53 protein-coding genes (1 of these 53 running past the window's edge) are annotated in these 55,370 nt (G+C 69.5%); 14 read left to right on the forward strand and 39 right to left on the reverse strand.

All coding sequences use genetic code 11. The features are described 5' to 3' along the window. The first annotated feature begins 325 nt into the window (after window positions 1-325). Both QZ749_RS18500 and QZ749_RS18505 read left to right on the forward strand, forming a co-directional pair. On the forward strand, window positions 326-1,735 hold the full coding sequence (locus QZ749_RS18500; protein ID WP_296949735.1) for a pitrilysin family protein: 1,410 nt from the start codon (window positions 326-328) through the stop codon (window positions 1,733-1,735). A gap of 11 nt (window positions 1,736-1,746) precedes the next feature. Continuing rightward, window positions 1,747-3,162 carry a pitrilysin family protein gene (locus tag QZ749_RS18505; RefSeq protein ID WP_296949737.1) on the forward strand — a complete coding sequence of 472 codons (1,416 nt, stop codon included), beginning with the start codon at window positions 1,747-1,749 and terminating at the stop codon, window positions 3,160-3,162. Between the two features lie 75 nt (window positions 3,163-3,237). Here the strand turns inward: QZ749_RS18505 and QZ749_RS18510 are convergent, their stop codons facing one another. The 7 genes from QZ749_RS18510 to QZ749_RS18540 form a co-directional block, all read right to left on the reverse strand. Further along, entirely contained in the window at window positions 3,238-3,426 is a 189-nt protein-coding gene (locus QZ749_RS18510) for a hypothetical protein (protein ID WP_296949739.1), read from the reverse strand. Window positions 3,427-3,510: 84 nt separating this feature from the next. Beyond that, complete coding sequence (locus QZ749_RS18515; protein WP_296949741.1) at window positions 3,511-5,430, reverse strand: response regulator; 1,920 nt, start codon at window positions 5,428-5,430, stop codon at window positions 3,511-3,513. Between the two features lie 10 nt (window positions 5,431-5,440). Next, window positions 5,441-6,769, reverse strand: coding sequence for a sensor histidine kinase (locus tag QZ749_RS18520; protein ID WP_296949743.1), 1,329 nt, complete (start codon window positions 6,767-6,769; stop codon window positions 5,441-5,443). Between the two features lie 5 nt (window positions 6,770-6,774). After that, window positions 6,775-7,800, reverse strand: a complete 1,026-nt coding sequence (locus tag QZ749_RS18525) for a SpoIIE family protein phosphatase (protein ID WP_296949744.1) — start codon at window positions 7,798-7,800, stop codon at window positions 6,775-6,777. Continuing rightward, window positions 7,788-8,255 (reverse strand): anti-sigma regulatory factor, encoded by a 468-nt coding sequence (locus QZ749_RS18530; protein ID WP_296949746.1) that lies wholly within the window; start codon window positions 8,253-8,255, stop codon window positions 7,788-7,790. The genes QZ749_RS18525 and QZ749_RS18530 overlap by 13 nt, the downstream gene beginning before the upstream one ends. Continuing rightward, a complete protein-coding gene (locus QZ749_RS18535; RefSeq protein ID WP_296949748.1) occupies window positions 8,255-8,611 on the reverse strand; it encodes an STAS domain-containing protein in 357 nt (118 codons plus the stop codon). Before QZ749_RS18535 ends, QZ749_RS18530 begins: the two co-directional genes overlap by 1 nt. 10 nt (window positions 8,612-8,621) lie before the next feature. Then, window positions 8,622-9,491 (reverse strand): STAS domain-containing protein, encoded by an 870-nt coding sequence (locus QZ749_RS18540; RefSeq protein ID WP_296949750.1) that lies wholly within the window; start codon window positions 9,489-9,491, stop codon window positions 8,622-8,624. Between the two features lie 346 nt (window positions 9,492-9,837). Between QZ749_RS18540 and QZ749_RS18545 the strand changes: the two genes are divergently transcribed. Both QZ749_RS18545 and QZ749_RS18550 read left to right on the forward strand, forming a co-directional pair. Next, complete coding sequence (locus tag QZ749_RS18545) at window positions 9,838-10,617, forward strand: IS1595 family transposase (RefSeq protein ID WP_296949753.1); 780 nt, start codon at window positions 9,838-9,840, stop codon at window positions 10,615-10,617. A 152-nt stretch (window positions 10,618-10,769) separates the two neighbouring features. Further along, window positions 10,770-11,645: a DMT family transporter gene (locus tag QZ749_RS18550; protein WP_296949754.1), complete on the forward strand. Its 876-nt coding sequence runs from the start codon at window positions 10,770-10,772 to the stop codon at window positions 11,643-11,645. On the opposite strand, the gene QZ749_RS18555 is transcribed toward QZ749_RS18550, so the two are convergent. The 3 genes from QZ749_RS18555 to QZ749_RS18565 form a co-directional block, all read right to left on the reverse strand. Further along, the gene (locus tag QZ749_RS18555; RefSeq protein ID WP_296949756.1) at window positions 11,620-12,837 is read right to left on the reverse strand and encodes an aminotransferase class V-fold PLP-dependent enzyme; all 1,218 of its coding nucleotides are present in this window, start codon (window positions 12,835-12,837) and stop codon (window positions 11,620-11,622) included. The two genes, QZ749_RS18550 and QZ749_RS18555, sit on opposite strands and share 26 nt — an antisense overlap. A gap of 96 nt (window positions 12,838-12,933) precedes the next feature. Next, window positions 12,934-14,133, reverse strand: coding sequence for a glycerate kinase (locus tag QZ749_RS18560; RefSeq protein ID WP_296949758.1), 1,200 nt, complete (start codon window positions 14,131-14,133; stop codon window positions 12,934-12,936). A gap of 10 nt (window positions 14,134-14,143) precedes the next feature. Continuing rightward, window positions 14,144-15,478, reverse strand: a complete 1,335-nt coding sequence (locus QZ749_RS18565) for an MFS transporter (protein WP_296949760.1) — start codon at window positions 15,476-15,478, stop codon at window positions 14,144-14,146. A 241-nt stretch (window positions 15,479-15,719) separates the two neighbouring features. Here QZ749_RS18565 and QZ749_RS18570 point away from each other — a divergent pair, with 241 nt between their 5' ends. Continuing rightward, complete coding sequence (locus tag QZ749_RS18570) at window positions 15,720-16,889, forward strand: sugar diacid recognition domain-containing protein (protein ID WP_296949761.1); 1,170 nt, start codon at window positions 15,720-15,722, stop codon at window positions 16,887-16,889. A gap of 54 nt (window positions 16,890-16,943) precedes the next feature. Here the strand turns inward: QZ749_RS18570 and QZ749_RS18575 are convergent, their stop codons facing one another. From QZ749_RS18575 to QZ749_RS18590, 4 genes are all read right to left on the reverse strand, one after another. Next, window positions 16,944-17,312, reverse strand: coding sequence for a VOC family protein (locus QZ749_RS18575; protein ID WP_296949763.1), 369 nt, complete (start codon window positions 17,310-17,312; stop codon window positions 16,944-16,946). Between the two features lie 76 nt (window positions 17,313-17,388). Then, entirely contained in the window at window positions 17,389-17,796 is a 408-nt protein-coding gene (locus tag QZ749_RS18580; RefSeq protein ID WP_296949765.1) for a hypothetical protein, read from the reverse strand. A 70-nt stretch (window positions 17,797-17,866) separates the two neighbouring features. Next, complete coding sequence (locus QZ749_RS18585) at window positions 17,867-18,670, reverse strand: Mut7-C RNAse domain-containing protein (RefSeq protein ID WP_296949766.1); 804 nt, start codon at window positions 18,668-18,670, stop codon at window positions 17,867-17,869. A gap of 7 nt (window positions 18,671-18,677) precedes the next feature. Further along, entirely contained in the window at window positions 18,678-19,430 is a 753-nt protein-coding gene (locus tag QZ749_RS18590; RefSeq protein WP_296949767.1) for a DUF72 domain-containing protein, read from the reverse strand. A 111-nt stretch (window positions 19,431-19,541) separates the two neighbouring features. Here QZ749_RS18590 and trxC point away from each other — a divergent pair, with 111 nt between their 5' ends. Then, window positions 19,542-19,991 carry a thioredoxin TrxC gene (trxC, locus tag QZ749_RS18595; protein ID WP_296949769.1) on the forward strand — a complete coding sequence of 150 codons (450 nt, stop codon included), beginning with the start codon at window positions 19,542-19,544 and terminating at the stop codon, window positions 19,989-19,991. 50 nt (window positions 19,992-20,041) lie between these two features. After that, window positions 20,042-20,404: a hypothetical protein gene (locus QZ749_RS18600; protein WP_296949770.1), complete on the forward strand. Its 363-nt coding sequence runs from the start codon at window positions 20,042-20,044 to the stop codon at window positions 20,402-20,404. Between the two features lie 87 nt (window positions 20,405-20,491). On the opposite strand, the gene QZ749_RS18605 is transcribed toward QZ749_RS18600, so the two are convergent. From QZ749_RS18605 to phaC, 4 genes are all read right to left on the reverse strand, one after another. After that, window positions 20,492-21,661: a cystathionine beta-lyase gene (locus tag QZ749_RS18605; RefSeq protein WP_296949773.1), complete on the reverse strand. Its 1,170-nt coding sequence runs from the start codon at window positions 21,659-21,661 to the stop codon at window positions 20,492-20,494. Window positions 21,662-21,693: 32 nt separating this feature from the next. Continuing rightward, window positions 21,694-23,097 carry a 30S ribosomal protein S12 methylthiotransferase RimO gene (gene rimO, locus QZ749_RS18610; RefSeq protein WP_296949775.1) on the reverse strand — a complete coding sequence of 468 codons (1,404 nt, stop codon included), beginning with the start codon at window positions 23,095-23,097 and terminating at the stop codon, window positions 21,694-21,696. A gap of 135 nt (window positions 23,098-23,232) precedes the next feature. Continuing rightward, window positions 23,233-23,787 (reverse strand): polyhydroxyalkanoate synthesis repressor PhaR, encoded by a 555-nt coding sequence (gene phaR, locus QZ749_RS18615; protein ID WP_296949777.1) that lies wholly within the window; start codon window positions 23,785-23,787, stop codon window positions 23,233-23,235. 175 nt (window positions 23,788-23,962) lie between these two features. After that, a complete protein-coding gene (phaC, locus tag QZ749_RS18620) occupies window positions 23,963-25,747 on the reverse strand; it encodes a class I poly(R)-hydroxyalkanoic acid synthase (protein WP_296949778.1) in 1,785 nt (594 codons plus the stop codon). Between the two features lie 50 nt (window positions 25,748-25,797). Here phaC and QZ749_RS18625 point away from each other — a divergent pair, with 50 nt between their 5' ends. Beyond that, window positions 25,798-26,004 (forward strand): hypothetical protein, encoded by a 207-nt coding sequence (locus tag QZ749_RS18625; protein WP_296949779.1) that lies wholly within the window; start codon window positions 25,798-25,800, stop codon window positions 26,002-26,004. Window positions 26,005-26,041: 37 nt separating this feature from the next. On the opposite strand, the gene pgeF is transcribed toward QZ749_RS18625, so the two are convergent. Beyond that, a complete protein-coding gene (gene pgeF / locus QZ749_RS18630) occupies window positions 26,042-26,818 on the reverse strand; it encodes a peptidoglycan editing factor PgeF (RefSeq protein ID WP_296949781.1) in 777 nt (258 codons plus the stop codon). Next, window positions 26,818-27,816 (reverse strand): RluA family pseudouridine synthase, encoded by a 999-nt coding sequence (locus tag QZ749_RS18635; RefSeq protein ID WP_296949782.1) that lies wholly within the window; start codon window positions 27,814-27,816, stop codon window positions 26,818-26,820. The genes pgeF and QZ749_RS18635 overlap by 1 nt, the downstream gene beginning before the upstream one ends. Before the next feature lie 128 nt (window positions 27,817-27,944). On the opposite strand from QZ749_RS18635, the gene QZ749_RS18640 reads away from it, so the two are divergent. Next, window positions 27,945-28,784: an outer membrane protein assembly factor BamD gene (locus QZ749_RS18640; protein WP_296949784.1), complete on the forward strand. Its 840-nt coding sequence runs from the start codon at window positions 27,945-27,947 to the stop codon at window positions 28,782-28,784. A 170-nt stretch (window positions 28,785-28,954) separates the two neighbouring features. On the opposite strand, the gene yaaA is transcribed toward QZ749_RS18640, so the two are convergent. After that, a complete protein-coding gene (gene yaaA / locus QZ749_RS18645) occupies window positions 28,955-29,725 on the reverse strand; it encodes a peroxide stress protein YaaA (protein ID WP_296949786.1) in 771 nt (256 codons plus the stop codon). A gap of 36 nt (window positions 29,726-29,761) precedes the next feature. On the opposite strand from yaaA, the gene QZ749_RS18650 reads away from it, so the two are divergent. Genes QZ749_RS18650 through QZ749_RS18660 form a run of 3 tightly spaced genes read left to right on the forward strand, consistent with a single transcriptional unit; the run spans window position 29,762 to window position 31,851 of the window. Next, a complete protein-coding gene (locus tag QZ749_RS18650; RefSeq protein ID WP_296949787.1) occupies window positions 29,762-30,217 on the forward strand; it encodes a putative toxin-antitoxin system toxin component, PIN family in 456 nt (151 codons plus the stop codon). A 40-nt stretch (window positions 30,218-30,257) separates the two neighbouring features. Beyond that, window positions 30,258-31,415: a pyridoxal phosphate-dependent aminotransferase gene (locus tag QZ749_RS18655; RefSeq protein ID WP_296949788.1), complete on the forward strand. Its 1,158-nt coding sequence runs from the start codon at window positions 30,258-30,260 to the stop codon at window positions 31,413-31,415. Window positions 31,416-31,422: 7 nt separating this feature from the next. Continuing rightward, window positions 31,423-31,851 (forward strand): DoxX family protein, encoded by a 429-nt coding sequence (locus QZ749_RS18660; RefSeq protein ID WP_296949789.1) that lies wholly within the window; start codon window positions 31,423-31,425, stop codon window positions 31,849-31,851. Between the two features lie 105 nt (window positions 31,852-31,956). Here the strand turns inward: QZ749_RS18660 and QZ749_RS18665 are convergent, their stop codons facing one another. From QZ749_RS18665 to QZ749_RS18720, 12 genes are all read right to left on the reverse strand, one after another. After that, window positions 31,957-33,180, reverse strand: coding sequence for a tetratricopeptide repeat protein (locus QZ749_RS18665; protein WP_296949790.1), 1,224 nt, complete (start codon window positions 33,178-33,180; stop codon window positions 31,957-31,959). A gap of 14 nt (window positions 33,181-33,194) precedes the next feature. Then, window positions 33,195-34,100, reverse strand: a complete 906-nt coding sequence (locus QZ749_RS18670) for an ExeA family protein (RefSeq protein WP_296949791.1) — start codon at window positions 34,098-34,100, stop codon at window positions 33,195-33,197. Next, a complete protein-coding gene (gene mshL / locus QZ749_RS18675; RefSeq protein ID WP_296949827.1) occupies window positions 34,100-35,920 on the reverse strand; it encodes a pilus (MSHA type) biogenesis protein MshL in 1,821 nt (606 codons plus the stop codon). Before mshL ends, QZ749_RS18670 begins: the two co-directional genes overlap by 1 nt. Then, entirely contained in the window at window positions 35,920-36,357 is a 438-nt protein-coding gene (locus QZ749_RS18680) for a hypothetical protein (protein ID WP_296949792.1), read from the reverse strand. The genes mshL and QZ749_RS18680 overlap by 1 nt, the downstream gene beginning before the upstream one ends. Continuing rightward, window positions 36,342-37,094 (reverse strand): type II secretion system protein GspM, encoded by a 753-nt coding sequence (gspM, locus tag QZ749_RS18685; protein ID WP_296949793.1) that lies wholly within the window; start codon window positions 37,092-37,094, stop codon window positions 36,342-36,344. The genes QZ749_RS18680 and gspM overlap by 16 nt, the downstream gene beginning before the upstream one ends. After that, window positions 37,091-37,738, reverse strand: a complete 648-nt coding sequence (locus tag QZ749_RS18690; RefSeq protein ID WP_296949795.1) for a PilN domain-containing protein — start codon at window positions 37,736-37,738, stop codon at window positions 37,091-37,093. Before QZ749_RS18690 ends, gspM begins: the two co-directional genes overlap by 4 nt. Then, entirely contained in the window at window positions 37,735-38,625 is an 891-nt protein-coding gene (locus QZ749_RS18695) for an agglutinin biogenesis protein MshI (protein WP_307726671.1), read from the reverse strand. The genes QZ749_RS18690 and QZ749_RS18695 overlap by 4 nt, the downstream gene beginning before the upstream one ends. Window positions 38,626-38,850: 225 nt before the next feature. Then, window positions 38,851-39,327, reverse strand: a complete 477-nt coding sequence (locus tag QZ749_RS18700) for a type II secretion system protein (RefSeq protein ID WP_296949797.1) — start codon at window positions 39,325-39,327, stop codon at window positions 38,851-38,853. A 103-nt stretch (window positions 39,328-39,430) separates the two neighbouring features. Then, window positions 39,431-39,922 carry a type II secretion system protein gene (locus QZ749_RS18705; protein WP_296949798.1) on the reverse strand — a complete coding sequence of 164 codons (492 nt, stop codon included), beginning with the start codon at window positions 39,920-39,922 and terminating at the stop codon, window positions 39,431-39,433. Between the two features lie 43 nt (window positions 39,923-39,965). After that, complete coding sequence (locus tag QZ749_RS18710) at window positions 39,966-40,475, reverse strand: hypothetical protein (RefSeq protein WP_296949800.1); 510 nt, start codon at window positions 40,473-40,475, stop codon at window positions 39,966-39,968. Continuing rightward, entirely contained in the window at window positions 40,472-41,716 is a 1,245-nt protein-coding gene (locus QZ749_RS18715) for a type II secretion system F family protein (RefSeq protein ID WP_296949801.1), read from the reverse strand. The genes QZ749_RS18710 and QZ749_RS18715 overlap by 4 nt, the downstream gene beginning before the upstream one ends. A 14-nt stretch (window positions 41,717-41,730) precedes the next feature. After that, window positions 41,731-43,437 (reverse strand): GspE/PulE family protein, encoded by a 1,707-nt coding sequence (locus QZ749_RS18720; protein WP_296949802.1) that lies wholly within the window; start codon window positions 43,435-43,437, stop codon window positions 41,731-41,733. Window positions 43,438-43,798: 361 nt separating this feature from the next. Between QZ749_RS18720 and QZ749_RS18725 the strand changes: the two genes are divergently transcribed. Next, window positions 43,799-48,343: a PAS domain-containing protein gene (locus QZ749_RS18725; protein WP_296949803.1), complete on the forward strand. Its 4,545-nt coding sequence runs from the start codon at window positions 43,799-43,801 to the stop codon at window positions 48,341-48,343. Next, window positions 48,340-49,257: a diguanylate cyclase domain-containing protein gene (locus QZ749_RS18730; RefSeq protein WP_296949804.1), complete on the forward strand. Its 918-nt coding sequence runs from the start codon at window positions 48,340-48,342 to the stop codon at window positions 49,255-49,257. The genes QZ749_RS18725 and QZ749_RS18730 overlap by 4 nt, the downstream gene beginning before the upstream one ends. 7 nt (window positions 49,258-49,264) lie before the next feature. On the opposite strand, the gene QZ749_RS18735 is transcribed toward QZ749_RS18730, so the two are convergent. The 6 genes from QZ749_RS18735 to QZ749_RS18760 form a co-directional block, all read right to left on the reverse strand. Next, window positions 49,265-50,683, reverse strand: a complete 1,419-nt coding sequence (locus QZ749_RS18735) for a hypothetical protein (protein WP_296949805.1) — start codon at window positions 50,681-50,683, stop codon at window positions 49,265-49,267. Between the two features lie 18 nt (window positions 50,684-50,701). Beyond that, on the reverse strand, window positions 50,702-51,616 hold the full coding sequence (locus tag QZ749_RS18740) for a trypsin-like serine protease (RefSeq protein WP_296949806.1): 915 nt from the start codon (window positions 51,614-51,616) through the stop codon (window positions 50,702-50,704). Window positions 51,617-51,775: 159 nt separating this feature from the next. Continuing rightward, window positions 51,776-52,252 carry a MaoC family dehydratase gene (locus QZ749_RS18745; RefSeq protein WP_296949808.1) on the reverse strand — a complete coding sequence of 159 codons (477 nt, stop codon included), beginning with the start codon at window positions 52,250-52,252 and terminating at the stop codon, window positions 51,776-51,778. Beyond that, on the reverse strand, window positions 52,249-53,415 hold the full coding sequence (locus tag QZ749_RS18750; RefSeq protein WP_296949811.1) for an acyl-CoA dehydrogenase family protein: 1,167 nt from the start codon (window positions 53,413-53,415) through the stop codon (window positions 52,249-52,251). The genes QZ749_RS18745 and QZ749_RS18750 overlap by 4 nt, the downstream gene beginning before the upstream one ends. A gap of 10 nt (window positions 53,416-53,425) precedes the next feature. Next, on the reverse strand, window positions 53,426-54,616 hold the full coding sequence (locus QZ749_RS18755; protein ID WP_296949813.1) for an acyl-CoA dehydrogenase family protein: 1,191 nt from the start codon (window positions 54,614-54,616) through the stop codon (window positions 53,426-53,428). A gap of 234 nt (window positions 54,617-54,850) precedes the next feature. Continuing rightward, window positions 54,851-55,370: the 3' portion of a PEP-CTERM sorting domain-containing protein gene (locus tag QZ749_RS18760; protein WP_296949814.1), read on the reverse strand. 380 nt of this gene lie beyond the right edge of the window; 520 of the gene's 900 nt are visible here — the last part of the coding sequence; its start codon lies beyond the right edge, outside the window — the gene reads right to left on this strand; its stop codon occupies window positions 54,851-54,853.

The following is a 55,370-nucleotide window of genomic DNA, read 5'->3' on the forward strand; positions in this document are numbered from 1 at the left end:
CCCGAGCGCCGTGCACAGGCCCGCAAGCGCCAGTCCGAGCGAAAACACATTGTTCATCCACATCTCCCGCATGCCGTTGCCGTTTCCAGAAAGTCCATGCAGATACATTAACGTCAAGGTCCATCCATGCCCAGCGAAATGCGACGAACTGCAAAAACGCCGCCCCGAGCGACGGCATGGCGGGACAGGCATGCGATTTCATATATTGGAATGTTGGCATGCATTAAAAGAAATAATTACTTTATTGCATTTTGTTACGTTAAGATGAAACGTCCGGCCACGGCCGGAACACTCTGCAATCCAGACAACGAGGACATCAATGCGCATGCGCAAAATCTGCCTGTCACTGGCTGGCCTGTCGCTGTCGCTCTCCGCGTACGCCGCGAGCAGCGACCAGTGGAACCTGCCTGTCAACGTCAAGAAGCTCGACAACGGCCTGACGGTCGTCGTCTCCGAGGACCACAGCTCGCCGACCGTCGGCGTCTCGGTGGTCTACCACGTGGGCATGCGCCTGGAGCCGCGCAACCGCACCGGCTTCGCCCACCTGTTCGAGCACCTGATGTTCCAGGGCACCCCGAACGCGCCCAAGGGCACGTTCGACCGCACCATCACCGGCGGCGGCGGCCGCAACAACGGCTCGACCCGTCCAGACTTCACCAACTACATCGAGACGGCGCCGGTCTCCTCGCTCGAGCCGATCCTGTGGCTGGAAGCGGACCGCATGAAGACGCTCGACTTCAACCCGGCCACGCTGAAGAACCAGCAGGACGTGGTCAAGGAAGAAATCCGCGTCAACGTCAAGAACCAGCCCTACGGCGGCTTCTACTGGATCGACATCAGCCAGCTGGCGTTCAAGAAGTGGGAGAACAACCACGACGGCTACGGCAGCTTCGAGGACCTCGAGGGCGCCAGCCTGGACGACGTGCGCGCCTTCCACCGCGACTACTACGGCCCGAACAACGCGGTGCTGTCGATCGCCGGCGACGTGACCCCGGCCCAGGGCTTCGCGCTGGCCCAGAAATACTTCGGCGGCATCGCCACGCGCCCGACGCCGAAGCCTACCGATTTCAGCGAAGGCCTGAACACCGAGGAAAAACGCATCGAGCAGAGCGACGAGCTGGCCCAGGTGCCGGCGATCGCCGCGGCCTGGAAGGTGCCGGAACGCGGCTCCAGGGACCAGGCGCCGATGGCCGTGCTGGCCGAGCTGCTGGCCGGCGACGACGCCTCGCTGTTCTACCAGGGCATGGTCAAGGGACGCGAGATCGCCCTGAACGTGTCCGGCAGCTTCGGCCTGACCGGCCCGTTCGAGTACGCCGGCCCGACGCTGTTCACCGTGTTCGGCCTGTACAAGCCCAATTCCAGCGCCGACGCCATGCTGGCGGCGATGGACGAGGAGATCGCCAGGGTCGCCAAGGGCGGCGTCGACGACGCCACCCTGAAGCGCGTCAAGACGCGCATGCTGGCCGACTGGAACAACCGCCTGGAAAACTTCCTGAACCGCGCCGACACCCTGGCCAAGCTGCAGACCCTGTGGGGCGACGCCAACGTCGTCAACAAGGTGCCCGGCTGGATCGAGGGCGTGACGTCCGCCGACATCCAGCGCGTCGCCGCCACCTACCTGGTCAAGACCAACCGCACCGTGATCGACCGCAAGCCCGCCGCCAGGCCCCCCGCGGCACCGGCCACGCCGAGCCCGGCCAACGCGGCAGCGACCGCGCCGGCAGACAAGAAATGAGGAGCGCATCCATGAAGACACCGATGCTGACACTGGCCGTCGCCGCCCTGTTCGCGACCGGCTTCGCCCCGGCATTCGCCGCCGACGCCCCGGCGTCCGCCATGCCGGCCTACGGCAAGGACAAGCCCCTGCCGACCCCGCACATCGCCAAGAAGACGCTGGCCAACGGCCTGCAGGTCTGGGTCGTGCCGCGCGACGGCGTGCCGCGCGTGGACATGGTGCTGGCCGTGCGCGGCGCCGGCTACGGCGCTGACGACGTCGCCCATGCGGGCTTCGCCAGCATGCTGGCCGGCCTGCTCAACGAGGGCACCGCCAAGCGCGACTCGCGCGCGATCGCCGAGGCCGCGCAGGGCCTGGGCGGCTCGGTCGCCGCCGGCGCCGGCAACGACGGCATCACGGTCTCGGCCAACGCCCTCGCCTCGCAGGCGGCGCCGATGATGGCGCTGCTGGCCGAAGTGACGCGCACGCCGTCGTTCCCGGCCAAGGAAGTCGCGCTGGCCAAGGCCAACGCGCTGCAGGCGCTGCGCGTGGCCGAGACGCAGCCACGCTTCCGCGCCGAGCGCGCGCTCAACCGCGCGGTCTACGGCGACCATCCGTACGGCCACACCGATCCGACCGTCGAGTCGATCAACGCGACCACCGAGGCATTGCTGCGCAGCGAACATGCGAAGCGCTTCCGCCCGGAACGCGCGCTGCTGGTGATCGCCGGCCGCATCAAGGAAGCCGACGCGCTGAAGCTGGCGCAGCAGGCGTTCGGCGACTGGAAGGCCAGCGGCGCCGCGGCGCCCGAGATCGCCAAGGCGCCGGCCGCCGCCAGCCCGGCGCGCATCGTGCTGGAACGCGCCGGCAGCGTGCAGTCGACGATCCGCCTGGGCAGCCCCGGCATCGCCGCCACCAACGCCGACCAGATCCCGCTGCGCATGGCCAGCACCATCCTGGGCGGCGGCTTCTCGAGCCGCGTGAACATCAACCTGCGCGAGGAAAAGGGCTACACCTATGGCGCCTCGGCCGGGGCGCGCCTGCTGCGCGACGGCGGCGCGATCGTCGGCGGCGCCGACGTGCGCAACGAGGTGACCGGGGCGGCGCTGACCGAGTACTTCAACGAGTACAAGCGCATCGGCACCGAACTGGTGTCGCCGGAAGAAATGCAGATGCACAAGCGCTACGTGGCCGGCGGCTACCTGCTGAGCAACCAGATGCAGCGCGCCGTGGCCGCCACGCTGGCGTCGAACTGGCTGGTGGGCCTGCCGGCCGAGTTCCTCGGCCAGTACGTGCCGCTGATCGACAAGGTCACGCCGGAGCAGGTGCGCGACGTCTCGAAGAAATACTTCGCGGCGGACAAGCAGTCGATCGTCGTGGTCGGCGATCCGAAGGCGGTGGGCGAGCAGCTGAAGGCCTTCGGCGAATTCACCGTCACCGACAAGTAAGCGCGGCGCGCGCGCCGCTGCGCGGACGCGACGAAGCCTTCCGGGCGCGAGCCCGGAAGGCTTTTTTGATGCCGCTTACTTCTTGGCGGACTGCTTCGAGCCGCCGCCGGACGACTGCTTCGTCTCGCCGTGCTCGGCGCGCTGCTTGTTGACGATGCGCGAGGCGACTTCCTCCTCGCGGCCGGGGTAGCGGTGTTCCTTCTTGAACTCGGTTTCGAGCTTCTTGTACTCGCGTTCGCGTTTCGGGCTGGCGCCACGGGGCATGACGACCTCCATCGTTGCTGTCGATGGGGTCCAGCCTAGACCCGTTGCGGGTCGCGGTTCGTGCGGTGACGCACGCTCGGCGAATCAGCCCTGCAGCGCCTTGTCGAGGTCGTCCAGCTCCGCCGGCTTGACCAGGTGCGCGTCGAACCCCGCCTCCTGCGCCTTGCGCCGGTCCTCGGGCGAACCGTAGCCGGTGTGCGCCACCAGGCGGATCGAACCGAGCTGCGGATGGCGCTTGAGCATGCGCGCCAGTTCGTAGCCGTCCACGCCGGGCAGGCCGATGTCGAGCACGATCACGTCCGGACGGCGCGCGCTGGCCAGGTCGACGATCTGCGAGGCGTCGGCCGTGGTGACGGCGTCGTAGCCCATCTCGGCCAGCAGGAAGGCCATCATTTCCATCGCATCGACGTTGTCGTCGACCAGCAGCACGCGGCGCTTGCGGCCCTGCTGCGCGGTCCCGTCGTCCCCGGCCGCGGCCGGCGGCAAGGCGTCCTGGCCGGCCTGGGCGGCGGCATCGCATGCGCTCGTGCGCAGCACCGGCAGCTCCACCGTGAAGGTCGAGCCCAGGCCGATGCCGGGGCTGGTCGCCGACAGGCGCCCGCCGTGCATCTCCAGCAGGCGCGATACCAGCGACAGGCCGATGCCCAGTCCTTCCGGGGCGCGGTCCGGCGGCACCGCGGCCTGGGTGAACATGCCGAAGATGCGCGACAGGTTGTCCTCGGCGATGCCGATGCCGTTGTCTTCCACGGCGATGCGCACCACGTCGTCGTGCAGGCTCACCGCGACCTGGATCAGGCCGCCCTTGGGCGTGAACTTGGCGGCGTTGTGCAGCAGGTTGCCCATCGACTGCGCCAGGCGCACGGGGTCGCCCTCGACCCAGACGCATTGCGGCGGCTCGCGCACGTCGAGCCGGTGCGCGCGCGCGGCGATCAGGGGACCGGCCGTCTCGACGGCCTGGGCGATCACGCTCTTGATGTCGACCTCTTCGCGGCGCAGCGCGATCTTGCCTTCCGAAATGCGCGCGACGTCGAGCAGGTCGTCGACCAGGTGCGCCAGGTGGTCGACCTGGCGCGTGATGACCTCGCGCGCGCGCGCCTGGCGTTCCGCCCCGTCGGGACCGCCGGCGCCCAGCAGCGCGGCGGCGTTGCGGATCGGCGAGAGCGGATTGCGCAGCTCGTGCGCCAGCGTCGCCAGGAACTCGTTCTTGTTGCTGTCGGCCGCGCGCAGCAGCCCTTCCATTTCCTTGCGCTGGGTGATGTCGCTGGTCATGCGCGCCACCCGGTAGACTTCGTCGCGCCGGTCGCGCACCGGGAACAGGCGGTCGCGCACCCAGCGCAGCGACCCGTCCGGCAGGACGATGCGGAACTCGGCGTCGTAGTGTGGCATGTACTGCAGCGCGCTCCACAGCGCCTCGATGCCCGGGCGGTCGTCGGGATGCACGGCGTCGAGCCAGCTGCCCGGCGCCTGCTCGAGCGAGGCGACGCTGCGGCCCCAGGTGGACGCGTAGGCGGGACTGACGTATTCGAGGGTGCGGGCGGGCACCGAGAACATCCAGAACACGTCCTCGATGTTGTCGGTGAGCTGGCGGAAGCGCTCCTCGCTGTCGCGCAGCGCGTTCTGGGTCTGGCGCATGCGCAGCAGCGCGTTGACGTTGGCGACCAGCTCGTCGGCCTCGATCGGCGCCGCCAGGTAGTTGTCGGCGCCGCCTTCCAGGCCGCGGATCTTGTCGGCGCGCCCGGTCAGCGCGGCCGACGTCTGCAGCACCAGCACCAGTGCACTGTCGGGATCGGTCTTGATGCGGCGGCAGACCTCGATGCCGTTGATGTCGGGCAGCTTCACGTCCAGCAGGACCAGCGCGATGTCGCCGCGCTTGACGAGGTTCAGCGCGTCGGTACCGTTGCTGGCCTCGAGCACCGAAAAGCCCGCGCCCTGCAGGATGCGGGTCTTGGCGTAGCGGGCGCCATCGTTGTCGTCGACATTCAGGATCAGGGTGGAAGTCGTCATCGTAAGTCCGTCAGTTGCCATCTGCCGCCGCGCCGTGCCCCGGGAACTGGCGCGGCAGTACCAGCCGGAAGGTCGAGCCCACGCCCGGCTCGCTGCTCACCTCGACCCGGCCGCCGAGCAGCCCGGCCAGCTTGCGGCACAGCGGCAGGCCCAGGCCCGTGCCCTTGCTGCGCCGCTGCAGCGGATGCTCGATCTGGCTGAATTCCTCGAAGATCAGCTGCAGGTTCTCCGGGCTGATGCCGATGCCGGTATCGGCCACCTCGAACGCGATCGCCGCGCCGCCGGCTTCGTGCACGGCGGCGACGCGCACCGAGCCCTGCTCGGTGAACTTGAGGGCGTTCGAAATGAAATTGCGCAGCACCTGGGCAATTTTACCCTCGTCCGACTCGAATGCCTCATCGACGTCGGTGGATTCGAACACGAGGTCGACGCGGGCGCTGTCGACCAGCGGCCGCAGCATGCCCTTGAGGGTGCGGAACAGGTTCTCGACGACCACCGGCGCGGTCTGCACCTCGACCTTGCCGGCCTCGATCTTGGCCAGGTCGAGCAGGTCGTTGACCAGGTCGGACAGGTCGTTGGCGGCCGTCTCGATGTAGCGCACCTGGCGTTCCTGCTCCTGCGTGAGGTCGCCGTCCATGCGGTCCAGCAGCAGCTTGGCCAGTGCGCGGATCGAGGACAGCGGCGTCCTCAGCTCGTGGCTGGTGTTGGACAGGAAGCGCGATTTCATCTCGTCGGCGCGGCGCAGGCGCTCGGCCTTGTCCTCGATCTCGGCGTACAGCGCGACGATGCCCCGGTTGGTGTCTTCCAGCTCGCGCGTCAGCGACAACAGGTCCTCCTGGCGCTCGCGCAGCTCGGCCAGCGTGGCGACCAGCTCGCGGTTCTGCAACTGCACCTCGAGGCTGGTGTTGGCCACCGGGCTGTCCTTGGCCAGCTGGTCGGCGATCTCGCCCAGGCGCGTGCCGCCCACCGGCGCCTGCGGCGGCAGCGCCTTGCGCATGACGATCGCGGCCGGGCCGTGCGCGCCCTGCTCCACCGTGCAATCCTCCATCAGGCGGTGCGCGGTGACGATGGCATCGTCCGGCAGCGGCCCCGGCGCCGCGCTGCCGGCGCCGATGGTCACCTGCAGGTGCTGGCGCCGCTCGACGTCGGCGATGCCGAACGTGGCGCGCCCGCCCGCGCCGAGCTGGCAGGCGCCGCGCGCCGCCTCCGAGACCGCGGTGGCGATGCGCACCTGGTCCTGCTGCGAAAAGCCGAGCAGGTGCGAGATCTGGCGCGCACGCTGGCGCACCAGCACCACGTCCTGTTCGTTGGCGATGCCGATGTTGAGGATGCGCTGCATGTGAATTATCCTTTCCTGCGTGCCACCAGCACCATCGCGTCGTCGCGGCGGCGGATGAAGTCGCGCATCAGCACGGCGGCCACGATGGCCGGCGCATGCCCGACCAGGCCGGGGTAGGCGGCCAGGTCCCACTGGGTCTGCAGGCCGTCCGAATGCAGCACGCACAACGCCCCCGGCGGACACGCGACCGCGAATTCCTGCACCTTGCGCATATTGTGACCGACGATGCCGTTGTGCGATACCAGCGCGCGCCGCACGGTGCCGTCCAGCACCAGCCCGCTGACGTTGCCGACGCCGGCGAACCGCAGCTGGCCGCTGGCGTCGTCGATGCGCGCCGCCGACACGGCCGCGCCGCGCGTGAGGCGCAGCAGGTCGTGCGCCGCCTGCAGCACGTCGGCCGGCGCGGGCGACGCGTTGCGTCCGAGCGCCTCGATGGCGCCGGCAGCCGCCTTGGCCGCCTCCGGGCCATGCCCGAGGCCGTCGGCGCCCAGCAGCGTGGCGCCGTCCGCGTCGCAGCGCACGGCCCAGCCGTCGCCGCAGGCGTCCTCGCCGGCCAGCGGGACGCACAGCGCGCCCACCTCGACCGCGCGCGACGGGGGCGGCGCGGCGCCCTGCCAGATGCGCATGAAGAACACCGCGCCCTTGCCGCGCATGCTCCAGACGTCGAACACGTCGGCCTGGCGGCGCAGCGCCCCCAGGCCGTTGCCGGCGGTGCCGGCCGTGGACACGCCGTCCTGGATGCTGAACGCGAGGTCGGCGATGCCGGGACCGGCATCGGCCGCCACCACGTCCACGCCCACCGTGCCCGCGCCCGACTGGCTGCGCATGATGTACACGGTGCCTTCGCCGGCGTGCTTGAGGATGTTGGTGGCCGCCTCGGTGATCACGATCGCCAGGCGGCCGGCCTTGACGTCGTCGAAGCCGAGCGCGTCGGCCAGCTTCTGGCCGGTCCGGCGCGCGGCGGAGACATCGCTGGCATGGTGGATCGGAAAGACGTACTGCGGGAACAGAGAACTGATCAGCGTTTCCATTTGATGACCGCTACGGCCGTGCCCTCTCCCGGTCGCGAATCGATGTCGAACTCGTCGACGAGGCGCTTCGAGCCGCCCAGGCCGAGGCCGAGGCCCCCGCCGGTCGTGAAGCCGTCGCGCAGCGCCTGCGCGATGTCGGCGATGCCCGGGCCGCTGTCGACGAAGACCAGGCCGACGCCCCGCTGCAGGCCGTCCTCGAACATGTCGAGGTAGGCGTCGCCGCCGCCGCCGTACTTGATGGTGTTGCGCGCCAGCTCGCTCGCCGCCGTCACCAGCTTGGTCTGGTCGACCAGGGACAGCTTGATCGCGATCGCGCGCTCGCGCACGTGGCGGCGCAGCGCGACGACGTCCTCGTCGCTGCGCAGCGGTAGCACGGTACGGCCGGTACGCAACTGGCGGCGCCGCTCCAGCAGGCTGGACTCGAACGCGGCCGCGTTGTCGAGAACTGGGCTCATCAGAAGTCGGTCTTTCCTAACAGGGTCATGCCCTTCTCGACGTTCAGCGCCGTCTTCACGCCGTGCAGGGTCAGGCCCAGTTCCACCAGCGTGATGGCGACGGCCGGCTGCATGCCGACGACGACGGTCTCGGCGTCGAGCACGCGCGCCATCGCGGCCGTGTTGCTGATCATGCGGCCGATGAACGAGTCGACCAGGTCCAGCGCCGAAATGTCGATCAGGACGCCCTTGGCGCGGTCGCGCACGATGCGCTCGGTCAGGTCGTCCTGCAGCGTCATCGCCAGGCGGTCGTGCATGTCCACCTGGATCGTTACCAGCAGCAGGTTGCCCATGCGCAGGATGGGGATGCGTTCCATGTCCCGCTCCTTATGCCTTGCCGGCTTCCTTGACCACCGCGGTGCCGGTGCGCGCGAGCGCGACCAGGAAGGCGTCGGCCAGGGTTGCCTTGGTCATCACGTCTTCCAGGTTCACGCCCAGGTGGACGATGGTCTGGGCGATCTGCGGGCGGATGCCGCTGATGATGCAGTCGGCGCCCATCAGGCGCGCGGCGGCGATGGTCTTCATCAGGTGCTGGGCGACCAGCGTGTCGACGGTCGGCACGCCGGTGATGTCGATGATGGCGATCGAGGCGCCGGTGTCGACGATCTTCTGCAGGATGTTTTCCATCACCACCTGGGTGCGCGCCGAATCCAGCGTGCCGATCAGCGGCAGCGCCAGGATGCCGTCCCACAGCTTGACGACCGGCGTCGACAGCTCCAGCAGCTCCTGCTGCTGGCGCACGATGATCTGGTCGCGGGTGCGCTGGAACGCCTCGATGGTGTACAGGCCCAACTGGTCGAGCAACGTGGTGACGGTCCAGGAGGCCTCGCCCAGCGCCTCGGGATCGGCCGCGAAGCCGCTGCGCAGTTGCGCGAACAGCGGTTGCTTGAGCGAGAAGACGAAGGTCGCCGTCTCGCTCGGGGTCGAGCCGCTCTTGGCGCGCGTCGCCGAGATTTCACCCAGCAGGTCGCGCACTTCGTCCCAGGCGCGGTGCTCGATGTTGTCCAGCACGCCACTGCGGGTGGCATTGACGAAGGCGGCCAGGAATTGCTGGCAGTGGGTACGCAACTGCTCGCGCGAGACGACGTTCGAACGCATCGTCAGCGCTTCCAGCTGGCTGATCCATTCCTTGCCGATCTCGGCCTGGTGGTCCTGGATGAGCTGGCTGATGCGGGTCGCGTAGTCCTGAGTGGTCATCGATCGGTTCCTTTGTCTTGGTGAGAATGTGCCCTTGTGACGTACATACGTCGAGCATTCTGTCAAATGACCAACTATACCATTCCTTGCCATGACAACACGACACGATTGCCGTTGTTCCCACTATTATTTTGCATCGTCGAAAAGCGTCGCGATCGTCGCGACAGCCCGTGGCAGGGTGCGCCCCGGTCCCGTCCCCGGCGCGCCTCGATCGCGTGCGGATTGTAAAATGCGCCCGTGCTCGGCGCACCCATGAAAGAAAAGGCGCTGTTCGCGTTATTTGTGCGAACCATCCGCTGCGGTGGCAGTCTCACCCATTGTCGAGGTAACGCATTGGGAGACGGCAATGCACGCTCTGGCGTTCGACGACGTGTTTGCCGCACTCGAAGCGTTGCCGCTGTGCACGCAGGATCTCGTGCGCCCGCGCCTCAAGGAGACATGGCTGGCGTACCTGCAGTGCGTGCTGGAATCGCGTACCGTGCGCGACGCCGCGGCCGTGACGGGCGTGCACCGCACCACCAGCTTTCGCTGGCGTCACCGATTCATCTCCGGCGCCATACACGAACGCGCGCCGACGCTGTCGGCCATCGTCGAGGCGGACGAGACTTACCTGCTCGAATCGCAGAAGGGATCGCGCACGCTGGACCGTCCAGCGCGCAAGCGCGGCGGCGTCGCCAGGCGCCGCGGCATCAACCGCGACCATGCATGCCTGCTGGTGGCGCGCGACCGCAGCGGACAAACGCTCGATTTCCATACCGGGCGTGGGCCGGTGACGGCGGCGCAGCTGGAGCGCTGCCTGCGGCCCGTGCTGGCGCCCGACGTCCTGCTGGTCAGCGATGCGGCGCAAGCCTACAAGACCTTTGCCGCCAGGGCGGGCATCACGCACGAGGCGGTCAACCTGCGGGCGCGCATCCGCACGCGCGGCGCGATCCACCTGCAGAACGTGAACGGCTGGCACAGCCGCTTCAAGACCTGGCTGCTGTGCTTTCGCGGCGTGGCCAGCCGCTACCTGATCGACTACTCGGGCTGGCAGCGGATATTGGACGACAAGCGGTTGACGACACCGGCACTGCTCTTGCGGGCAGCGGTCCAGTTCGGCAAGCGGCTGGACAGGAAACGCAATTAACGCGAACAGCGCCTTTTTTTTCGGCCCTGCCTAAGGCATGCTAGGATTGCCTTGGAACCCTAATGCCCGGCGGGCACGTTTGCGGCATGCCGGCGCATGGTGGGCACAGCGTGCCCACCCTACAAAAGCAAGAATTCCAAGGAGACTCCAGCATGGACGATGCCCAGGCCGCCCCCGCGGTCCGGCGTGGCGCGGCGCCGGCCACCCTGGCCGGCCTCACCTGCCTCGCGATGGCGGCCTTCGCGGCCAATTCGCTGCTCGCCCGCGCCGCCTTCCAGACCACCCCGATCGACGCCGCCTCGTTCACCGCGATCCGCCTCGCCAGCGGCGCCGTGACCCTGCTGCTGATCCTCAAGTGGCGCGGCGGCCGCCTGGCCGACACCAAGGCCGGCTGGCAATCGGCCCTGCTGCTGTTCACCTACGCGGCCGCCTTTTCCTTTGCCTACCGCGACATCGGCACCGGCGCCGGCGCGCTGGTGCTGTTCGCGTCGGCGCAGTTGCTGATGATTTCCTACGGCCTGTTCCAGGGCGAACGCGCCAGCCCATGGGGACTGCTGCTGGCGCTGGGCGGGATGGCGGCCTTCCTGGCCCCGTCGGCCTCCGCGCCACCGCCGGGCGCCGCCGCCCTGATGGCGCTCGCCGGCTTCGCCTGGGGCGGGTTCTCGCTGCTGGGCCGCGCGAGCGGCGAGCCGGTCGCCAGCACGGCCGCCAGCTTCCTCTGGTCGCTGCCCTGCGCGCTCGTGCTGGTGCTGGCGCGGGGCGGCCACGCGCACCTGGACGGCACCGGCGCCGTCTACGCCCTGCTGTCGGGCTGCCTGGCCTCTGCCATCGGCTATGCGATCTGGTACTGGGTGCGCGTGCGCATTCCCGCCATCAGCGCCGGCGCCGTCCAGCTGTCGGTGCCGGTGATCAGCGCCGGATTCGGCGTGGCCCTGCTGGGCGAGCGCGTGACGGCCAGGAGCGCCCTGTGCGCGCTGGCGACGCTGGGCGGCGTGGCCTGGGTCACGCTGACGGCGCGCAAGCGCTAGCCGCCAGCGCCCGGATCGCCGCCACCAGCGCATCCAGCTCGGCCGGCGTCGTGTACAGGTGCGGCGTCACCCGCACGACGTCATCCTCGCCCAGCCTGCGCACCACCGTGTAGATGCGGTGCGCCGCCATCAGGCGCGCGGCCACGTCGTGCGCCGCCATCCCCGCGATGCCGAAGCTGGCGATCGCGCAGCGCCGGCGCGCATCGCGCGGGCTGAAGAGGCGCACGCCGGGCACGTCGCGCACCCGGTCCAGCCAGTAGCTGCCCAGCCAGCGCAGGCGCGCCTCCTTGTTGGCCGCGCCCACCGCGTGGTGGAAGGCCAGCGCCTCCTCGACGGCCAGGATCGGCGCCGGCGGCACCGCGCCCACGTGGGCCAGCTTCCAGATGTCGCCGGGCGCATGGCCGACGTCGCCGTACAGCGGCGCGATGTCGGCGATGCGTTCGCGCGCGATGTACAGCAGGCCCGTGCCGAGCGGCGCGCCGACCCATTTGTGCAGGTTGAAGGCGGCGAACTGCGCGCCCAGCTGCGGCACGCGGTAGTCCAGCTGGGCCAGCGAATGGGCGCCGTCGACGATGCAGTCCACGCCGCGCGCGCGCGCCATGGCGGCGATCCGCGCCACCGGCAGCACCTGGCCGCTGCGGTGCACGATGTGGGTCGCCAGCAGCGCGCGCGTGCGCGGGCCGATGGCCGCGTCGTAGCGTGCCACGACCTCGTCGTCGCCGGCCGGGTCGAGCGGCACGTCGACGTACACCGGCACGATGCCCTTGCGCGCCGCGAGCATCTGCACCGTGTCCAGCGCGCTGTCGTAGTCGTGGCGCGCCAGCACGACCTCGTCGCCGGGAGCGAACGGATAACCCTGCAGCAGCACGTTGAGCGACTCGACGGCGCTGCGCGTGACCAGCAGCTCGTCCGGACCGGCGCCGGTGAAGGCCGCCAGCGCCCCCATCACCCGCGGCATCAGCGCGGGCAGGCGCTCGCGCAGGAAGTAGGCGCCCTCGGCATCGACCTCGTCCTGCCAGCGCCGCAGCGCCGCGCGCACGGGACGGGCCGGCATGCCGAAGTAGCCGTTCTCGAGGTTGATGAAATCGGGCGACGGCGCGTACTGCGCGCGCACGGCGCGCCAGAACGCCTCGTCGTCGGGCGCGACGGCGGCGCCGGGCGGATAGTCGGGGTGGATCGGCGGCGTGGACAAGCGGACTCCCTGGGCGGATGACGGCCTGCCATCTTAACCGACGACGGCGCCCGGGCGCCCGGGCGCTCGGGCGCGAGGGTGCCGAGTGCCGCGTGCTCAGGCGCCCCGGTCGCGCCCCGCGCCGCCGCGCGGCCCCAGCGCCATCCCCAGCCTGAGCGCGGCCCCCACGTTGCGCGCCGCGCTGCGCAGGTTGTCCTCGGCCGCCGCCAGCGCCTCGGCCACCGTGCACGGCCGCGCCACCGCCGCGAACACGGCGTCGATGCCGTGGGCGTGGACGGCGCCCGCGTCCGGCGCCAGGCAACCGCCGATCGCCAGCACCGGCTTGCCGTGGCGCGCGGCCACCTTCGCCACGCCCATCGGCGTCTTGCCGCTCACGGTCTGGCCGTCGATGCGCCCTTCTCCCGTCACCACCAGGTCGGCGTCGCGCACGGCGGCATCCAGGCCGACCGCCTCGGCGACGATGTCCACGCCCGGACGCAGGCGCCCGCGCAGGAACACCACCATCGCCGCCGCGATGCCGCCGCCGGCGCCGGCGCCGGGCATGGCGGCCACGGACCGGCCGAAGTCGCGCTCGACGATGGCGGCGTAGTGCGCCAGGGAGGCGTCCAGCTGCGCCACCATGTCCGGCGTCGCGCCCTTCTGCGGGCCGAAGATGGCCGAGGCGCCGCGCGGGCCGACCAGGGGATTGTCGACGTCGCAGGCGATCTGGAAGTCGCTGGTGCGCACGCGCGCGTCCAGGCCGTCGGCATCGATGCGCGCCAGCCGCGCCAGTGCGGCGCCGCCCGGTCCCAGTTCCTTCCCGTCGGCGTCGAGCAGGCGCACGCCCAGCGCCTGCAGCATGCCGGCGCCGCCGTCGTTGGTGGCGCTGCCGCCCACGCCCAGCACGAAGCGGCGCGCGCCGGCGTCCAGCGCCGCGCGGATCAGGTCGCCGGTGCCGCGGCTGGTGGCCGTGCGCGGGTCGCGTCGCTCCGGCGGCACCAGCTCCAGCCCGCTGGCGGCGGCCATCTCGATCACCGCCAGGCCGCCGGTTTCGGCCTGCGCGCCGACGTTCCCGTCAATGTGCCCATAGAACGCGGGCACCGGCGCGCCCAGCGGTCCCGTGACCATGTGGGCGATGCGGCGCCCGCCGGTGGCGTCGATCATCGCCTGCACGGTGCCCTCGCCGCCGTCGGCCACGGGCACCTTGACGATGTCGGCGTCGGGGAATGCCGCGCGCAGGCCGGCCTCGATGGCGGCGGCGACCTGCAGCGCCGACAGGCTTTCCTTGAACGAATCCGGCGCGATGACGATCTTCATGGCGTTCTCCTCAGCGGTTGACCAGGCGGCCCGGGATGCGCAGCACCAGCGCGGCGCCGACCAGCATCACGCTCGACAGGATGTACAGCGCGACGTCGGTGCTGCCGGTGGCCTGCTTGATCCAGCCGACCAGCATCGGACTGACGAAGCCCGCCACCTGTCCCAGCGAATTGATCAGCGCCAGCCCGCCCGCGGCCGCGGCGCTGCCGAGGAAGGCGGCGGGCAGCGGCCAGAACATCGACAGCGCGGCCAGCGCGCCCATCGTGGCCAGGATCAGGCCCGCCATCACAACGACGATGCTGCCCGAGAAGTTCGCGGCCAGCACCAGGCCCGCCAGGCCCAGCAGCATTGGCCCGGCCACGTGCCAGCGGCGTTCGCGGCGCGCATCGGCCGAGCGGCCGGCCAGCACCATGAACACGCCGGCGAACAGGTAGGGGATGGCGCTGAGCCAGCCCACCGTCGTCGGACTGCCGACGCCCAGCCCCTTGATGATCGACGGCAGCCAGAAGTTGATGGCGTAGACGCCCATTTGGATGCTGAAATAGATCGCCCCGAGCATCCAGACGTGGCCGTTGCGCAGCACGCTGGCGAACGAGTGCACGGCGTGGGCGCTGGCGCGGCGCGCCTGCTCGTCGGCGTCGAGCGCGGCCTGCATCGCGCGCTTTTCGTCGGCATGCAGCCACGGCGCCTGGTGCAGGCCGTCGGACAGCAGGAACAGCACGGCGATGCCCAGCAGCACGGTCGGCAGGCCCTGCAGCAGGAACAGCCACTGCCAGCCGGCCAAGCCGCCCTGGCCGGCCGAGAAATGGCTCAGCATCCAGCCCGACAGCGGACCGCCGACGACGCCCGAGACGGGTATCGCCGACATGAACAGCGCCATCACCTGGCCGCGGCGCTGCGTGGGGAACCAGTTGGTCAGGTAGAACACGATGCCCGGGAAGAAGCCGGCCTCGGCCACGCCGGTGAGGAAGCGCAGCACGTAGAACGCGGTCGGGCCGCCGACGGTCATCATCGCGGCCGACAGGCCGCCCCACAGCACCATCATGATCGCGATCCAGCGCCGCGCGCCCAGCTTGTGCAGGATCAGGTTGCTGGGCACGCCGCTGGCGACGTAGCCGAGGAAGAAGATGCCGGCGCCGGTGCCGTAGACGATCTCGCTCATCCCGAGGGCGTCGAGCATTTCCAGCTTGGCGAAGCCGACGTTGACGCGGTCCAGGTAGTTGAACAGGTAGCACACGAAGATGAAGGGAATCAGGCGCCAGGTCGCCTTGCGGTACCCCCGGGCGAGGATACCGGGATCGGGGGCGTGCGGCGCGTGCGCGCCGGCGCCGATGGTCTTGCGCATATTTGTCTCCGGAATATCCGCCATCACGCCGGCGGTTGTCTGCATTATCCTCCGCAGGACGCGGCAAAGCCTCGGCGGCCGGCACGATGGCAGCCGCGATTTTATGCGCGGTTTTTGTGCAAGTGCACGATGGACGGAAACGAGCGGACGTGATGGCCCGAGGATTCCTGGCGCTTGGCACAATCGACCCGATGGGATACAGTGCCCCATCGCCGTCCGGCCGCCAGCGACCCGCGCCTCCATGATCGAACTCAGCCCCCGCCTTGCCCAGGACATCGTCACCCGCACGATGCGCATCATTCCCTTCAACGTCAACGTGATGGACGCGCGCGGCGTGATCCTCGCCAGCGGCGACCCGGGCCGCGTGGGCGAGCTGCACGACGCCGCCCTGCTGGCGCTGACGCGGCGCGCCACCGTCGAGGTCGACGCCGCCGCGGCGCCCCACCTGCACGGCGCCCGGCCCGGCATCAACCTGCCGCTGGTCGTCGGCGGGCAGTTGTGCGGCGCGATCGGCCTGAGCGGCGCGCCGGAAGCCGTGCGTCAGTTCGGCGAACTGGTGCGCCTGACGGCGGAGATGATCCTCGAGCAGGCCCGGCTGGCCGGCGAACTGCAGCGCGACAGCCGCCACCGCGAGGCGCTGGTGCTCGGCCTGATCCAGGGCGACGGCGACGCGCGCGCGGAACTGGACGCCTGGGCGCGCCGCCTGGGGCTGGACGTGCGCCGCGCGCAGGCCGTGTTCCTGGTCGAACTCGATGCCGGCGCCGGCGCCGACGATGCCGGCGCGACGGATGCGGCGCTGGCCGCGCTCCAGCGCCTGCAGCTGGCGCTGGTCGAGCGCGCGCCGGGCCTGCTCGGCGCCATCGCGGGCCCGCGCGAACTGGTGCTGCTGGAAGCCGTCGACGCCGGCCCCGCCGATGCGGCCGCGGCCGAGCAGCACGCGCGCAAGCGCCAGCAGGCGCTGCACGCCGTCGTCGGCGCCCTGCTGGACGTGCCGTTCACGCTGACGCTGGGCCTGGTGGCGAGCGGGATCGGCGCGGCCGCGATTTCCTGCGAGAGCGCGCGCGCCGCGGCCCGCATCGGCCGCCGCCGCGATCCGCGGGCGCGCAGCCACAGCTACTACGACCTGGCCCTGCCCGTGCTGCTGTCGGGCCTGGGCACCGGCTGGCAGGCCGGGCAGTTACGGCGCCCGCTGGCTCGCCTGGAGGGAGACCGCAGCGCGGCGACCCTGCGCCGCACGCTCGACGCCTGGTTCGCCCACGGCGAGAGCGCGACGGCGACGGCGGCATCGCTGCACATCCACCGCAACACGCTCGACTACCGGCTGCGCCGCATCGAGGAACTCACGGGACTGGACCTGGCGCGCAGCGAGGACCGCCTGCTGTTGTACGTGGCGGCGCTGCTCGGCACGTAGGGTGGGCAACGCCACCGCGCCGGAAGCGACGCCGCCGCGGGAGCGCTGGCCACCTCACGTCCGCGCTGGCGGCTCCCACAGCTCGACCTGGTTGCCTTCCGGGTCGATGACCCAGCCGAACTTGCCGTAGTCGCCGTCGTCCGTCTTGTCCAGCACCTGGCAACCCTCGTCGCGCAGGGCCTGCAGGAGCGCGGCCAGGTCGGCGACGCGGTAGTTGATCATGAAGGACGTGGTGCCGGGCGCGAACCGGTCGTCGCCGGGCCCGCCGATGGACCAGGCCGTGGTGTCCGCGTCCGTGCCCGTGAACGCCGCGCCGCCCCAGGCCTGGACGTCGATGCCGAGGTGGCGCCGGTACCACGCGCGCAGCGCCTGCGGATCCTTCGCCTGGAATACGATGCCGCCGATGCCGGTAACCCGTGTCATGCCGCCTCCGTGATGTGCGTGGACATGGCAGTGTACGGCATCGTTTCGCGCCTGCCAACCGGCATGGCGGACGGCGTCAGGACGCGCCGAACAGGCCGTCGGCGTCGAGGATCGCCCAGGCGACCTCGGGCCGGCGGTCGAGCATGCGCCGCACGGCGGCCGGCACCGACTGGCGCACCTTGCGGCACAGGCCGGGCTGCTCTTCCAGGCGGATCACGATGCCGCGCACCGTGCGCACCTCGTGCGGGCCGGGCACGATCGTCAGCGCGGCGCCGAGGTTGCGTTCGACCAGCCGCTGCACATGCAGCAGGTCGGCATAGGTATCGACGCGCTCGATGCGCGCGATCAGGCGCGCCTCTTCCGCGCGCGTCAGGCGCAGCGGGCGCTGGTCGGCCGCCGGGTCGTCCTGCAGGCGGTCGCGCTCGCAGGTGCAGGAACCCGGCGGACACTCGACGCGGATGGGGATCGGTACGCTCTGCAACATGGAACCGGTGCTCGCTGGACTCGGCATGACGTTGTCGGTCATCGCTCCTCGAATGGAAAAGTAGTGTAGCTCAACGCGGCGTGGCGCGCCGCGGCATGTCGTCGTCCGCGGCGTCGTGCATGGCGTCGTCCATGACGTCACCCATGGCCGCTTCCAGCATCGCCTTCATGCGCTGCCAGTGCGAGCCCTTCCAGTAGACCCGCCCGCAGCGGTCGCAGGTGCGGAATGCGTCGCGGGTCGCGCGCACCATCGGCGGCAGCCGGGCCAGCACGGCATCCTTCGGGACGCTGCGCAGCGGCGCATTGCAATGCAGGCACAGCGTGAACGGCCGGGCGCGCGCGGCCAGCCCGAAGCGCTCGGCCACGTCGGCCAGCTGCGCCGGCGCGGCCCGGGCGCGCACCCAGGCGCCGTAGGCGACGCCGCGGCGCTTGAGCAGCTCGCGGTCGCGCGTCAGCACGATGCGCCCCTCGTCGCCGGCCAGCGCCGCGATCTCCGCGCCGGCCAGCGTGTTGCGGTAGATGGTGTCGAAGCCCGCCATTCTCAACAGGCGCGCGAGCGCGCCCAGGTGGGCATCGGCGACGAAGCGCAGGCGCCCCGGCGGCTGCGCCGTCGTGCGCACCAGGTCGGCCACGTCGAGACGGTGGAAGCGCGGGTAGACGGCCACCCGGTCGCCCTCTTCCAGCAGCACGTCGAGCCCGGCGGACCGGCCGTTCACCAAGACCAGCTCGACCTCCGTGTGCGGCACGCCCAGCGCCTCGATCATGTGCTTGGCGGTGGCATGCCGGGCGCACGGAACGGTGACGTCCCCGCCGCGCCGGTCGCGCGCGAGGAGATCGTTCAGTCCGGCGTAGAAGCGGAAGGTGGCGGCGACCATGGCGGGTTCAGGCGGCCGTCCCGCCCTGCAGCACCGCCAGCGCGTTCGGCACCGAATGGCCCTCGGCGGTGTTGTCGAAGATGCACCAGGCGTCGGCGCCGCCCGCGCGCGCCGCCTCCACCTGGAGCGCGATGCGCGCCAGCGCCTCGGGCGGATACGGCGAGTAGTAGACGCGCGGCGTGCCGTGCAGGCGGATGTAGGCGGCGTTCGCCGTCGGCACGTGCTCGCCCGGCTGGCCGGCCGGCGGATCGGCGATCACGCGCGCGACGCCGTGTTCGCGCAGCAGCGCCGTGGCGGCCGCGCCGAACCACGTAGGGTGGCGCCCTTCCAGCGCCAGCAGGCAGGCGAAGCGCGCGCGCAGGCGCGGCAGGAAGGCGCGCACCACGTCCTCGTCGAACGCGCCGCTGGGCGGCAGCTGCACCAGCACGCAGCCGAGCTTGGCGCCGAGTCCGCCGGCCTCGCGCGCGAAGCGGTCGAGCAGGTCGTCGGCATCGCGCAGGCGCGCCTCGTGCGTGATCGCCTTGGGCAGCTTGACGGAGAAACGGAAGTCGTCCGGCACGCTCGCGGCCCAGCGCGCGTAGGTCGCAGGCTGGTGCGGCCGGTAGAACGAAGAATTGATCTCGACGGCCGGAAACACCGCCGCATAGCGTTCGAGGTGGCTGCCCTCGGCCGGAAAGGCGGCGGCAACTTCCTTGTTCAAGCCCCAGCCGGCGCAACCGATCAGGCGCCTGCCGGGGCGGGTGGATTGCAATTTGCTCATTGGGACCCATTTGGGGGACATGCGCCCGGCACCCGATGATATACCGGACGGCGCCGCCACGGCGCACGCCGTGACCGAGACAAAGAACACCAGCACACAGGAGGATTTCCCATGACCGACCCGCAGCAATTCCACATCGTCTGTCCGCACTGCGCGGCCGTCAACCGCGTCGCCGCGGCGCGCCTGGCCGACAAGCCCGTCTGCGGCAAATGCGCGCAGGAGCTGTTCGTCGGCAAGCCGCTGGACGTCGACAGCGCCGGTTTCGACCGCCACGTCGGCCGCAACGACATCCCCGTCGTGGTCGATTTCTGGGCGGCGTGGTGCGGACCGTGCCGCATGATGGCGCCGGCCTACGCCCAGGCCGCGACGCGCCTGGAGCCGCGCGTGCGCCTGCTCAAGGTTGACACGGAAGCGTCGCAGGACCTGGCGGCGCGCTACGCCATCCGCAGCATCCCGACGATCGCGCTGTTCCAGGGCGGCCGCGAGATCGCGCGCCAGGCCGGCGCGATGGATGCCGGCAACCTGGTCGCGTGGGTGCAGTCGCATAAACAGGCCGCCTGAGTCGCCGTCGGGTTATCATTGGAACAACCCATCCACGAAGGAGCAGATCCATGGCCCAGGACCTCGTCTACGAAGGCGGCACCGAGAACGACAGGCAGTTCGCGCGCATCATGTACGTCGTGCACGCGCTCACGTTCTTCTTTTCGCTCGGCACCCTGTCGGTGCTGCCGCTGATCGCCAACTACATCAAGCGCCCGGACACGGCGGGCACCATCGTCTACAGCCACCACACGTGGATGATCCGCTCGTTCTGGTGGTACCTGCTGTGGTGGTGCATCATCTGGGCGCTGGTGATCAGCTTCGTCGGGCTGCTGGTCGTCTGGATCGTGGCGCCGGTGGTGTGGTTGTGGATGGCCTACCGGATCATCCGCGGGTTCATCGACCTCAACAACAATCGGCCGATGCCGGTGTGAGGCCGCCGGGGTCGGCGGAGTCGCCAGGGGCGTGCTGCCGCTGCCAGCCGGCGCCGGCCGGACGCGTGGACGGGGGACCCGTCCACCCTACATGGCGGCGAATGCCCGTTCGATGTCCGCGACCAGGTCGTCCGGATGTTCGAGGCCGATGTTGAAGCGCACCAGCGTACCGGCATCGGTCCAGCCGCGCCGCGTGCCCTGCATGCGGTAGGGCACCGCCAGGCTGTGCGTGCCACCCCAGCTGTAGCCGATGCCGAACAAGGTCAGCGCATCGACGAAGCGGTCGGTCTGCGCCTCCGTGTAGCGGGCGTCGAAGATCACCGAGAACAGGCCGGCGGCGCCGCTGAAATCCCGTTTCCAGATCGCGTGGCCGGGGCAGCCGGCAAAGGCCGGATGCAGCACGCGGGCGATCTCGGGACGCCCCTCCAGCCACGCCGCCACCTTGCGCGCCGCCGCGTCGTGGGCGTCGAAGCGCAGCTTCATCGTCTCCAGGCCACGCAGCACCAAGTAGGCGTCGTCCGCGCCCACGCCCATCCCGAGGCGCATGTGGGCAGCGGCGATGCGGTCGTTGAGGGCCTTGTCGCGCGTGATCACGGCGCCCATCAACAGGTCCGAGCCGCCCGACTGGTACTTGGTCAGCGCCTGCATGACGATGTCGGCGCCGACGTCGAAGCCGCGCAGCGCCAGGCCGGCGGCCCAGGTGTTGTCGAGCGCGACCAGCACGCCCCTGGCGTGCGCCGCCGCGCAGATCGCGCGCAGGTCCGGCACTTCCATCGACACCGAACCCGGCGCCTCGGTCCAGACGAGCCTGGTGTTCGGGCGGATCAGGTCCGCGATGCCCGCACCCACCAGCGGGTCGTAGAAGCGCGCGGTCACGCCGAAATCGCTCTCCAGCCAGCGGCCCAGGTCGCGGTTCGGGTTGTAGACGTTATCCGGCAGCAGGACGTCGTCGCCGGATTTCAACAGCGCCAGGTCGACCATGGCGATGGCGGCCAGGCCCGACGGCGCGAGCAGGCAGTAGTCGCCGCCCTCGATCGCGGCCAGCCGGGCTTCCAGCGTGAACGTGGTCGGCGTGCCGTGCAGGCCGTAGGTATAGGCGTCCTTGCGCTTCCAGTCGGCCGCGCGCATGCTGGCCACGTCCTTGAACAGTACCGTCGACGCGTGATGGATGGCGGTCGGGTAGGCGTCGAAGCCGGCCGGGGCGACGTAGTCGCTGCGCACCAGCCGGGTCTGCAGGTGTTTGCTGTTGCTGGTCACGTCGAATGCTCCGCGCAGGCCGTCGGGCCGTCTCAGGCCACGGTGGCCCAGAGGTCGTGCGCGTCGGCCTTCGTCACGACCACGTCGATGAATTCGCCCACGGCCGGCCTGGCCTTGCCCGGCTGGAGTGCGCGCTTGATGTGCACGACGCCGTCGATTTCCGGCGCGTCCGCGGCCGTGCGGCCGATCGCCTCGCGCGGGCCGACCTCGTCGACCAGCACGCGCAGGGTCTTGCCGACCTTGGCCTGCTGGCGCTTGAGCGAGATCTCTTCCTGCAGCAGCATCACGCGCGCGCGGCGCTCCTCGCGCACCGCTTCCGGCACCGGGTCGGCGAGTGCGTTGGCGGTCGCGCCTTCGACCGGGGAATACGCGAAGCAGCCCAGGCGGTCGATCTGCGCCTCGCGCAGGAAGTCCAGCAGGTAGTCGAATTCCGCTTCCGTCTCGCCCGGGAAGCCGGCGATGAAGGTCGAGCGGATCACCAGGTCCGGGTTCATCTTGCGCCAGGCCAGGATGCGGTCCAGGTTCTTCTCGCCGCTGGCGGGGCGCTTCATGCGCTTGAGGACGTCCGGGTGGGCGTGCTGCAGCGGGATGTCCAGGTACGGCAGCACGTGCTCGCCCATCATCGGGATCACCTGGTCGACGTGCGGGTACGGATAGACGTAGTGCATGCGCACCCACGCGCCGTACTGCTTCGCCATGACGCCCAGCGCCTCGGCCAGCTGCGTCATGTGGGTCTTGACCGGACGGCCGTTCCAGAAGCCGGTGCGGAACTTGACGTCGACGCCGTAGGCGCTGGTGTCCTGCGAGATCACCAGCAGTTCCTTCACGCCGGCCTTGAACAGGTTCTCGGCTTCCTGCAGCACCTCGTGGATCGGGCGCGAGACCAGGTCGCCGCGCATCGACGGGATGATGCAGAAGCTGCAGCGGTGGTTGCAGCCTTCGGAAATCTTCAGGTAGGCGTAGTGCTTGGGCGTGAGCTTGACGCCGTGGTCCGGCACCAGGTCGACGAACGGGTCGTGCGGCTTGGGCAGGTGGGTGTGCACCGATTCCATGACCTCGGCCACCGCGTGCGGGCCGGTCACGGCCAGCACCTTCGGGTGCACCTTGGTGATGATGTCGCCGCCTTCGGCATCCTTCTTGGCGCCGAGGCAGCCGGTGACGATGACCTTGCCGTTCTCGGCCAGCGCCTCCCCGATCGCATCCAGCGACTCCTGCACGGCGGCGTCGATGAAGCCGCAGGTATTGACGATCACCAGGTCGGCGCCGGCATAGGACTTGGCCGTCTCGTAGCCTTCGGCGCGCAGCTGGGTGAGGATCTGCTCGGAATCGACCAGCGCCTTGGGGCAGCCGAGCGAGACGAAGCCCACCTTGGGGGGCACGGCATGGCCGGCGGCGTCGATCGTCGTGGGGAGGGGATTGCGGCGGAGTTCTTGCATTGTCGGAGTGCGGCAACTATTTTGGGCAATCCGCGATTTTACAGCATGTGGGACGAACGCAGGGAAAGCGGGGTAAAAATGCGACGTCCGCGCGCCGCCCCGGCGCTGGCCCGGGCGGCCGTCACGCGTGGCAGCTTATTTCTTTTCCGGCGGCACGCCGAACGGGAAGGCGCCGAACATGGCCTTGCTCTGGGACTGCATCTGTTCCTGCATCTGCAGGAACAGGTTCTTGCTCTGGTCGATGTAGCTGTTCATCATGCCCTGCATCATCGGGCCCTGGATGTTCATGAACTGGGTCCACATCTCGGTATTGTACGGCTTGCCTTCGAGGGCGCCGGTGGCCGAGTTGACGAACTTGCTCTGGATATCGGTAAATGCCTGGATGTTCTTTTCCAGGTAGGAACCCATCATGCCCTGCATCGCATGGCCGTAGTAACGGATGATCTGGGACAGTACATTGCTCGAGAACATCGGCACCCCGTGCGCCTCTTCTTCCAGGATGATCTGCAGCAGGATGCTGCGGGTCAGGTCCTCGTTGCTCTTGGCGTCGACGACGGTGAACTCGTCGGCGTCCAGCACCAGCTGCTTGACGTCGGACAGGGTAATGTAGGAACTGGTCTGGGTGTCGTACAGCCGGCGGTTCGGATATTTCTTGATCAGGCGGTCGGGGCTTTTTTTCGTACTGCTCATCTCGTTTCCATGTACAGCGCCGTAGCGCATTTATTATCTGGCGTCAGCGGGGATCTCCCGCGGCGTCTCCAATTCCAAGCGGATATTCTTAAAAATACCACGTTGTACACCGCGGCGCAGCATAATCCTTAAGCAACTCGCTTATTTCTTTCACAATCGCCGCGGGGACGCCCGATCAGTCGGCCCGCTCCCTGACGTAACGCCCCGGCGCCGCCTCGATCGCCGGATACGTCGCGCTGCCCGGCGCGGCCGGCGGGGGCACGTCCTTGCCGCCGTGCTCGGCCAGGAAGCGTGCCCATTCCGGCCACCAGCTGCCCGTCTTCTCGACCGCGCCGGCCAGCCAGTCGGCCGCCGTCTTCGGGCGATTGCGCACGGCGCCCTCGCCCACCCAGTAGCTGCGCTTGTTCTTCGACGCCGGGTTGATCACGCCGGCGATGTGGCCCGACGCGCCCAGCACGAAGCGGTTCGCCTTCGCCTTCTTCGGGTTGAGCAGGCCCATCGACGCATACGCCGCTTCCCAGGGCACGATGTGGTCTTCGCGCGAACCGTAGATAAAGGTCGGGCAATCGATCGCGCCCAGGTCGACCGGCGCGCCGGCCACGGTGAGCGCGCCCGGCTGCTTCAGGCGGTTTTCCAGGTAGGTATTGCGCAGGTACCAGCAGTACATCGGGCCCGGCAGGTTGGTGCTGTCGGCGTTCCAGTACAGCAGGTCGAACGCGGGCGGCGTCTTGCCCTTCAGGTAGTTCTGCTGGACGTAGTTCCACACCAGGTCGTTCGGGCGCAGCGCCGAGAAGGTCGTGGCCAGGTCGCGCCCCGGCATCAGGCCGCCGCGGGCCAGCTGCTGCTCGCGCAGCATGACCTGGGTCTCGTCGACGAACACGTCGAGCACGCCGGTGTCGGCGAAGTCGAGCAGCGTCGTGAACAGGCTCAGGCTCGCGGCCGGCTTCTGGCCGCGCGCGGCCAGCACGGCCAGCGCCGTGGCGGCGATGGTGCCGCCCACGCAGAAGCCGAACACGTTCACCCGGGGCTGGCCGCTGACCGCGCGCGCCACGTCCAGCGCGCGGATCGCGCCCTTTTCGACGTAGTCGTCCCAGGTGGTGCCGGCGAGCGCCGCGTCCGGGTTACGCCAGGACACCATGAACACCGTATTGCCCTGCTCGACCAGGTAGCGCACCAGCGAATTTTCCGGCTGCAGGTCGAGGATGTAGAACTTGTTGATGCAGGGCGGGATCATCAGGAGGGGCACTTCGTGCACCGTCGCGGTGGCCGGCGTGTACTGGATCAGCTGGAACAGTTCGTTTTCGAAGACAACCGTGCCCGGCGTGACGCCGACGTTGCGCCCGACTTCGAACGCCGATTCGTCCGACTGCGAGATGCGGCCCTTCTGCATGTCGGCCAGCATGTTCTGCAGGCCCTTGGTCAGGCTCTCGCCGTTCGTCTCGATCATCTTCTGCTGCGCTTCCGGATTCGTGGCCCAGAAGTTGGCCGGGGACAGCGCATCGACGATCTGCTGCACCGCAAAACGGATCTTCTGCTTGTCCTTCGGCGGCGCTTCCACCGCGTCGGCCAGCGCCACCAGGAATTCGGCATTGAGCAGGTAGGACGCGACGCTGTAGGCCGACATCGGGCTGGCCGTCCATTCGGGCGCGGCGAAGCGGCGGTCGCTGAACGCCGGCAGCTTGCCCATCACGAAGTCCTGCCACAGCTTCATGGCCTTCTGCATGTAGTCGTCGCGCAGGGCTTCCAGGCGCGCCGGGGCCAGGCCGGCGCCGATGTCGCCCAGCATGCGCATCACCGGCGCGAAGCCCGCGGCGCCGTTCGCGCCGCCGGTCATGCCGGCCAGGCCCGGGACCTTGGCCATGTCCGGCAATGTCATCCAGGATTGCCAGGCGGCGGGGTCGGCAAACTGCGACATCCAGGAAGCGGCAAGCGTCTGCGGCGAAGCGTCGTTCGTGTTCATAGGGCGTCCATTGTGTAGAATCGGGTCGTCAACCGGAGGAGTCGAATCGCATGTGGATCGTTGCCATAGGATGGATGTACGTCGTGACCCTGATGGCGGCGACCGAACCGACGGTGGTTGCCGGCATTATGACTTTTTTCGGCTATGGCGTGTTGCCATTGTCGCTCGTGCTGTACCTGATGGGGGCGGGCCGGAGGAAACGGCGCCGCGCCGCGCAGCATGCGGCGCACGCCGGCGCGCGCCGCACGCCGGATTGACCCGCTGGCCGCCCGGGCAGCTTGCGCCGCGCGCGCCTTACCGGATCCAGACCATGCTGGCCTGGCGGCCGGTGACGCCATCGCGCCGGTAGGAATAGAACGTCGCCGCCTCGGTGGCCGTGCAGCGCCCGCCCCCGTGCACGCGCGTCACGCCGGCGCGCGCCAGCATGCGCGTCGCCAGCGCGTTCATGTCGGCCAGGTACTTGCCGGGGCGTCCCGGATAGGGGCGGAAGGCGGCGGCCGCCTCGCCCGGCAATGCGGCCTCGAAGGCGTCCAGCACGTCCCTTCCCACCTCGAAGGCGTCCGGGCCGATCGCCGGCCCGAGCCAGGCCGTGATCGCGCCGGCGCCGGCGCGGCGCATCGCCGCCACCGTCTCCCCCAGCACGCCGCCGGCCAGGCCGCGCCAGCCGGCGTGGGCGGCGCCCACCACCTTGCCATCGAGGTCGGCGAACAGCACCGGCAGGCAGTCGGCCGTCAGGATCGCGCAGACGACGCCCGCGCCGGTGGCGATGCTGGCGTCGCCCGTGCGCACCGGGCCGCCCGGCTGCACGCCGGCCGCGTCGACCACCGCGGCGCCGTGGACCTGGGCGATCCAGGCGGGATGGCCCGGCAGCAGCGCCTGCAGGCGCGCGCGGTTGGCCCGCACCGTGCCGGCATCGTCGCCGACGTGCAGCCCGAGGTTCAGGCCCCCGCCGCCCTGCCCGTCGCCGTACGGCCCCAGGCTGGCGCCGCCGCGCCGCGTCGTGGCGAGCGCGCCGACGCGCGCCGGCAGGTCGGGCCAGTCGGGCAGTAGCACGCCGCCGTCGAGGGCCATCAGACCGCTTCCGGCTCGGCGATGCCGGCGCGTTCCAGCAGTTCGGCGAAGTCGGCGGCCAGCGGCACGACCCATTCCATGTGCTCGCCCGTGGCCGGGTGCGACAGGCCCAGGCGACGGGCCTGCAGCGCCTGGCGATGGAAGAAGGGCCGCAGGTGCTGCTTGCCGTAGACGGTGTCGCCGACCAGGCTGTAGCCCAGCGACTGCATGTGCACGCGGATCTGGTGCGTGCGCCCGGTCTCCAGGCGGCATTGCACCAGACTGACGGGGCGGCGGTCCAGCTCGCCCGTCTCCAGCAGCGTGTAGTGGGTGATGGCCGGCTTGGCCATCGGCGCGTTCGACACGGCCATCTTGACCCGGTCCTTCGGATCGCGGCTGATCGGCGAATCGACCGTGCCGGACGGGCGCGGCGTGCCCCACACCAGCGCGAAGTACTCGCGCTTGACGGTCCGCGCCTGCAGCTGGCGCACCAGGTCGGTCTGCGCGGCCAGCGTCTTGCCGACCACCATCAGGCCGCTGGTGTCCTTGTCCAGGCGGTGCACGATGCCGGCGCGCGGCACCGACACCAGCTGCGGACAATGCGCCAGCAGGCCGTTGAGCAGCGTGCCGGACCAGTTGCCCGAGCCCGGATGCACGACCAGGCCGGCCGGCTTGTTGACCACGATGATCGCATCGTCCTCGTGGACGATGTCGAGCGCCATCGGTTCCGGCGTGTAGGCCGTGTCCTCGGGCGCCGGCTGCGGCTGCACGACCACGGTCTCGTCGCCGAAGGCCGTGCCCTTGCCCTTGGCCGGCTTGCCGTCGACGGTGACGTGGCCTTCCTCGAACCACTGCTGCAGGCGGCTGCGCGAGAACTGGGGCACGAGGCCGGCGATGACCTTGTCGAGGCGCTGGCCGCAGTGTTCGGGCTGCAGTTGCAGGGTGATCGGGGAATAGTCGGGCGCCCCGCCCCCCGGCTCGGTGTCGAGGTCGTCGTCCAGGTCGGGGTCGAAAGGCATTTCCGCCGAATTCGGCGCAGCAGTTAATATCACGTCAGTCCCATCGGCTATAATCAGCCGTTCGTTGAATCTCAGGACACCGCGGCAAGCGCGGCGCCCTCTCGGTAAAACTCTCTTGCAAATAGCTTATGCAAAAAAAATTGTCTGTTTTAGTCCTGACTAGCGCCCTGCTAAGTTTGTCCGCTTGCGGTTTGTTACCGGAACGAAAAGACGAAACGAAGAACGTGTCAGCCTCGAAATTATACGACGAGGCGAAGGAAGAAATGGCCGGCGGTCATTACGAAGCCGCCATCAAGCTGTTCGAACGCCTCGAATCGAACTACCCGTTCGGCACCTACGCCGCCCAGGCGCAGATGGAGATCGCCTACGCCCACTACAAGGCCCAGGACCAGGCCGAGGCGCTGGCGGCCGTCGAACGCTTCATCAAGCTGCACCCGAACCATCCGCAGGTCGACTACATGTACTACCTGCGCGGCCTGATCAACTTCAACGACCAGATCGGCTTCCTCAGCTTCATCTATTCGCAGGATCCGTCCGAGCGCGATCCGAAGGCGACCCGCGAAGCGTTCGCCGCGTTCAAGGAGCTGGTCGACAAATTCCCGAACAGCAAATACGCGCCAGACTCGATCGAGCGCATGAACTACCTGATCGACGCGATGGCCAAGTACGAGGTCCACGTGGCGAACTACTACTACCGCCGCGGCGCCTACCTGGCCTCGCTGAACCGCGCCCAGGGCGCCGTCACGCAGTTCAGCCAGTCGGCCGCGCGCGAGGAAGCGCTGTTCATCATGATCCGCTGCTACGACAAGCTGGGCATGTTCGACCTGCGCGACGACACCCAGCGCCTGTTCACTCTGAACTACCCGGACAGCCGCTTCATGGGCGGCAAGGGCAGCGGCGAGGCGCCGTGGTGGAAGTTCTGGGCCAAGTCGGGCCCGCGGCCGTCGCCCAAGGACGCCGTGCAGTAACGCCAGACGCCCGCGCATGCGGGCGTTTTTCATGGCGCTGTTCGCGTTAGTTGTGCGAACCGACAAACGGCTGACGACGCCGGCGCTGCTCTTGCGGGCAGCGGTCCAGTTCGGCAAGCGGGTGGGCAGGAAACGCAATGAACGCGAACAGCGCCTTTTTCATTGGCGGCTCAGGCCTCGACCCTGCGCCGGAACACCCAGTTCTTCTCCGTCGACGCTGCCTCGTCGAACGCATAGCCGTCGACGTCGAAGTCCTTCAGCTGCTGCGGGTCGGTGATGCCGTTGAGGGCCGCGTAGCGCGCCATCATGCCGCGCGCGCGCTTGGCGAAGAAGGAGATGATCTTGTACCTGCCGTTCTTCCAGTCCTCGAACACGGGCGCGATCACCGGCACGGCCAGCAGCTTCGGCTTGACCGCTTTGAAATATTCTTCCGACGCCAGGTTCACCAGCGCGGTGGCCCCGGCGGCGGCGATGTCCTCGTTCAGCGCGGCCGTCACGGAGTCGCCCCAGAACGCGTACAGGTCCTTGCCGCGCGGATTCGCCAGCTTCGTGCCCATCTCGAGGCGGTACGGGTGCATGCCGTCCAGTGGCCGCAGCAGGCCGTACAGGCCGGACAGGATGCGCACGCGCGCCTGCGCGTAATCCAGCGCCGCAGCATCGAGCGTGCGCGCGTCCAGGCCCGTGTAGACGTCGCCGTCGAAGGACATCACGGCCTGGCGCGCCTGCGCGTGGTCCGGATGCCAGTCGGCGTAGCGCGTCACGTTCAGCACGGCGAGCTGGTCGGAAATGTCCATCAGCGCGCCGACCTGGGCCGGCGAGTACGGTTTCAGGATCCGGATCAGTTCGGCGGCGCGGTCGATGAAGCGCGGCGTCGTGTGCCTGGCGGTGGTCGGCGGAGTATCGAGGTCGAGCGATTTTGCGGGGGAAAGGACGATCAGCATGGATAAGGAATACGTGCAGCGGGTAAAATTGCCCACATGATACCCGCTCCGCCAAAACGCATCGTCATCGATACCAATGTCTGCCTCGACCTGTTCGTGTTCGAGGACCCGCGCTGGGCGCCGCTGCAGGCCGCCCTCGACGCCGGCGCCGTGCGCGCCGTGACGCGCGCCGACTGCCGCGACGAATACCTGTTCGTGCTGAACTACCCGCACCTGCCCCTCGACGACGCCACGCGCCCGCGCGCCGCCGCGCGCTTCGACGCCGTGGTCGAGGTGGTGGCGCCGGCGGCGCGCGCCGTGCGCCTGCCGGTCTGCACCGACCGCGACGACCAGAAATTCCTGGAGATCGCGCGCGACGCCGGCGCCGACGTGCTCGTCACCAAGGACAAGGCCCTGCTCAAGCTGGCCCGCCGCGCCGCGCGCGAACACCTGTTCCGCATCATGACCCCGGACGCCTGGCTCAAGACCGAGGCCCCAGCCGTGGCAGAATGACACCACCGATCGACTCCGCCCCCTCGACCCATCCCGCGCCATGACGACCCCTGCCCTGCAATCGCGCCTGCCCGCCGTCGGCACCACGATCTTCACCCTGATGTCCGCCCTCGCCGCCGAGCATGGCGCCGTCAACCTCGGCCAGGGCTTCCCCGACTTCGACTGCGACGCGCGCCTCGTCGACGCGGTCGCCGACGCCATGCGCGCCGGCCTGAACCAGTATCCGCCGATGGCCGGCGCCCCGCAGCTGCGCGCGGCCATCGCCGCCAAGGTCGCCGCGCTGTACGGCCGCTCCTACGACGCGCATGCCGAGATCACCGTCACGGCCGGCGCCACGCAGGGCATCGTCACCGCGATCCTGTGCGCCGTGCACCCGGGCGACGAGGTGATCGTCATCGAGCCGTGCTACGACAGCTACCAGCCGTCGATCGTGCTGGCCGGGGGCGTGCCGGTGCCGGTGCCGATGCGCCTGGGCGAGCATGGCTACGACGTGCCCTGGGACCGCGTGGCCGCCGCCGTCACCGCGCGCACCCGCATGATCGTCGTGAACACGCCGCACAACCCCACCGGCAGCATCCTGCGCCAGGCCGACCTCGACGCGCTGGCGGCCATCGTGGCCGGCACGGACATCCTGGTGCTGTCCGACGAGGTGTACGAGCACATGGTCTACGACGGCCAGCAGCACGCCTCGGTCAGCCGCCACCCGGTGCTGGCCGAGCGCGCCTTCGTCGTCTCCAGCTTCGGCAAGACCTACCACGTGACCGGCTGGAAGATCGGCTACGTGGCCGCGCCGGCGCCCTTGATGGCGGAGTTCCGCAAGGTGCACCAGTACGACCTGTTCAGCGTGAACACGCCGATGCAGCACGGGATCGCCGCCTACATGGCCGATCCCGCCCCGTACCGCGACCTGCCCGCGTTCTACCAGCGCAAGCGCGACCTGTTCCGCGCCGGGCTGGCCGGCAGCCGCTTCGAACTGCTGCCGGCCGACGGCACCTACTTCCAGTGCGTGCGCTATGGCGCGATCTCGGCCATGCCGGAAGCGCAGTTCGCGCAATGGCTCACGCGCGAGGTGAAGGTGGCCGCGATCCCCGTGTCCGCGTTCTACGGCAGCCCCACCGAGTCGGGCATCGTGCGCTTCTGCTTCGCCAAGCAGGATGCGACGCTGCAGGCGGCGCTGGCGCGGCTGGCGCGGATCTAGGGGTCGCATGGACGCCGCGCAGACCCCCGGCGGCTGGCGCCGGCGCCGCGCCAGCAAGGGGCAGCGCGCCGGCATCGGCGTCGTGTTCCTGTGGTTCTTCATCGGCGGGATCTTCCACTTCGCCGCCACCGATACCGAAGCGCGCATCGTGCCGCCCTGGATGCCGTGGCCGGTGGCGGCGGTCCTGGTCAGCGGGGTGTTCGAACTGGCGGGCGCCGCCGGCCTCGCGCTGCCGGCATGGCGCCGCGCCGCGGGGATCGGCCTGTTCCTGCTGACGATCGCCGTGACGCCGGCCCACGTCTACATGCTGCAGGAGCCGCAGCGCTTCCCGGTGCCGCTGTGGGCGCTATGGCTGCGCCTGCCGGTCCAGGCGCTGCTGCTGTGGCTGATCGCGTGGAGCACCTGGCGGCCGCGCGGGCCGGAGCGGAAAGGATAAGGCGGCACCACCGTCGCCCCGGCGCAGGCCGGGGTCGAATTCCTGGGCGCAGCGGGACCGCCCGCACCTCGGGTCCCGGCCTGCGCCGGGACGACGCGCGGGACGTCAGTGGGCCAGCTGCTGGATCCGGCGCTCGACGAATCCCGCCAGGTCCTGCGACAGCGCGCCGGTGGCGCGCGCCTTCTGGAACGCTTCCAGCGCCTCGGCATTGCGCTTCTCGGCCTGCAGCGACATGCCCAGGCCCATCCACCAGACGCCGTTGGCGGGCACGGCGCGCACGGCCAGCAGGTACTGTTCGGCCGCTTCGCGGTGGCGCTGCTGGCGCTGCAGCGCGCCGGCCAGGAAGCCGTGGTACTCGGCGTCGTTGCCCGCATACGGCAACGTGCGCATCAGGACGTCGATGCCGCTGCCGCCGCGCTCGATCTGCAGGCGTGCCAGCAGCATCGCCAGGGCCGGCTGGCGCGGATCGCGCACCAGGCCGGCCTGCGCCTGGCGCATCGCCTCGTCGCCGCGTCCCGCCTCCACCAGCAGTCCCACCAGCGTCTGGCGCGCCGCCTCGTGGCCCGGTTCGATGCGCAGCGCTTCCTCGAGCGCCGCGACGGTCTCTCCCATGCGCCCTTCCTGCAGGCTGGCCAGGGCGCGCCGGTAGGCGTTCTCGGCGCGTTGCGCCGGCGTTTCCTGGCGGCCTTCGGCGGGCGCCGCGTGCCTGGTCGCCTTCGCTGGCGCCTTGGCCGCCGGCGCGCGCGCGGCGGCCGGCCCGGCATCCTTGCGGTCTGGCGCGGCCGCGGCATGGCTGCCCTGCGGCGCGGCCGCCTGCTTCTTCGACGGGGTCGGCGCCGGCGCCGCCGCCGGCAGGCCCTGGCGCGTCGCCAGCAAGGCCGCCAGCGCGCGCCGCGTCGCGCGCGCCTCGGCGCCGTCCGGCTCCATCGGGGCCACGTCCTTGCCCGGCGCGGGCGTGGGCGCGGGGTCCGCTACCGGCACCTGCGGTATCTGCGGCACCTGCGGCACCTGCGCCGCCGGCAGCGCCGCGCCGACCGCGGGCGCGGCCGGCTGCGCCGGACCGGCGACAACGACAGCAGCGACCGGCACCGGCTGCGCCTGCGCCTGCGGTGGGCGCGGCGCGGCGGCGCGAACGGCGGCGGGCTGCGCGCGGTGCAGCTGCTGCCAGCCGACCCACGCCACGGCCGCCACGGCCAGCGCGCCGCCCGCGCCGATGGCGGCCAGGCGCAGCGGCGGCCCGCCGCGCGTCGCGGCCACCGGCTTGATCTGCGAGGAATAGGCGGCCTCGCCGCCCGCGGGCGTGCCGCGCGCATCGAGGTCCTGGAGCATTTTATTGATGAGACTCATCGCGTCAGTGCCCAAGTCAGGCCGGCCGCGGCGCCGGCCAGCAATATGCCCGCCGCGGCCCAGGTACGGGGACGTTGCCAGGCCGCGCGCGCGCTGGTGGCGATGGTATCGCGCGCCGCCAGCGCCACGTGGGCGCGCGCGACCTGCTGCCGGCCCTGGCCGTAGCACAGCATCATGGCCTTGTGGGCCAGGATGTTGACCAGGCGCGGCACGCCGCCGCTGGCGCGGTACAGGCGCGCCACCGCGCCGCGCGAGAACAGGCGCGCGCCGTCGAAGCCGGCCACGCGCAGCCGGTGCGCCAGGTAGTAATCGAGGTCGTCGCGGCTCAGCGGCCCGAGGTGGTAGTGGAAGGTGATGCGTTGCGCGAGCTGGCGGATCGATTGCAGTTCCAGCTTGCGGTTCAGTTCCGGCTGGCCGAACAGCACGATCTGCAGCAGCTTGCGCTTTTCGGTCTCCAGGTTGGTCAGCAGGCGCAGCGCCTCCAGGCTCTCGACGGGAATCGCCTGGGCCTCGTCGAGGCACAGCAGCACGCGCTTGTCGCAGGCGGCGAGCGTCATCAGGCGGTCGGTGATCGACTTGAGCAGGCGGTGCTGGTCGACGTCGCGGTCGAACCGGATCTCCAGCTCGTCGGCCAGCGCCAGCATCAGCGTGCGCGGTTCCAGGTAGGGATTCGGAATGTAGGCGGTGACGAACTCGGGGCCGAGGGTGGCGAGGAACTTGCGGCACAACAGGGTCTTGCCGGTGCCGACTTCGCCGGTGATCTTGATGAAGCCTTCGCCGTTGCGGGCCGCCACCAGCAGGGTGTTCAGCGCTTCCTGCGACTTCGGGCTGCCGAAGAAGAAGCTGGTGTCCGGGGTGATCCCGAACGGCGGCTCGCGCAGGCCGAAGTGCGCGGTGTACATCAGCGCGCTCCCCGCTTGCGCGGATCGAGCTGTTCGATGCGGCGGCCGGCGTCGAGCAGGTCGTCGTTCCAGTTGCCGCCGCTCTCGACGATGGTCGGCTTGATCAGCACCACCAGCTCGCGCTTCTGGTTCACGCGCTTCTTCTGGCCGAACAGGGTGCCCAGCAGCGGCACGCTGCCGGCGCCCGGCAGTTGCGAGGCGTCGTTGGTGGACGACTGGCGCATCAGGCCGCCGATCGCCACCACCTGCCCGTTCTGGCCGCGCACGATGCTGTCCAGTTCCGACGTGTTCGAGGCCGCAAGCGGCAGCGTCAGGTTGCCGGCCGTGCCCAGCGCGACGGTCTTCTGCACGGTCGTGACCTGGCTGACCGACGGGTGCACGTGCAGCAGGATATTGCCCTCGTCGTCGATCTGCGGCGTCACGTCCAGCACCACGCCCGAGAAGAACGGCTGCAGGATCACGCTCGGCGTGACCGTGTTGCCGGTGGTGGTCGAGTTGGTGGTGGTGGTCACGCCGGTGACGAAGAATTCGTCGGTGCCGATCTTCAGCACGGCCTTCTGGTTGTTGACGGCCGCCACGCGTGGGCTGGACAGCACGTGCACGTTGCCCTGGGTCTCCAGGAAGGAGATCAGCGCCGCGAAGTTGTTGGTCTGGACCGCCAGGCCGAACATCGCGCCGGCCGCCTCGGCGGCGCTCGACAGCGAAAAGCCGGTGCTGGCGGCCAGGCCCGTGACGGGGTCGCGGATGACGGCCGGCTGGCCGCCGTTGAACGGCAATGGACTGAGCGACGTGCCGGGCGAGACGATGCCGCCCGAGACGCGGTTGTCGTGGCTGCTGCGGATCGATGCGAACGATGCCCAGTTGACGCCGCTCTGGAAGCTGTCGTTCAGCTCGACCTCGAGGATCTTCGCCTCCAGGATCACCTGGCGGTCGACGGCGAGCTGGGTCGCCTTCAGGTAGGCGTCGACGTTGCGCAGCTCTTCCGGCATGGCGCGGATCACGACCACCCCCGACTGCGGACTGATGACGACGCTGCGCCCGCCTTCCTTCGAGCCCACGATGGCCTCGATGGACTGCTTCAGGTCGCCCCAGAAGTCGTTCAGCGATTCGGTGCTGACATCGGTGCTGACGACCTGGCCGTTGCCCTGGCCGTTCTGGTTGTTGCCGTTGCCGCCGTTGTTGCCGTTGTTGCTGGCCGGCTGGCCGTTCTGTGTCTGGTAATTGTTGTTCTGGTAGCCGCCGCCGCTGCCGCCATTGTTGTTGCCGGCATTGGCGACCGAGGTCGACGTGACGCGGGTGTTGGAGCCACCCTGGCGCTTGCCGACGAGGTAGTTGATGCGGAACATCTTGGTCTGCATCGTCAGCGGCTTGATCGAGATGCGAGTGCCCTCGATCTTGTAGTCGTAGCCGTACATCTCGCGCACCGCGTCCAGCGTCTCCTTCAGGGTCACGTCCTTCAGGTTGGCGGTGATGCCGCCGGAGACATCCGGATGCACGAGGATGTTGTAGCGGGTGCCGGCCACGATCGAGCGGAAGAACTGCTGCGCCGGGACGTTGTTGAACGAGACGTTGAAACGCTCTTCCAGCGCCGGCCTGGCCTTCGGCAATTGCGTCGCCAGCGCCGCCGCCGGGGGCAGCAGCGCGTCGGCGACGGCCTTGTCGACGGTGGGCGCCGCATTCGGCCGGGCCGCCGCATCCGCGACTTCCTTGCGGATGTTGTCGAACGTGGTCGTCGCGGGCGCGGTCTGACAGCCCGCCAGCAGCGCGGCAAGCAGCGGCGCCAGGCACGCGGTCGATTGGAGTGGTCGTATCGTCTTCATCATTCCTTCCCTGCGCGCAGGCGGGCGTCGGCCAGCGCGGCGTGCGCGGCCGGGCGGGCGGACGCCACCGGCGTCATGCCGCCGGCGGCGTTATCGTACAGGCGCAGTACCTTGCGTTCGCGGCCGCGCACCAGCACGACCTCGTTGTCGCGCACGCTGGCCACGCGCATGCCCTGGAAATCGTCGCCCGGACGCACCGTCGTGCCGTCGATCACTGCCAGGTGACGCCCACCGGGGGCGCGCCCGATCAGGATGGTCTGCAACCGCGGCCCATCCTCGCCCGCGGCCTGCGCCGCCGCGTGGCCGGGCGCCGCCGCGGCCGGAGGCCTGGTCGGGTCCTGCAGCGACTGCGCGCCGGCCGCCGCGCACAATGCGCACAGCATGCCCAGGAGCGCGACGGCGCGCAGCGCCGCCTTCGGTTTCACAACTTCATCCATTTCGGGTCCAGGCTCAGGGTGTACAGGGTCAGCGTCAGGCGCACTTCCGGGTATTGCTCGACCTCGAGCTGTGCCTTGCCCCAGAACAGCTGGGTCGGCAACGCCTCCAGCGTCGTCATGTAGTCGACCATGTCGAGATAGCTGCCGCGCAGGGTCAGTTCGACGCCATGGCTGAACAACAGGTCGGGGGCGCGGGCCACGGCCGGCGGCGCGGATCCGGCTGCGGGTGCGGCTGCGGCTGCGGCCGCCTGCGCCGCAGCGCCGGGCCGGGCCGGATCGCCGGCCGCGGACTGCACGGCCAGGTCGCTCAGCGAACCGACCGGCAGCGTCTTCATCGACACCAGCTTCAGGCGCGCATTCGAGCGCAGGATCGATTCCAGCAGCGGGGCGACGCGCTCCGGCGGCACCAGCCCCTTCTGCATGGCGCGCAGGTCGCCGGTCAGGCGCTCGGTATCGGCGCGCACGGCGCCCAGCCGCTCGCGCAGCGGCGCATCCGGATCATTGCGGCCGATGGCCAGCTTCTGCGCCGTCTCGGCCTCCAGCGCGGCAACCTGGTCGCGCTGCTGGGCGATCTGCGCGCGCAGGCGTTCCTGCTTCTGGAGCGCCGGCCCCAGCGCCGCCATCCAGCCGATGCCGGCCACGACGGCCAGCACCGCCGCCAGCGCCAGCACGCGCTCGCGCGGGCTCAGCGCGTCGACGCGCGCGGACAAGGCTTGCCAGCGTTGCTTCGGCGTCATCGCTTGTCCTCCGCCGGCGTCGACTGCAGGCTGAATTCGACGTAGGGCGCCGGCGCCGTACCTTCCTTGCCGTCGCGGTCGACGCGCTTGAGGTCCTCGGCGGGGCCGATCCGCAGGCTGCCCACGGCCTTGCCCTGCATGACCGGCTCGTTGCGCAGGCGCGCCAGGAAGCCCGGCACCAGTGCCGGATCGAGGGCCCTGCCCTGCACGCCGAGGTCCAGGCCGGCGCCGCCGATGCGCACTCCGGTGAGCCACAGGCCGTCCACCCGCTGGCGCGCCAGCGCACGGAAGTATTCGGCATACCCCTGGGTGTTGCCCAATTCGCCGCGTTCGATGACCCCGGCCACGCGCCGCAAGGCCTCGCGCTGGCTTTCCGCGTCGGCGATCCGGCCGGCCAGCGTCGCATCCCTGGCCGCCGGCGCCGTGCCGGCAGTGACCTCGGCCAGGCGCTTGTCGGACTGGTCCAGCAACCTGGCGCCGGTATTTGCCTCGGCCTGCAGGGCGCCCGTCTTGACGTGCGCGAACCAGGTGGCGCCCGCCATGGCCAGCGCGGCCATCCCGGCGGCAACCGCCATGCCGTTGGCCGACAGCAGGTTCTTCTGCTTTTCGAACCCCGGGTTGAACAGGTTGATCTGCTGGCTCACGCGGCCACCTCGTCACGCAATGCGGCGCCGAGCGGCACGAAAAAGCGGCACTGGCCCGCCGGATCCTGCAATTCGGGCTGGCCTTCCAGTTCGAACAGGGTGGCCAGGTCGAGCGTCTCGACGCGCGTGTACAGGTTGCCCGACAGGTAAGCCTCCAGGCCGTCCACGGCGCTCGGGGCCAGCACCAGCTTGGCGATACCGATGAAGGAGAACTGGCGTTCGAAGTGGTCGAGCGAACGCTGCAACTCCAGCGTGATCTTGTCGAAGCTGGCGGTCTTGCGCTCGTGATCCGTGTCGAGCAATTGCGCCAGCGTCACGTCGATACGGCGGGACAGGTACAGTTCGCCATTCCAGGACACCGTCAGCAGGCCGCCGTCCGCGGCGAACGACAGCATCGCCACGCCGCGGCCATCGGCCTCGAGCATGGCCGAGATATTCCGTTGGGCCATCTCGGGAATGTCGATGGCGCGCAGCTTCACCTTGGCGCCGGCGAACAATTGCTGGCGCGCGGCCACGACGCTGTTACGCGCCGCCACCGCGAACAGGCTTTGCTGCGGACGCCCACCGCCCGGCGGTGGCGGCAGTTCGAGCAGATCGAAGGTGGCCTCGTCGACTGGAAAATCGAGGATGTCCTTCATGCGCCAGCGCATGGCGGTGCGCAATTCCTCGCGCGGGACGTTCGGCGCCTCCACCGACATGAACTGGTAGTCGCCGCCGGCCAGCACGGTGGTGCACCGGTAGTCGCCCGCATGCACTTCCTTGCCGGCGCGTTCCAGCGCATCGACGTCGACGGTACCCGGAAAGAAGGACGCCAGGGTCACCGCCGGCCTGGCACCGGCCTGGCGCCGCACGCTGGCGGCGGCGAGGCCGTCCGGCTGGACCACCATTGCCAGCCAGGCTTCACTGTTCTTTGCTTTACGAAAAAAAGGCATCCGGTGGCGGTCGACGTCAGGAAGTTTCGAAGAAGTATCGCTAGGCTATTGATTATATTCAACTGTAATGGAAAACCGATACCATTTTTTCATGTGGGAAAAATATTTCCGGTTTTCCAGCCCGATTGACCGGCATGCCGTTGTCAATACGCCGCGCATGACGCAGCAAGCCGCGTGCTTTCACATGCAATCGGCCGGCGTCGAGGTCAACTGCAGCTTCGGCGGCTTGACGCTGCCCGTGCTCGCGTTGGCTTTCGCCCCCTCGTAGGTGACCTTGCATTTGTCCGGATTGGCATTGCGCGCCGAAACGGTCAGGAGGCCATTGGCAAACTGCAGCACGTAGTCCGGCGCAGAGATACCGGCCGCTTCGGCAAAGGCGAGGCTGGCGGCAGGGTATCCTGCGCGCATCGGCACGGTCTTGCCATCGATGGTGATCTCGGTGGCATATTCGGACGGCTTGATCAGGTACTTGGCGTGGATCATGTTGGACGCCGAACTCAGCGCGGCCTGCGCGCCGAGCACGGTCGCATGGCGTGCGTCACCCGTCAAGTTGATGAACTTGGGTAACGCCGTTGCGGCGAGGATGCCCAGGATGACGATCACGGCGATCAGTTCGATCAGCGTGAAGCCATCCTGCTTGCCAACGTTCGTCTTCATGGACACGCCCTTGGCGGCAGGAGTGGTCGCAACCGTGCGGTCAGGACGTCGCGGCGGCCAAGGCGACATCGTACGCGTCCGCGGCGCTCCTGGCGGTGCCGGCTTAGTTGCAGTCGGACGTATTGAGGGTGACCGTCGGCGCCGTGATGGTCGTGGTGCTACCGCTCGTCACCGAAGCCGCTTCGGTATAGGTGGCGGTGCAGCTACCCACCTTGGCCGACTTGGGGGTGACCGTGACGGTATTCGCACTTGTGCCGGTGCCCGGTGTGATTTGGTAGTCATTGACGCCATCGAGTCCGGCCGCGAGCGCGATGCCGGCCGCCGACGGGTAGCCGTTGGCGACCGGGATCGAGGCGCCGTCGACGTCCACCGACGTCGCGGTGGCGCTGCCCATCAGGAACTTGCCATGCACGATGGCGGCGCCAGTCGACATCGCGCCTCGTGCCGCGCTCACGGAGGCGACGCGCGCATCGGTGCCCAGGTTGATGAATTTCGGCAGCGCGGTCGCAGCCAGGATGCCGAGGATCACGATCACGACGATCAGCTCGATCAGGGTAAAGCCGCCTTGCGCGCCGGCCTTGAAATTCTTGTTCATTCTACTCTCCGAAATGATGAAAGGTCGCGGTCGTCCCGCAAGATCATGGTGTCGCGCCACCGACCTGAATCAAGGCCAGGCCAACGCTCGCGCCGCCTGCGTCCGGTGCCCCGGACGCTTCAGGCGAACTCGTCAATTCTACCTTGAATTTTAGTAATCTTGACCCACTGAAAGTAAAGTTTTCTCGCGAAAATGCAACGTATACCAGTGTTTTGTCGCGAACATCGTACAACCAGTTTCCAACCGGCAACTCGTCCGTTGCCGGCCGGTCGAATTCGCCCAGATAGGTGACGGGCGCCGGATCCACCCAGCGCATCGGATTGCTGCCCGCCATGGCCCGCAGGGCCGCGGGGCCGTGCGCGCCGACCATGCGCGCCGCCTCGACCTTCGTGGCCAGGCGCAAGGCCGCCAGCATCTGGCGCACCGCGACCTCTTCCGCATGCCGGCGGTACGTGTCGAAGCGCGCCAGGATGAAGGCCGCCAGCGCCACGATCAGCAACAGGACCAGCGCCAGTTCCTGCGGCCGGAACGCCCGGTGCGGCTTGGCCTTCATTTCCGGTGCAGCGCCGCCTGGCCCAGGTCCCAGATCGGCAGGAAGATGCCCAGCGCGAGGATCAGCACCATCACCCCCAGGAACACGATCAGGATCGGCTCGATCTGGCTCGACAGCGTCTTGAGCTCGTAGTCGACCTCGCGCTCGTACATCAGCGCGATCTCGTCCATCAGGTCGTCGATCGAACCGGATTCCTCGCCCACGCCGATCATCTGCAGCACCACCGGCGTGAACACGTCGGCGTTCGTGGCCGTGCGCAGGATGCTCTCGCCGCGCTCGACGCCCTCGCGCATCTGCTCGATGCGCATGGACAGGTAGGCGTTGTCCGAGGTCTGCGACACCACCGACAGGGCCTGCACGATCGGCACGCCGCTGCGGATCGACAGCGCGAAGCTGCGCGCGAAGCGGGCCATGGTGGCCTTGTGGACGATCTTGCCGGCCACCGGCAGGCGCAGCTTGATGCGGTCCCAGGACAGGCGGCCCTTGGGCGTGCGCGTCCACGACTTGAAGCCGAACCAGGCCGCGATGCCGCCGCCCAGGAACAGCGGCCAGTTCTGCTTGCTGAACTCGGACGTCCCGATCAGGATCCGGGTCATCAGCGGCAGTTCGGCATGGAAGGTCTTGAACACCGTCTGGAACTGCGGGATCACGAACAGGTTCACGACCGCCATCGCGGCGACCATCGCCACGATCACGAAGCTCGGATAGCGCAGCGCCGTCTTCACGCGCTGGCGCATGTCGCGGTCGAATTCCAGGTGGTCGAACAGGCGCAGGAACACTTCCTCGAGGCGGCCGGTCATCTCCCCCACCCGCACCATCGACAGGTAGAAGGTGTTGAAGCATTCGGGATGGCGGCGCATCGCCGCCGACAGTTCGCGGCCGGCGTCGAGCGATTCGCGCAGGTCCTGCAGCACCCGCGCGAAGCTCTTGTTGGTGCTCGATTCCTGCAGGCCGGCCAGGCCGCGCATGATCGGCACGCCCGACTTGAGCAGCGTGTAGATCTGGCGGCTGAACAGCTGCACGTCGAGCGAGGTGACCTTCTTGCGCGTCAGGCGCTCCCACAGGCCGTCGTCGCCGGCGCCCGCGCCCGCGGTGGCCTTGCGCGTGGTCGGCACGATCTCGATCGGCGTGACGCCGGTGCCGAACAGCTGGTCGGCCACGGCCCCGCTGTCCGCGCCTTCCAGCACGCCCTGCATCAGCGCGCCGCGCGCGTCGCGCCCCTTGTAGGCAAAGAACGGCATCCGCTACCTCCGCCTCAATCGTCGATCTGGTTGCTGATGCGCATGGCTTCCGACACCGTCGTGCGCCCCTGGATCGCCAAGCGCACGCCGCCGCGGCGCAGCGTCTCGCCGCGCATCTCGGCATGCGCGACCTTGAGGAACTGCGACGGGTCCGGATGGTTGACGGCCTCGGTGACCGCGCGCGTCATCTCCAGCAGCTCGTAGACGCCGGTACGGCCGCGGTAGCCGGTGCCGTTGCAGTGCGAGCAGCCGCGCCCGTGGAACAGCGGCACGGCCTCGGCGCGGTCGCCCAGCTCGGCGCGCAGCCAGGCGCGTTCGGCCGCCGGCGCCTCGTAGGGCTGGGTGCAGCTCTCGCAGATCACGCGCACCAGGCGCTGCGCCAGCACGGCCTGCAGCGAGCCGCCCACCATGTAGCGCGGCACGCCCATGTCCATCAGGCGCAGCGGCGTGCTGGCGGCGTCGTTGGTGTGCAGCGTGGACAGCACCAGGTGGCCGGTCATCGCGGCGCGCAGGCCGATCTGGGCGGTTTCCTGGTCGCGCATCTCGCCGACCAGCACGATGTCCGGGTCCTGGCGCAGCGCCGAGCGCAGCACGCGCGCGAAGTTCAGGTCGATCTTGTCGTTCACCTGCACCTGGTTGATGCCGGGCAGGCGGTATTCGACCGGGTCCTCGACGGTGATCAGCTTCTTCTCCACCGAATTGAGTTCGGCCAGCGCGCTGTACAGCGTGGTGGTCTTGCCGGAACCCGTCGGCCCGGTCACCAGCACCAGGCCGTTGGGGCGCTGGACGATGGCGCGGAAGCGCTCGACCAGGCGCGGCGGCATGCCGATCGCGTCCAGCCGCAGGTTCATGCCGACCTGGTTCAGCAGACGCATGACGACCGACTCGCCGTACTGCGTCGGCATGGTCGAGATACGCACGTCGATGCGCTGGTTCTTCACCTTGACGGCGAAGCGGCCGTCCTGCGGCAGGCGCTTCTCGGAAATGTCGAGGTCGGCCATGAGCTTCAGGCGCAGCGCCAGCGGCGTTGCGATCTTGATGTCGGCCTCGGTCTGCAGGTGCAGCACGCCGTCGATGCGGAAGCGGATCTGCAGGCGCCCGTCCTGCGGCTCGATGTGGATGTCGGAGGCGCGCACCTGGGAGGCGTCGTCGAACACAGACTGCAGCAGCTTGACGACGGGCGCTTCCTCGACGCCGGAATTGGCGGACAGCGCGCCGAAGTCGACCGAGGTGGTGTCGCCCAGGTCCTGCTCGAGCTCGCGCGCCAGGCCGGTGATCTCGCCGGTGCGGCGGTAGATCCGGTCGATCGCCAGCAGCACCTCGGTTTCGTTCACGACCGCGAGCTCGATGCCCTTCTTGAGCAGGCGCGCGATCTCGTCGTAGGCGAACAGGTCGGTCGGATCCGAGACGCCGACCAGCACGGTCTCGCGCCGGTCTTCCAGCACCAGCGCGCGGAAGCGCCGCGCCGCCGTCTCGGGCAGCAGGCGCACGATGTCCTGGTTGATGTTGTAGAACTTCAGATTGATGTACGGAATGCCGAGCTGGCGCGCGAGCGCACCCGAGATCTGTTCCTCGGTAACGAACTTGCTCTCGACGAACACGCGCCCGAGCTTGCGCCCGCTGCGCTTCTGGTCGGCCAGCGCCTGGTTCAACTGCTCTTCCGTCAGCAGCTTCTGTTGCACCAGGATTTCACCCAGCCTGACTTTTTCCGGCCTCGCCATGACACCCCTCTGGATACGTTGTAGGACTTCTCCTGCAATTTTACGGCAGAACCACAAAAATTTACTCAAAGAATTACTTTTGGTAGTGCGATCCGTATCGCCAGCGCGACTCCGACAACCATCAAACCGGGGTCAGAGCCGGGGTCAGAGCCCGGTTTTTGGAAATGTCTTCGGGGCATCTTGGGGCGCGCATGGCGCGTTTCGCCGCTGTCGGTATGAAAATCGCTTGTCGATCCTGCATGTGGGGCGACTTTCCGGCGAAAAATGTACCGATCTGGCATTTTGGTGTTTGCGGGCGGCTATGGCTCGGATACCATATTTACGGCGGCGCAGGGGCTCCGCACCCGTTGCGGAGTTTGCGTTGCAGTTGTTACAAGGTCGATCCCTTCCCTCCATTCGCGCCAAGCTGGTCAGGCTGGTGCTCGCCTGCGCCCTGCCGATCCTGATCGGCTATTTCGTGTTCGCCACCGATGCCGACCAGCGCGAGCGCGCCCACGTGGCCGGCGACGCCGGCATGATCGCGCGCGCGCTGGCCGCCGCCGTCGACCGCGACCTGGCCAACGGCGAAACCGCCGCGCGCACGCTCGCCATCGACAGCAGCCTGGCGCGCGGCGACCTGCCCGCGTTCCACGCCACCGCGCGGCGCCTGTTGCGTCCGGAGATGCCGGCGTATGCCTACCTGCTCAGCGGCCCGGACGGCGCGCCGCTGCTCGACACCCGCCATCCCTACGGCGGCCAGCTGCCGCCCACCGGCCACGAGGACGACGTGCGCGCGGTATTCTCCAGCGGCGACGCCGTCATCTCCGGCCTGCACCGCGGCACCGGCAACCAGCCCTGGGTGATCTCGATCGCGGTGCCGGTCTGGCGCGACGGCAAGGTGGCGTATGCGCTGACCGTGGAGCTGCGCCCGCGCCGCATCGGCGAACTGCTGGCCGGCCAGCACTTGCCGGAACACTGGAATGCACGCGTGTTCGACAAGCGCGGCCTGCTGGTCGCACGCAGCGGCGACCTGCCGCGCGAGACCGGCGCGCCGATGAGCCGGGAACTGGCCGCCGCGTTGCGGACCACGCACACGGGCCTGGTCACGCTGCCGCCGCACGCCGACGGCGGCAACACGGCACCGATCTACGTGGCCTATGCGCGCACGGCGGCGCACGACTGGACGGTGGCGATCGGCTTCCCCTACCACGCGGCGCGCGACATCCTCGGCCCCGCCCCGGGCACGACGCTGGCCTGGATCGCCACGATGCTGGCGATCAGCCTGGCGCTGGCCTGGCGCATCGGCGACGCGATCGCCCAGTCGGTGCACGCGCTCACCGGGCCGGCGGCCGCGCTGGGACGCGGCGAGCCGCTCGACATCCCGCCGCTGGCGATCCGCGAGGCGGCCCAGGTGGCGCGCGCGCTGCAGCAGGTCGAAGGCGAACTGCTGCAGTACCGCTCGAACCTGGAAGCGCTGGTGGCCGCGCGCACCAACGAGCTGCAGCGCTCCAACGCCCTGCTCGGCACCGTCTACGCCAGCGCGCCGGTGGGGCTGGCGTTCCTCGACCGCGACCTGCGCGTCGTGATGATCAACGACTACCTGGCGGCGGTGAACGCGATTCCCGCCGCCGCCCACATCGGCCGCACGCTGCCGCAGTTGCTGGGCGAGCGCGGCGTCGCCATCGAGAAGCCGTATCGCCAGGTGCTGGCCAGCGGCCGCCCGCTGATCGAGATCGAGGACAGCGGCGCCCCGCCCGCCGACCCCGACACGATGCGCCACTGGATCTGCAGCTACTACCCGGTGCACGGGCCGGACCGCGAACTGGTCGGGATCAACGCGGTGGTGCTCGACATCACCGAACGCAAGCAGCAGGAACAGCGCAACCGCGACAACGAAGTCATGTTCCGCGCCCTGTTCGAGGGCTCGGGCGACGCCCACGTGCTGGTGGCCTACGGCGCCGGCTTCATCAGCGCCAACCAGGCCGCGGTCGACCTGTTCGGCTGCGCCAGCGTCGAGGAAATGCTGACGCTGTCGCCGGCCAGCGCCTCGCCCGAGTTCCAGCCCGACGGCCGCCGCTCCGACGAACTGGAGCACGCGCGCATGCGCGAGGCCCTGGACCGCGGCGGCTGCCGCTTCGAGTGGGTGCACCGGCGCGCCGACGGCAGCCTGTTCCACGCCGACGTCCTGCTCAACAGCGTCGACATCGGCGGCAAGGGCATCGTCCAGGGCACGATCCGCGACATCACGGCGCGCGTCCAGACCCAGGCCGCGCTGCAGGCGTTCAGCGCGCGCCTGGAGGCCAGCGAACGGCTGATCCGCATGGTCACCGACCACCTGCCGGCCCTGGTCGGCTACTGGGACGCCGACCTGCGCTGCCAGTTCGCCAACCGCCCGTACATCGACTGGCTCGGCAGGCGCCCCGACGAGGTGATCGGACACACCGTCCACGATCTGATGGACGAGGAGCAGATGACCCAGGTCCGCCCCTACCTGGACGGCGTGCTGCGCGGCGAGCGCCAGGCCTTCGAGCGGCGGCTGCGGCGGCGCGGCTCCGACCAGGTGATCGACGCCTGGGGCAACTACATCCCGGACTTCGACGCGGACGGCCGCGTGCGCGGCTTCTACATGCTGCACGCCGACGTCACCGAGCTGAAACGCACCCAGTCGCGCCTGGAGGAGGCGCTGCGCGCCGCGCAGGCCGCCAGCAGCGCCAAGGGCCTGTTCCTGGCCAACATGAGCCACGAGATCCGCACGCCGATGAACGCGATCATCGGCCTGGCGCGCCTGCTCGAGGAGGGCGAACTGGGCCGGCGCGAGCGCGTCTACGTGGCGCGCATGCGGATGGCGGCCAAGTCGCTGCTGTCGATGCTGAACGACGTGCTCGACTACTCGAAGATCGAGGCCGGCCAGCTCGACCTGGAGCAGACCGCCTTCCGCCTCGACGACGTGCTGGACAACATCGGCGTGCTGACCGCGACGGCCGCCTGGAACAAGGGCCTGGAACCGGTGTTCGCGGTCGCTCCCGGCGTGCCGGGCGCGCTGGTGGGCGATCCGATGCGGCTGGAACAGGTGCTCCTAAACCTGGTCGGCAACGCCGTCAAGTTCACCGAACGCGGCGAAGTGGCGCTGTCGATCATGCCGGCCGGGCACGAGACCGTGGATGGCGCGGCGCGCGTGCGCCTGGCGTTCGCGGTGCGCGACACCGGCATCGGCATCGCCTCCGCCCAGCAGCAGCGCATGTTCGATGCCTTTTCGCAGGCCGACAGCTCGACCAGCCGCAAGTACGGCGGCACCGGCCTGGGCCTGGCCATCAGCCGCCGCCTGGTGGCCATGATGGGCGGCGAGCTCGAAGTCGACAGCACCCCGGGCGACGGCACGACGTTCCGCTTCGCGGCCTGGTTCGGCGCCGGCGCGCAGGCACCGGACGGCTGCCCCGCCCCGCAGGATGCGCCGCCCGTGCTGGTGGCGGACGACAACGCCAGCAGCCGCGCGGCGCTGGCCGAGGCGCTGGCCGGCCAGGGCTGGCAGGTGGATCGCGCGGCCGGCGGCGCCGAGGCGCTGGCCCTGCTGCGCGCCGGCAAGCAGTACGAGATGGCCTTCATCGACAGCGCCATGCCGGACCTCGACGGCGCCTCGGTGATCGCGTTCGCGCGCGCCGGCCACCCGGGTCCGCTGCCGCGCTGGATCCTGCTCGCGGCCGATCCGGAGCGCGAACGCCTCGACGCGCTCGCGGCCGACCTGCGCATCGACGCGATCCTGGGCAAGCCGTTCACGCCGCAGGCGCTGCGCGCCGTGCTGGCCGAGCTGCGCTGCGGCGGCGGCGCCACTGCGCCGCAGCCGGCGCCGCGGCTGGCGGCGCGCCTGGCCGGGATGCGCGTGCTGGTGGTGGAAGACAACCTGCTGAACCAGGAAGTGGCCAACTACGTGCTGGTGCACGCCGGCGCCAGCGTCGACTTCGCCGCCAACGGCCAGGTGGCCGTGAGCATGCTGGCCGAGGGCGGCGTACGCTACGACGCCGTGCTGATGGACCTGCAGATGCCGGTGATGGACGGCTTCGAGGCGACCCGCGCGATCCGCGCGATGGGCCTGGTCGACCTGCCGGTGATCGCGATGACCGCCAACGCGCTCGAGGAAGACCGCCGCAACGCCCGCGCCGCCGGGATGAACGACTACGTGGCCAAGCCGATCGACGTCGACGAGCTGGTGGCGACGCTCGGACGGCTGCGCGCCGCCGATGCCGACGCGCCAAACGAGGCCGCGGGCGCCGCGGCCGTCCCGGCCTCGCTCGCCGCGCCGGCGTCCGCCGCCGCGCCCTGGGTGCCCGCGCGCGTGGCGGGCATCGACCTGAAGGCCACGCTGCCGCGCTTCGGCGGCAGCTTCGCCAGCTTTGCCGACCTGTTCCGGCGCTTCGCCGCATCGCACGCGGACGCCGTGGCCGAGATCCGCGCCCACCTCGAGCGCGGCGACCGCCTCCGCGCCGGCCAGTGCGCGCACCGGTTGCGCGGCGTGGCCGCCAATTTCGGCGCCACCGAGGTGGCGCGCCTGGCGCTGGAACTGGAACAGGCGCTGCGCTCGGAAGATGCCGGCGCGCTGGCGCTGCGCCTGGCGAACCTGGACGCCGCGCTGCAGGTGGTGCTGGAAGCCGCGCACGAGCTGGCGGAACCGGAAGGCGCGGCGCCGGCCACGGGGCCTGCCGACCCGGCGCCGGCCGACGACCGCGCCCTGCTGCGCCGCAAGTTGGCGGTTCTGGTCGATTTGCTCCACAATAACAACATGAAGGCCATCGCGCACCACGCTGCCCTGCGCGCCGCCCTGGCACGGGCGGCGCCCGCCGCGGCGCCGGCGCTGGCCGACGCGGTGGCCACGCTGCGCTTCGATGCGGCGGCGCGGCTGGTGCAGGACATACTGGACAAGGAGGATGCATGAGCTGGACCGACATGGCCGTGAACGGCCGCATCCTGGTGGTCGACGATGCGATGGAAAACATCCAGATCCTGCACGGCGCCCTGCAGGACGAGCACGAGGTCCTGTTCGCGCTGGACGGCCCGCGCGCGCTGGAGATCGCCCGTACCCAGCACCCCGACCTGATCCTGCTCGACGCCGTGATGCCCGGCATGGACGGCTACGCCGTGTGCAAGGAACTGCTGGCGACGCCGGAAACGGCCGACATCCCGGTCATCTTCGTCACCGCCCTCAAGTCGCCGGAAGACGAGACGCGCGCGCTGGGCGCCGGGGCCGCCGACTTCATCAGCAAGCCCGTCAACGCCGCCGTCGTGCGCGCGCGCGTGCGCACCCAGCTCACCGTCAAGCGCCAGCGCGACGCGCTGCGCGCGCTGATCCTGACCGACGCGCTGACCGGCGTCGCCAACCGCCGCGCCTTCGACGAACGGCTCGACGCCGAATGGCGCCGCTGCGGGCGCGCCGGGCTGCCGGTGGCGCTGATCCTGGTGGACATCGACCATTTCAAGGCCTACAACGACCACTACGGCCACCCGGGCGGCGACGCCACGCTGGTGCAGTTCGCGGGGGCGATGCGCCGCGCCGCCGGACGCAGCCAGGACCTGGTGGCGCGCTACGGCGGCGAGGAATTCGCGATCCTGCTGCCCCAGCTGGACGCCCGGGGCGCCACCGGCGTCGCGCACCGGCTGATGGCGGAACTGGAAGCGATGGACATCCCGCACGCGGCCTCGCCGACGGCGCCGCGCCTGACGGCCAGCATGGGCATCGCCTGCATGGTGCCGGGAGACCACAGCGCGCCGGCCGACCTGGTGCAGGTGGCCGACGCGCTGCTGTACCAGGCCAAGGCAGGCGGACGCAACCGCTACCGGGTCAGTGGCTAGCACACCGTCAGGGATCCGGCGCCGCGTTCTGCACGCCGTTCCTGGCGTCCGCTACCGCCTTGGGAGTATCCCAGCTGTTTCCCAGGCCAGTCCCCGTCTTGCGGGGCATGCGCACGTATCCCGTATGCGCATCGAGCACGTTCGCCGCAAGCACGGAACCGTCGCTGCCGACCAGGCTATACGCAACGACGGCACCGCCAGAGTGAAACAATTTAGCTCCGGTGAAAAGATTATTCGTTGCCAGCGAATTTCCGCCTGCTGCAACAACCTTCAAGTTCAATACCGGTACGCCTTGCCGTAACTCCTTGACGCTGAATCCGACCCTGATCAACTGGGCCAGCGGGCTCACCGGTTGCTGCGCGCTTGTGGCGTTCAGCGCATTGAGGACCTGCACGACTCGCGTATCGATTTCCTTGAGTTGCGCCAGCAGCGTCGTGATGTCCTCCACGGCGCGTTTTTTTTCCAGCGCTGTCGCATCCGAAGCCGCCTTATCGCTTGCCCCGCCCCTTGCGGCCTTGGGTTTGGCCTCTGCCGCGTCGTGAACCGAGCGCTCTTTCAACCACGAGGTCATGTCGGATTGCAGCGCCAGCGCCCAATCGTGGTCGCTCGAGAGCTGGTCGACCAGCATACCGATTTCGGACGTCGCCGAGCCGGCGACCAGGCCCGGGTACACGATGATATCCTTGCGTTGCCCTTTGGCGGCGCGCCAAGAATGTACCATTGCTGCCTGCAGCGCAAGCGGATCCACCGTCATGCTCGACGATACGACGCTCATTTGCGTCTTGAATGCCTGCACGATGCTAGCCGCCGCTGCAATCCCCTCCATTACCAAAGGAATCGCTGTTCCAGACCTGGTTCCGGATTCGGCCGTGGTCCTGAGCGAGCCGAAGTCGCTCGCAGCCTTGTTCACGGCCGATTTGTATTGGCCGCCGAGCGTCTTGAGCGAATGCTCAGCAGCCTGATAGGCCGCAAGCAATGGGAACAGAGAATCGTCGGCCAGAAGCACACCCCTGGCCGCTGCAGGAATGGCATCATTTACCTCGGCGGCGATACGACCGGTGACCGGTAGCAGTGCACGATAGGTCAGTGCACTCGTTTCGATGGCAACGCCCGTCACTCCGACGTCCGAGATCGCACCCTTCAACGCAATGTCGGACAGGCCCTTTGCCGCCGCGGCCAAAGGCGCTCGCTGCTTTTCCGCAGCCTCCTGCTCCTTGGTGTCCAATGCCAGCGCCGCGGCCCTGTCCGCTTGCTCCAGGGATAACTGCGCCTGTCGTGCGCGCAGTTGTGACTCGAGCGCTTCCGCTTTCGCCTTTTCGATGGCTGCCGCGTCCTCGGCAAGCTCTTTTGCGGTCTGCGCCAGCACCGGCGGGCAGGACAGGAAGCACAGCAGCAGCATGGCCGGGAATGTAGAATTCGATGACATCGTGTCGTCCTCCGACGATCAACAACGCGCGTTGCGAATGTCCGCAGGCGTGCAAAGCGAAGCTTCGACACGCTCGTGGGCCGGATCGAGCAGTTCTTCGCCCGCATTTGCAAGGCGCCCGGCAATCCAGGCACGGTGCGCGGTCACTCTGGCATAGACTCCCGGCAGCCTTCCACACTCCATTCCGGCAACCGTCACCCCGAACTGAATGCCCCTGCCCTTCGATAAAGGCTGGTACAGCGGTCCGCCGCTATCGCCCTGGCAGGTATCGGTATCGCTCCCCCCGGCGCAGAACAGGCGAATCGTCGACAGGCCGTCATAAGCTGCAATGCCACGACAATCCGGGATGACTTGTGGGATTGTCGCTTCGAGCAACTCATTCGAGATATTGCCCTTTTCGGTATTTCCCCATCCCACGACGCGCAGTGGCGACGGATCGCTGCCCTCCGTTGTCGCCAAGGCCATGAAAGGGGGAGGCAAGATCGTCCTGGTATGGATGAGGGCGATATCGTTATCCCAGTTTCCGTGAACATAAGCCGGGTGCGGAATGACCTCGATCACCTCGATCGTTTTGCGCGTCCCGGAAAGCGTTGCCGAACCCATCGACATGGACAACATGTAGGAGGGTATTCGCTGTTTCGTACTGTCGTCCCAGAAACAGTGCGCCGCCGTTAGTATCCAATGCGGCGCGATGGCAGTGCCGCCGCAGCGCAATCCCCTCAGCGGACCGAGGGTGGAGACGTGGACGGCGACCTGCCATGGTGCCCGGTCGATGGCGATGGGTTTGCCCCGGATGACCAAGATGTCCATGGCGGCCACGGACGCATGTGCAGCGCACGCGACCAGAACGAACACAAGCACAGATAATGCACGGTGAATTTTCATGGCTTCCCGGCGCGTGAAATTCGAGGCGTATTCCTGCAGTGCAGACAAGTCGTCGCTTCCAGTCCCCATTGTTCGAATGGTGAACTGCTGGTCAATACTATCAGTGCGTTCGAGATTGTTATATAAATAACCTTATGGCATTGCGGAACGTTGCTAATTTTTTACATCGCACGGGACCGGCGCCCGGTCGGTGCCCGACATGCCGCGTCAGCGCCACCCGCCCTCGCCTTCCGTCGTCGGCCGCCGCCCGAACATCCCCATCCCGTCGATCGTGCACACGGTCTCCCCACGCTGGTTGATCGCCACCCACTGCGACCACACCACGCCGCGGTCCGGCCTGGACGCCGACGCCTTGACGCGCACGGTCCGGTAGCGCACGTTTAGCACGTCGCCGGCGCGCACCGGCGCGAGCCAGCGCACGCCGTCCAGGCCGGGCGAGCCCATGCTCGACGAGCGGGACAGCAGGCCGTCGACGACCAGGCGCATCATCATCCCGCAGGTGTGCCAGCCGCTGGCGATCACGCCGCCGTAGATCGAGTGCGCGGCGGCGTCCGGGTCGACGTGGAATGGCTGCGGATCGTACTGCGTGGCGAAGGCGACGATCTCGTCCTGCGTGGCGCTGCACGTGCCCAGGTCGATGTCCTGGCCCGGCGCGAAATCCTCGAAATACCAGTCGATGCTCATGCGGCCTCCGCGGCGAAGCCCGGCTGCGCCATGAAGCGCGCCATGTGGTGGTCGGCGTCGCCGAGGATCAGCTCGATCGTCGACAGGCGCTTGAACCAGTGCGCGGCCGGCAGTTCGTCGGTCACGCCGATGCCGCCGTGCAGCTGCACCGCCTGCTGGCCGACGAAGCGCGCGGCCTGGCCGACGCGGTACTTGGCGGCCGAGACGGCGCCGCGCCGCGCGGCGGGCTCGATGGCGGGGTCGGCCAGGCGCATCGCCGCCAGCAATGCCATCGAACGCGCCTGCTCCAGGTGGATGTACATGTCGGCCATGCGGTGCTGCAGCGCCTGGAACTTGCCGATCGGGACGCCGAACTGCTGGCGCGTCTTGAGGTAGTCGAGCGTGGCCGCGAACAGCGCGTCCATCGCGCCCACCGCTTCCGCGCACAGCATGCCGGCGCCGTGGTCGAGCGCGGCGTCGAGCACCGGCCAGCCCGCGTGCACGCGCCCGACCACGCCGGCGGCGTCCACGCGCACGCCGTCCAGGGCGACGTCGGCGGCGCGCTGGCCGTCGAGCATGCGGTACGCGACGGTGCGCACGCCCGGCGCGCCGGCCGGCAGCGCGAACAGCGTGATGCCGTCCTCGTCGCGCTGGGCGCCGCGGGTGCGCGCCGACACCAGCAGCACGCCGGCCCCGGCGCCGTGCAGCACGACCGTCTTGGTCCCCGTGAGCACCCAGCCGTCGCCGTCCGGCGCGGCGCGGGTGGCGACGTCGCGCATGTCGTGGCGCGACTGGCGCTCGCCGAAGGCGCAGGCCAGCTTCAGCGCGCCGCCCGCCACGCGCTCGAGCAGCGCACCGGCCGCCGGCGCGTCCTGCCCGGCCATGCCGAGGGCGAGGCAGCGCGCGCCCAGCATGGTGGCGAAATACGGTTCGACGACCAGGCCGCGGCCCAGTTCCTGCATCACCACGAACATGTCGACGGCGTCGCCGTCGAAGCCGCCGTGCGCGGCCGGCAGCGGCAGCGCGGTCAGCCCCAGCTCGGCCATGGTGGCCCAGGCCGCGTCCGACGTGCCCCCGTCGGAGGCGATGGTGGCGCGGCGCGCCTCGACGCCGTAGTCGCGCCCGATCCAGCGGCGCACCGCGTCGGCCAGCTGCCGTTGTTCTTCCTTGAATGCGAAGTCCATGGTGTGTTCCTTACAGGCCCAGGATCATCTGGGCGACGATGTTGCGCTGGATCTCGTTCGAGCCGCCGTAGATCGAGGTCTTGCGGTAGTTGAAATAATGGCCGAGCAGCGGCGCGGCATCGTCGTCGTCGATGACGCTGTGCGGCGCCGCGCCGGACAGGTAGGCCGGGTCGAACGGCAGCGCCAGCGGTCCCACCGCCTCCACCATCAGTTCGCTCAGGCGCTGCTGGACCTCGGTGCCGCGCACCTTCAGGACCGACGCTTCCGGCCCCGGCGCGCGGTCGGCGCGCGCCAGCACGCGCAGCACCGTCATCTCCAGCGCCATCAGTTCGATCTCGAGGTCGGCGACCTTGGCCGCGAACAGCGGGTCGTGCAGCAGCGGCCGGCCGTCCTTGTGCTCGCGCAGCGCAAGCCGCTTCAGTTGCGCCAGCTCGCGCTTGGAGCGCCCGACGGCGGCGATGCCGGTGCGCTCGTGGCCGAGCAGGTACTTGGCATAGGTCCAGCCCTTGTTCTCCTCGCCGACCAGGTTCGCCGCCGGCACCCGCACGTCGTCGAAGAAGACTTCGTTGACCTCGTGGTCCTCGTCCAGCATGACGATCGGGCGCACGGTCACGCCGGGGCTGTGCATGTCGACCAGCAGGAAGGAAATGCCCTCCTGCTTGCGCACGCCGGGGTCCGTGCGCACCAGGCAGAAGATCATGTCGGCATGCTGGGCCAGCGTGGTCCAGGTCTTCTGGCCGTTGACGACGTAGTGGTCGCCGTCGCGCACGGCGCTGGTCTTGAGCGAAGCGAGGTCGGACCCGGCGCCCGGTTCCGAATAGCCCTGGCACCACCAGTCCTCGCAGGACAGGATGCGCGGCAGGTAGTGCTCCTTTTGCCACTGGCTGCCGAAGGCCATGATCACGGGCGCCACCATGTTCACGCCAAACGGCAGCACCTGCGGGGTGCCGGCCAGCGCGCATTCTTCCTCGAAGATATGGCGCTGCACCGGCGTCCAGCCCGGCCCGCCGTACTCGCGTGGCCAGCCCGGCGCCGCCCAGCCCCGGCGCGCCAGGATGCGGTGCCAGCGCACGTAGTCGTCCTTGTCCAGGCGCAGGTGGCCGCGCACCTTGCGGCGCAGGTCGTCCGGCAGTTCGGCATCGAGGAAGGCGCGCACGCCGTCGCGGAACGCGAGGTCCTCGGCGCTGTAGTTCAGGTCCATGTCGTCTCCTTGTCATCGTGGCCGCGGCGCGTGGGCCGGGCTGGCGTCGGCCAAAAATAGCACGATCGTTCAGGCAATTCTACCCGAAAACATTGCTGACAAAAAGAAATCAGCCTACCTGAGACTGGAAAGGCAGACCGCCGTCCGCGCGCGGGCCTGGGCCTGCACGGGGACGGCGGCGAGTCGGGAGCACAGCCGCGCGCCGCCGTGGGGGCGGACGGCGCGCCGTGTCGTTCAGCGCGCGCGGCGGCGGCCCAGCGAGACCGCGCCCAGCACGCCCGCCAGCAGCAGCGCCATGGTCGACGGTTCCGGCACTTCGGCGCTCGGCGTGGCGGCCGGCGCATCGACGTTGCCGCCGTTGCCGCCGGTGCTGCCATTGCCGCCGGTACCGCCTTCCGCGCCCTGGTCGACCGGCACGGTCGGCGGCGGGACGGGCGCCTCGACCGCACCACCGCTGCCGCCGTCGCCACCGGTACCGCCGGTGCCGCCGGTGCCACCAGTGCCACCAGTGCCGCCGGTACTACCGGTGCCACCCGTGCTGCCGGAGCCGCCGGTACTACCGGTGCCGCCCGTGCTGCCGGTATCGCCGGCACTACCGCCGGTGCCGCCCGTACCACCGGTGCCGCCCGTGCCGCCGGTACCACCCGTGCCGCCCGCGCTACCGGTGCTGCCGGTGCCACCCGTGCCGCCCGCCGCGCCGCCACCGCTGCCGGTCGTGCCCGAACCGCCGCTGCTGCCGATGCTGCCGCTGCCC

Source organism: uncultured Massilia sp. (genome assembly GCF_913773735.1).
Classification (GTDB): Bacteria; Pseudomonadota; Gammaproteobacteria; order Burkholderiales; family Burkholderiaceae_D; genus Telluria.

Bases quoted from the DNA above. Each gene is read 5' to 3' on its own strand.
- QZ749_RS18500 (WP_296949735.1), top strand. From the start codon at position 326: ATGCGCAAAATCTGCCTGTCACTGGCTGGCCTGTCGCTGTCGCTCTCC.
- QZ749_RS18505 (WP_296949737.1), top strand. From the start codon at position 1,747: ATGAAGACACCGATGCTGACACTGGCCGTCGCCGCCCTGTTCGCGACC.
- QZ749_RS18510 (WP_296949739.1), bottom strand. From the start codon at position 3,426: ATGCCCCGTGGCGCCAGCCCGAAACGCGAACGCGAGTACAAGAAGCTC.
- QZ749_RS18515 (WP_296949741.1), bottom strand. From the start codon at position 5,430: ATGACGACTTCCACCCTGATCCTGAATGTCGACGACAACGATGGCGCC.
- QZ749_RS18520 (WP_296949743.1), bottom strand. From the start codon at position 6,769: ATGCAGCGCATCCTCAACATCGGCATCGCCAACGAACAGGACGTGGTG.
- QZ749_RS18525 (WP_296949744.1), bottom strand. From the start codon at position 7,800: ATGGAAACGCTGATCAGTTCTCTGTTCCCGCAGTACGTCTTTCCGATC.
- QZ749_RS18530 (WP_296949746.1), bottom strand. From the start codon at position 8,255: ATGAGCCCAGTTCTCGACAACGCGGCCGCGTTCGAGTCCAGCCTGCTG.
- QZ749_RS18535 (WP_296949748.1), bottom strand. From the start codon at position 8,611: ATGGAACGCATCCCCATCCTGCGCATGGGCAACCTGCTGCTGGTAACG.
- QZ749_RS18540 (WP_296949750.1), bottom strand. From the start codon at position 9,491: ATGACCACTCAGGACTACGCGACCCGCATCAGCCAGCTCATCCAGGAC.
- QZ749_RS18545 (WP_296949753.1), top strand. From the start codon at position 9,838: ATGCACGCTCTGGCGTTCGACGACGTGTTTGCCGCACTCGAAGCGTTG.
- QZ749_RS18550 (WP_296949754.1), top strand. From the start codon at position 10,770: ATGGACGATGCCCAGGCCGCCCCCGCGGTCCGGCGTGGCGCGGCGCCG.
- QZ749_RS18560 (WP_296949758.1), bottom strand. From the start codon at position 14,133: ATGAAGATCGTCATCGCGCCGGATTCGTTCAAGGAAAGCCTGTCGGCG.
- QZ749_RS18565 (WP_296949760.1), bottom strand. From the start codon at position 15,478: ATGCGCAAGACCATCGGCGCCGGCGCGCACGCGCCGCACGCCCCCGAT.
- QZ749_RS18570 (WP_296949761.1), top strand. From the start codon at position 15,720: ATGATCGAACTCAGCCCCCGCCTTGCCCAGGACATCGTCACCCGCACG.
- QZ749_RS18575 (WP_296949763.1), bottom strand. From the start codon at position 17,312: ATGACACGGGTTACCGGCATCGGCGGCATCGTATTCCAGGCGAAGGAT.
- QZ749_RS18580 (WP_296949765.1), bottom strand. From the start codon at position 17,796: ATGTTGCAGAGCGTACCGATCCCCATCCGCGTCGAGTGTCCGCCGGGT.
- QZ749_RS18585 (WP_296949766.1), bottom strand. From the start codon at position 18,670: ATGGTCGCCGCCACCTTCCGCTTCTACGCCGGACTGAACGATCTCCTC.
- QZ749_RS18590 (WP_296949767.1), bottom strand. From the start codon at position 19,430: ATGAGCAAATTGCAATCCACCCGCCCCGGCAGGCGCCTGATCGGTTGC.
- trxC (WP_296949769.1), top strand. From the start codon at position 19,542: ATGACCGACCCGCAGCAATTCCACATCGTCTGTCCGCACTGCGCGGCC.
- QZ749_RS18600 (WP_296949770.1), top strand. From the start codon at position 20,042: ATGGCCCAGGACCTCGTCTACGAAGGCGGCACCGAGAACGACAGGCAG.
- rimO (WP_296949775.1), bottom strand. From the start codon at position 23,097: ATGCAAGAACTCCGCCGCAATCCCCTCCCCACGACGATCGACGCCGCC.
- phaR (WP_296949777.1), bottom strand. From the start codon at position 23,787: ATGAGCAGTACGAAAAAAAGCCCCGACCGCCTGATCAAGAAATATCCG.
- phaC (WP_296949778.1), bottom strand. From the start codon at position 25,747: ATGAACACGAACGACGCTTCGCCGCAGACGCTTGCCGCTTCCTGGATG.
- QZ749_RS18625 (WP_296949779.1), top strand. From the start codon at position 25,798: ATGTGGATCGTTGCCATAGGATGGATGTACGTCGTGACCCTGATGGCG.
- pgeF (WP_296949781.1), bottom strand. From the start codon at position 26,818: ATGGCCCTCGACGGCGGCGTGCTACTGCCCGACTGGCCCGACCTGCCG.
- QZ749_RS18635 (WP_296949782.1), bottom strand. From the start codon at position 27,816: ATGCCTTTCGACCCCGACCTGGACGACGACCTCGACACCGAGCCGGGG.
- QZ749_RS18640 (WP_296949784.1), top strand. From the start codon at position 27,945: ATGCAAAAAAAATTGTCTGTTTTAGTCCTGACTAGCGCCCTGCTAAGT.
- yaaA (WP_296949786.1), bottom strand. From the start codon at position 29,725: ATGCTGATCGTCCTTTCCCCCGCAAAATCGCTCGACCTCGATACTCCG.
- QZ749_RS18650 (WP_296949787.1), top strand. From the start codon at position 29,762: ATGATACCCGCTCCGCCAAAACGCATCGTCATCGATACCAATGTCTGC.
- QZ749_RS18655 (WP_296949788.1), top strand. From the start codon at position 30,258: ATGACGACCCCTGCCCTGCAATCGCGCCTGCCCGCCGTCGGCACCACG.
- QZ749_RS18660 (WP_296949789.1), top strand. From the start codon at position 31,423: ATGGACGCCGCGCAGACCCCCGGCGGCTGGCGCCGGCGCCGCGCCAGC.
- QZ749_RS18665 (WP_296949790.1), bottom strand. From the start codon at position 33,180: ATGCTCCAGGACCTCGATGCGCGCGGCACGCCCGCGGGCGGCGAGGCC.
- QZ749_RS18670 (WP_296949791.1), bottom strand. From the start codon at position 34,100: ATGTACACCGCGCACTTCGGCCTGCGCGAGCCGCCGTTCGGGATCACC.
- mshL (WP_296949827.1), bottom strand. From the start codon at position 35,920: ATGAAGACGATACGACCACTCCAATCGACCGCGTGCCTGGCGCCGCTG.
- QZ749_RS18680 (WP_296949792.1), bottom strand. From the start codon at position 36,357: ATGGATGAAGTTGTGAAACCGAAGGCGGCGCTGCGCGCCGTCGCGCTC.
- gspM (WP_296949793.1), bottom strand. From the start codon at position 37,094: ATGACGCCGAAGCAACGCTGGCAAGCCTTGTCCGCGCGCGTCGACGCG.
- QZ749_RS18695 (WP_307726671.1), bottom strand. From the start codon at position 38,625: ATGGTGGTCCAGCCGGACGGCCTCGCCGCCGCCAGCGTGCGGCGCCAG.
- QZ749_RS18700 (WP_296949797.1), bottom strand. From the start codon at position 39,327: ATGAAGACGAACGTTGGCAAGCAGGATGGCTTCACGCTGATCGAACTG.
- QZ749_RS18705 (WP_296949798.1), bottom strand. From the start codon at position 39,922: ATGAACAAGAATTTCAAGGCCGGCGCGCAAGGCGGCTTTACCCTGATC.
- QZ749_RS18710 (WP_296949800.1), bottom strand. From the start codon at position 40,475: ATGAAGGCCAAGCCGCACCGGGCGTTCCGGCCGCAGGAACTGGCGCTG.
- QZ749_RS18715 (WP_296949801.1), bottom strand. From the start codon at position 41,716: ATGCCGTTCTTTGCCTACAAGGGGCGCGACGCGCGCGGCGCGCTGATG.
- QZ749_RS18720 (WP_296949802.1), bottom strand. From the start codon at position 43,437: ATGGCGAGGCCGGAAAAAGTCAGGCTGGGTGAAATCCTGGTGCAACAG.
- QZ749_RS18730 (WP_296949804.1), top strand. From the start codon at position 48,340: ATGAGCTGGACCGACATGGCCGTGAACGGCCGCATCCTGGTGGTCGAC.
- QZ749_RS18735 (WP_296949805.1), bottom strand. From the start codon at position 50,683: ATGTCATCGAATTCTACATTCCCGGCCATGCTGCTGCTGTGCTTCCTG.
- QZ749_RS18745 (WP_296949808.1), bottom strand. From the start codon at position 52,252: ATGAGCATCGACTGGTATTTCGAGGATTTCGCGCCGGGCCAGGACATC.
- QZ749_RS18750 (WP_296949811.1), bottom strand. From the start codon at position 53,415: ATGGACTTCGCATTCAAGGAAGAACAACGGCAGCTGGCCGACGCGGTG.
- QZ749_RS18755 (WP_296949813.1), bottom strand. From the start codon at position 54,616: ATGGACCTGAACTACAGCGCCGAGGACCTCGCGTTCCGCGACGGCGTG.